Genomic DNA, 46,055 nt, shown 5'->3' with positions numbered 1-46,055 from the left:
CGATGTTGAAGTCGCGCAAGGCGTAGGTCTCGACGACTTCCGTGCGGTAGACCTTGGCGAGATGGGTCATCTTGAGCATGGTGTTTCCCTCTGTCAGCGGCTGATGGCGACGTGTTTCGCGTCACCGAAGGTGTCGGCACCGGAGATGACGATCTTGTCGCCCTCCTTCAGGCCATCCAGGATTTCGACCTTGTCGATGCTGCTCGCACCGACGCGGATGTCGCGGCGATCGGCCATGCCGTCGTTGACCACGTAGGCGTAGCGGCCGGCGCTCTCGTCCACGAAAGAGCCGCGTTGCACGGTGAGCACGTTGTCGCGCTTGTCCATCAGGATGCGCACGGACAGGCGCTGGCTCTGGCGCAGTTGCTGGGGCGTTTCGCCGTCGAAGCGCAGGCGGGCGGAAACCTCGCCGTTCACCACTTCGGGCGACACGGCGCTGACCTTGCCGTTCCAGGTCTTGCCGTTGCCGCTGATCTCGCCCGGCATGCCGATGGCGAGGTCGCGGGCGAAGCTTTCCGGCACCTTCATTTCCACTTCAAGGGCGGAAAGATCGATCACGCTGAGGAGCTGGGCGTCCTTGGCGACCGTGGCGCGTTCGGCGATGAACAACTGGCCCACCTGGCCGTCCACGGGCGACTTCACGTTCAGGTCTTCCACCTGGCGTTCGAGGTCCTTCACCAGGTACACCTGGCGGTCGTGGGCCAGCTTCTTCGACTGCACGTCGAACGTGAGGCTGTCGTTGTCCATGGAAAGGTCGGCCTTGGCGTGCTTGGCCGTGATCTGCGCCTTGTCGAGCGTGGACTTGGCCTTGTCGACGTCGGCCTGCGGCACCGCCCCCTTGCCGTAGGCGCTCTCGTAGCGCTTCAGGTCGCGCTCGGCGGCAGTCTGGTCGATCGTGGCGTTGTCGTAGGCCTTCTGCAGTTCCGAACGCTTTTTCTTCGCGTCGATCTGCGCGCGCAGGTAGTCCACCTGCATGGCGTCCGCGGCAGACTTTTCCTGCGACAGCTTGCTCGTGAGCTCGGGGCTGGTGATCACCGCGAGCACCTGCCCCTTCTTCACCACGTCGCCCGCATGCACCTTGAGCACCACGGCACCGGCCGAAGCCGCGTACATCGTGGGGCTGACCGCCGCAACGACCTTGCCTTCCGCCGCGATGTCGCGCACGAAGGGACCGCGGGTCACCGTGCCGAAGCTCAGCCGCGCAGCGCTCACCGAGGTGTCCGCCGAGAACATCGTGGCCACGTGGGGCGCGGCCAGCGCGATCAGGGCCACCGCGGCGACACCGCCCCCGATGAGGAGAAGCTTGCGGTTACGGCTGCGGCTCGGATGGACTTCGACGAGTCGGTCCTGGGCTGAGGTGTCGCGGATCATGATGGATTCCCTGGTCTACTTGCCGGGTTATCCAGCAAGCGCCGTGCCAAGCGAGGAAATGCCTTTAGATCAGTGGCTTACCTTCCGAGTGCCGCACAGGGGCTGTGTCCGCGGACAAAGTGTCCGGACACCGTGGAGTCCGGACACGTAGGAGCGCGCCCTGTGCGCGACAGCCTTTCGCTCCGGTCTACGAGCTGGCGCGCCCGATCGTAGTCACGGCCTCAAAGGCTGTCGCGCGCAGGGCGTGCTCCTACCCCAGCGTCGGGAGGGACTCGGAAACGGCAATATCGCGGGCCACCCCGTGCCCCAGCGAAGAAATCGGCGCGTCACGGACGCCGAGCACCGTGAAACCAGCCAGCCGGCGACGCGTGAAACACAGGACGCGAGCACGAGACGCCCTCAGCCACTCGCGATCCGGCATGCGGCAAGAAGGCGGAAACGCGGGCTGCGCACCCGCGAACAGTCCATCCCATGCAAGGTAATCGGTGTCCGGGAGGAGGTATACGCGGCCAACGGTATCGCCCTCCCCGTTCACGCAGTCGATCCATTCGCGCGGCCCTTCTGCCGTCACCGCACAGGTAACGCGGACGTGCAGCGTACCCAGCAACGGCGCCAGCTCGGTACATTCGACGAGACAGCCCGACAGGCCAGCGGCCTCATGCGACGCGGCGTGGCGGGGCGCGAGATACAGCACGCCACCCAGCTGACCCAGGCCTTCGAACAACGTGCGCGGCGAAAGCGCCAGCCAGCGCGTGGTGGCGGTAGAACGGGCGCGCGATGGCACGCCGAAGGATGCAAGCCAGCCGAACATGGCGCCTCCCGGTGACGTGGGCAGGACAGATGCCTGGCTGGGCGGCCTGGGGAGACCCGCGTGGCTTGGCGTCGGGGAAAGGTGACGATTACTTCGTGAGGATGAGTTTGTCGTTACGGGTCAGGCGAAGATGGTATTCGCTGCCCTGGTGCTCGATGACGAGTTCACGCGAACCGTCGAGCAGGTTCTTGCTTTCCACGCGGCGGGCGGCCACCGGGGCGGCGCGAAGCGGCACGACCTTGTCGCGGCCACCGTTGTCGGACAGGGGGAGCGTTCGAAGCAGCATGGTCTGGACTCCGCGGTTGGGGATGCGGAGTTGATGATAATGATTCTCAATTACGAGTCAAGCGGCCCGGCAACCCAGCGAGAGGTATGTTTAAGCAATAGGGGCGAGCATGTCTGCCAGCGTGCTTTCCAACTGTTCCAGATCCGGGATCACCGCCGTATCGTCGCGGACCAGGACGCGGGCGCGCACGCCGAATGGCAGCTCGTGGCCGTCATGGGTGGGCAGGAGGAGTTCCGCGTTGAGCGTGGTCAGGCGCGGGAAGCCGTGGGTGAGCACGGCGAGGTAAGGCATGGACGGATGCTGGCCCACCGCCTTCAGCACCGCGACGCGCGCGGCCTGCGGCGGCGCGTCTTCGGGAAGGCTCGCCACATGGTCGAAGCTCAGCAGCGGAATGCTCCAGCCGCGCCAGGCGATCTGGCCCAGCAGCCAGGACGGTGCGTCTGCCACCGGCTCCACGCCGGACAGCGTGATCACTTCGGCCACCGCGGCATTGGGAAGCAGGAGGCGGATGCCGCCGCTCGGGATCAGGACGCAGCGGATTTCGCGCGGTAACGGCTCGCTCATGGGAATTCCTCGATCAGTTTCTGTGCCAGCGCCCGCACGTCGCCGGCGTAGTCGGCCACGCGCTCCTCGCGAATGCCGGCCACCATGTGCCCTGCTTCCAGTTCGGGCGGCACGGTCTCGACCCATACGCGCCCGCCGGCGTCGTACACAGCCTGCGAGCCTGCGACGGCGTCATTGCCCTGGCCGGCGAAGACGATGGCGAGGACGTCGGCGCCGAAGCCGCCGGCAAGCGTACTGAGCACGCCGTCGATCGAGGGGCCTCTCGCGTTCGAGGCGCGCCCGTCATCAGTCACCGTGACACTGCCATCGCGGCGGATCTGCACCTGCGCGCCGCGCGGCACGACGACGCAGTCGCCATGCACGGCGTGGCTGCCATCGGTCGCGACGCGTGCGCGGCCAAGCCTGGCAGCGAACGCCTGCGCATCGTCGTGGTGAGCAACCACGAGCAGCACGCCCGGGACGCGCGCCGGCAAGGCGGCGAGGAATGCCGACAGCGAGGCTTCGCTCTCGTGCGTGCCGCCAAGGGCGATCACGCGGCGCACCGCGCGAGGCGCCGCCTCGAGGAACATCTCGTGGGCGAAGTCGCCGTCGGTACGCGGCGCGATGGCCTCCTCCATGGACACCAGTTCCAGGGTAAACCCGGGTTCGATGCCATGCGTACCGTCGTCCACGACGTCGTGCGCGAGGTATTCGGCCGCGCTCATGGTCTCGATGCCGAATTCCGAAGGCTCGGGCCGGGGAACAGGCTCGACCACCATCGTGTCGTGGTCGACCAGGTCCCATTCGGGCACCGGAGGTGGCACGTATTCCGTGGCGCGCGACTCGATCTCCACGGAAGGCATCGCCTCCGCTGCGGCGGGGGCCGCCGCGTCGTCGAGCGAGGCAAGGCTGAAGCGGCTGGCGTCGAAGCCTTCCTCGACCTTCGACGCAGGCGCGGCCGTTTCCTCGACTACCTCGAAACCGGAAAGATCGAGAGACGCCAGCTCGGTGAGTTCCACCGGCGCCGACGGCATCGATTCGAGGTCGTCTTCCGCCAACGGACCCGAGTTCGCCAGCAGCGCTTCGAGTTCGGCGGCGAGCGCCGAAGGGTCGGCGCTCTCGTCCGCCCCGGTGTCCTCGCTGGACAGCGGCGCGGAGAAGCTCAATTCGTCCTCGACGCCTTCAGCCAGGGACGGCGCGTCGTCGAACGCGACCCCATTGGCGGCAGGCATCGGGGTTTCCGGGTAGCCATGGCTGCCGGTGATCGCAAGGTCGTCCACCAGCGGCTCGTCGAAGCTTTCTTCGGCCGGTGCCGCGACGCCCGCGAGCGCGGCGACGCGCGGCTCGATCTCGCGCGCGTCCTCGGGACGCGGCGGATCGAGCGCCATCTCGCCGACCAGCTTCGCGGCGAGATGGCGCGCCCAGCGCGCGCGGTCCCAGCCTTCGAGCTTGCGGCTCGCATCGGCGTCGTTGAATACGAGGCGCGGATGCCCGCCTTCGACGGTGTCGTACAGACGGTCCAGGTCGTCGTCGCCCGGATTGTCGAGGTCGACCACGACCACGCTGGCCGAGGAACCGACGAGCTCCGCCGGTGCGAACGAGCGCAGGTCCGATTCGTAGACGATCCGCGCGCCCTGCGCGACGAGCGCCTCCCGCAGGTGGGCGGAAAGGCTGGCGTCGTCGAACAGCAGCGCGACCGTCGCCTCCCGATCAGCCATGGTGGACTCCGAGCACGTCGTTGATCTGCACGATGAGGTCGTTCTCCTGGTACGGCTTGCCGATGTAGCGGTCGACACCGATGTTGAACGCGCGCTGGCGATGCTTGTCGCCCGTACGCGAGGTGATCATGATGATCGGCACCCCGGCCAGGCGTTCGTCGGCCTTCATCTGCGTGGCGAGCTCGTAGCCGTCCATACGCGGCATCTCGATGTCGAGCAGCATCAGGTCGGGTACGCGCTCGTTGAGCTTCTCGAGGGCGTCGACGCCGTCCTTCGCGGTCATCACCTCGAACTCGTGGCGTTCCAGCACGCGGCCGGTGACCTTGCGCATGGTGATCGAATCGTCGACCACCATCACCAGCGGCTTGACGCGAACCTCGTCCTGCGCGCGCGGCGCGTGCGGCACGAGCGCCTCCGCCTCGAAGGCGCGACGGGCCACGCCGTGACGGACGAGCGGCGCGAGGTCGAGGATCATCAGCACCGAACCGTCGCCCATGATCGTGGCACCGAGGATGCCCGGCACCGAACTGACCTGCGGACCGACCGGCTTGACCACGATTTCGCGCGAGCCGAGGACGGCGTCGACACGGATCGCGGCGCGCAGGTCGCCGGAGCGGGCGAGCAGCAGCGGGATATCGCCTTCGTCCGGCGACGACACCACGTGCACGCCGAGCAACTGCGGCAGGTCGTGGATGCCGTATTCCTCGCCCAGGTAATCGAACCCTGGCTCGGCGTCAGCCATGCGATGGGCCAGTTCGTTCGGCGCCATGCGGGCCACGCCGTGCACCGAGGTCATCGGGATCGCGAAATTGGTTTCGCCGATGCGCACGATCAAGGCCTGGGTCACCGCGAGCGTGAACGGCAGGCGCATCACGAAGGTGGTGCCCTTGCCCTTCTGCGACTCGATGCCGAGCGTGCCGCCGAGCTGCTTGATCTCGTTGGCGACCACGTCCATGCCCACGCCGCGGCCGGCCACCTGGGTGACCTTCTCGGCGGTGGAGAAGCCGGGCACCTGGGTGAGCTGGTAGATCTGCTCGTCGGAAACGCGCGCATCGGGACGCAGCAGGCCGCGTTCGATGGCCTTGGCGCGGATGGCGTCGCGATCCATGCCGGCACCGTCGTCAGACAGGCGTACCACGATCTCGGTGGCTTCGCGGGCCACCTGGATACGCACCGTGCCTTCCGGATTCTTGCCCGCGGCCTCGCGCGCTTCCGGCGCCTCGATGCCGTGCGCGACGGCGTTGCGCAGCATGTGCTCGAACGGCGCCTTGATGCGGTCGAGCATGTTGCGGTCCATTTCGCCGTTGGCACCTTCCACCACCAGCTGCGCGCGCTTGCCCACGTCGGACGCGGCCTGGCGCAGCGTGCGGCGCAGGTTCGGCACCATCGCGTCGAACGGCAGCATGCGCGTCTGCATGAGGCCTTCCTGCAATTCGGCGTTGACCCGCTGCTGCTGGAGCAGGAGGTTCTCGGACTGCCGGGTCAGCTCGTCAAGGATCGTCTGCAAGGAGACCAGGTCGGACACCGACTCGGCCAGCGCTCGCGAGTACTGCTGCAGCTGCGAGAAGCGGTCGAGTTCCAGCGGATCGAAGCTCGACAGGCCGGTATCGCGGTGTTCCTGGTGGTAGCGCGCGATGATCTGCGCCTCGGTTTCGATCTCGAGCATGCGCAGCTGGCTGCGCAGGCGGCTGACCGTCTGCTCGTGCTCGGTGAGCGCCGAACGGAAGCTGGCCGTCTGCTGTTCCAGGCGCGAACGGTAGATCGACACCTCGCCGGCATGGTTCACCAGCGTGTCGAGCATGTCGGCGCGAACGCGGATCTGCTCCTGCGAAGCACGCTGCAGTTCCTCTTCCTCGAACTCCGGCAGGAGCTCGGGAAGGTCGCGTTCGACGACGGGCTCGGCCGGCGCTTCCGGCTCCGGCAGCGGATCGAATGCAGGGGCGTGCTCCATGATCGCGGCCTCGCGTTCTTCGCGGTAAGCCTCGGCGGTGAGCGTATCCGGCGCGATGGGCGAACCCGCCAGGCGCGAGAACGGTTCGATGTCGGCTGCCGTCAGCGTCACCGGCTTGTTCAGCGCGATGCTCTGCACCATGCCGTGCAGGCGATCGAAGCCGGCCTCGGTCGCCTCGATGGCAGGGCGGTCGCTTGCGCGCTGGCCGCCGGCCACCGCGTCGAGCAGCGCTTCCATCGCGTGCGACAGATCGCCGACCGCGGCGATGCCGGCCATGCGCGCACTGCCCTTCAGCGTATGCAGGTCGCGCTGCAGGGCGGCCACGTGCTCGGGTTGCTCGGGCTCGGCGCGCCAGGCGGCGAGCGCAGCGTCCGCGTGATCGAGGATCTCGCGGCCTTCCTCGACGAACACCTCGAGCAGGTCCGGATCGATGTCGGCGTAAGGCGACAATTCCGGGACCAATGCGGGCGAGGGCTCGGCGCTCAGTTCGACTTCGGGCTGCGCTTCCGGCTCGGATTCCAGCGGAGGTAGGGATTCCACCTCCGGCTCGGACTGCGATTCCGCTTCCGGTTCCAGTTGCAGGTCGGGCTGCGCTTCCGGTTCGGATGCTGGCTGCAGTTCAAACAGCGATTCCGGCTCCGATTCCGGCGTCAGTTCGGACCGCAATTCCGCTTCCGGTACCGGCTGCGCTTCGAACTGCGACTCCGGCTCCGTCCCTGGCTCCAGTTCCGCAGGCGCGAAGTCCAGGCGCGGTTCGAGCTCACCCAGCAGCGAACGCCATGCGGCGTCTTCCCCTGCGTCGTATTTGAGAATCGGCTTGACCTCGCCCTCGGGCTTTCCGAGGTCGGGCGCGTCGATCTCGAAGTTCTCGAGCGAGGCCAGGAGCTCGGCGGTAAACGCGTCGCTGGAAGCGATCGGCTCGACCGGCGCCTGCTCGATGGCCGGCAGTTCGGCCTCCTCGGCGAACTCGTCCGCGATCAGCTGCTCGTCCAGGGTAGGAATGCCCGGCTCTGCCGGTTCTTCGGGCAGATAAGCCTCCGCTTCCAGTTCGTCGTCGAGTGGCAGCGGATCGGGTTCGTAGAGGATATGCGCGACCGTGGCCTCGGGCTGCTCGTCGCGCAACGCGGCAATGTGCGTCGCCAGTGCGGCCACGTCCGGCACGCGCGGGTCTGGTGCGTCGAACTGGTCCATGACATGGTCGACCAGGTCGGCTGTGTCGGTGAGCGCACGCACGCCATCCTGCCGCAATGGCAGGCCGGTGGCGCGAACACGCTTGATCAGCCCTTCCAGAGGCGCCAGCACCTGGATAAGGACGGGGATGTCGACCATGCCGATGGCGCCGTGCAACGTATGCACCGCGCGCAGCAGGCCGTCGTCAACCGGCAGTTCGCCGTGCTCGGCCCTCACGAGGTTGGCGCGGATCACGGTGAGGTACTGGGCCACTTCCGCGCGCAGGATGTCGAGCAGCACCGCGTCGACCGGCGGCAACGGCGGTGCGGCGTAGACCGCTTCGGAGACTTCAGCGGCTTCGACGGGTTCGACCGATTCGGCTGTAGCCGCGACCTGCGGCGTTTCCGCCGGCGTCTCGACGGGCGGCTGGCCGTAGGCGGCGAAGCCGGCGGTCGGCACCGCTGCGATGGTGTCGCGAGGCACGCGGCGCTTGACCTTGCTGCGCACGCGATGGATGGAATTGCGCGCCACCTCTTCGACGAAGGCCATGTCGCCCATCGCCAGGCGGTCGGCGGTCTCCATGATCGCGGCGATCGGCGCGGCCGGCGTGGCGTCGCCTTCTAGCGCGGCCTTCAGCTGCGGCAGCGCATCGACGGCATGGCGCACCAGGGCCTGCACGCCCTCGTGCGACGCGATCGAGCCGTCCAGCACGCGGTTGAGCATGTTCTCCACTTTCCAGGAGAACTCGCCCAGCAGGCGCGCGCCTACCAGGCGGCCGGAGCCCTTGAGGGTGTGGAACGAGCGGCGAATGGGAACCAGCGCGTCGACTCGCTCCGGCTCAGCGAGCCAGTGACCCAGGGCGGCACGCAGGTTGCCGATCTCTTCCTCGGTTTCCTCGAGGAAGATCTCGCGGATCTCGTCGTCGATGCCGTCGACCGTGATCTGGAAGCCGGCGAACTCGGCCATGCCGGAGCCACCGACTTCTTGCTCGACCTCTTCCTCGATCTCCACCCAGTCTTCCTCACCGGCCGGCGAGGCGAGTGCCTCTTCGGAAACGGTGGAAACGGGAGAAGGAGGCGCGGCGGCGACTTCATCCTCCGCGGGCGGTTCGTCCACCAGGTCGAAGCTGTCGGCGAAGCTGGCGATGGTTTCGTCGACGTCCGCACTGGTCTCGGGTACCGCGATGTGTTCGATCGCCGCCGCCTCGATGTCCTCGAGCGCGGCATCGCCGAGGATTTCCTCGTCTTCTCCCTTCTCGCCCGGCACGGGCCAGTAACCGAGCTCGGCCAAGCTCTGCTGGGTCACGTCGAGGATGTGTTCCAGGCCGCCGCGGTGTTCGCGCGCCGCCTCGAGGTAATACTCCAGCGCGGCCAGCGCGTCGGCGAGGCGGTCCATCTGCATGCCGTTCGGCACGCGGCGATCGCCGAGCAGTTCGCGATGGATGAACAGGCCGATGCCGTCGGCGAGTTCCGCCGGACGGCTGGCACCGAGCATGCGCATCGCGCCGCCGATCTCCGCCATCAGCGCCGGAGCGCCTGCCAGTTGCTCGTGGTCCCACGAGGACTCCACGAAGCCCACGATGGCGTCCTTCACCTTGGCGGTGTTGGCGGTGGACTCGCGCATCAGGGTGGAAAGGATGTGGCGCGCTTCGCTGCGCGGCAGCGGCGACGGGCCGAGGTCGCTGGGTGCCGGCGCCTCGCCGTCGGCGCCCAGGCGCTCGATATGGTCGTCGAGCGAGGCTTCCACGTAGAGCAGCGCGCCGGCGACGTCGAGCAGGGATTCTTCGTCCGGCTCGCGCGTGCCGGCGGCGATCTCGCCGAGGATGCGGCGCTGTTCGCCGACGACGCGGCGCGGCACGCCGAGGGCGAGCATGCCCAGCGTATCGCCGACGCGGTCGAGCACCTCGGTCTGCTGGCCAAGCTGGGCCGGATCGCCATCGGGACGGCGCAGGAACAGGTCGAGCGATTCCTTCACCCGCAGCAGGTCGTCCTTGATGGCCGCCGAGACGGTATCGAGCAGTGCGCGGTTGTGACCGGACATCGAGCCGCGCGCGTGTTCGAGCTCCGACGCCTGCGGCAACAGGCCTTCGAGGCGATAAGTCAGTCGCAGCTCGTCGATGCGCTCGCTGCCCGGCTTGGCCTGGGCGGCGTAATAAAGCAGTTTGCGCGCGAGTTCGTCGGCGTCTCCGTTGAGCAGGGCTTCTTCGCCCCCGTCGACCAGTTCGCGGATCGACCGGTCCACGCGACCGATCAGCTGGCGCACGTCCTTCTCATGTGCGCGCAGCACGCCACGCTCCAGGCCTTCGAGCACGCCGGCCGCGATCCACCACAGGCGGCGGCCTGCGATCGTGTAGCAACGCGCGGCGATGCTGTCGAGCGTGGCGCGCATGCCGAGCAACTGGCGCTCGTTGCCCTGGCCACGGAACCACGAAAGCAGCTGCTGCTGGAAGCGCACGCGCAGTTCGGCGAGTTCGCCGCGCTGGGCTTCGGCCGCGGCCGGATCGTTCGCACCGGGAGCCGTCGCCGGCAGCATGGCGTCGAGGTTGGGCGTGAACAGCGCGGACTCGTGCAGCGACTGCTCGCCGCGGCTGGCGCGCAGGTCGTTCAGCAGCGGCAGGAGCACGATGGGCACGTCGCGATGGCCGCTCTGCAGGCGCTCGAGGTAATCGGGCATCTGCATCATGCCGCGCATGAGCGCGGCATAAGCATCGTCGCGCTGGGCAACACGGTCGTCGATCAGGGCCGCGACCAGCTGCTCCATCTCGCCGACGACCATCGCCGCGCCGTACAGCTCGACCATACGCAGCGTGCCGTGGACCTGGTGCAGGTCCGCGGCGCAGGTGTGCATGACATAGGCATCCCGCGAGTCCTCGACGTACGACTCGAGGGCCTGGCGTGCCTTCGCCAAGGCGTCGTCGAGCTCGGCCTTGACCCAGTGCAGCGTGGTGAAATCGGTATGGTCTTGAAGTCTCACTGCATTAGCCCGGCAGCTTGAAGTTCGCGACGGACAGGCGCAGGTCGTTCGCGAGCTGGGCCAGGTTGCCGATCGACTCGGCCGTCTGGCTGGCGCCCAGCGACGTCTGCGAGGTGATCTCCTGGATGACGTTCATGGTCGCCGAAGTGTCGGTGGCCGCGGCCGACTGCTGGCGCGCCGCGGCGGAGATGTTCTGAATCAGCGCAGAAAGGTCGTTCGAAACGCGTTCGATGTCGCCCAGGGCCGTACCGGCGTCCTCCGCCAGGCGGGCACCGGCCACCACTTCCGCGGTGGTCTGTTCCATCGAGCTGACCGCTTCGTTGGTATCCGACTGAATCGTCTGCACCAGGGTCTCGATTCGCTTCGTCGCGCTCGCCGAGCGTTCGGCGAGGCGCTGCACTTCGTCCGCCACCACCGCGAAGCCTCGGCCCGCCTCGCCGGCCGAGGCCGCCTGGATGGCCGCGTTCAACGCCAGGATGTTGGTCTGCTCGGCGATGTCGTTGATGAGTTCCACGATCGAGCCGATCTCCTGCGACGACTCGCCGAGGCGCTTGATGCGCTTGGAGGTTTCCTGGATCTGGTCGCGGATGGAGTCCATGCCCTGGATCGTCTCGCGCACCACTTCCGCGCCGCGCGAGGCGATCTGCACCGAGCGCTGCGCCACGTCCGCCGATTCCGCGGAATCCTTCGACACCGTGTCCATCGAGGTCGCGATCTGGTTGATCGCGGAGGTCGCCGAGGTGATCTGCTGCGCCTGCTGTTCCGCCGCGTCGGCAAGGTGCATGGCGGTGGCCTGGGTTTCCTGCGCCGCCGCGGAGACGCGCACTGCGGTCTCGTTGATCGTGGTCACGAGGTTGCGCATCTCGTCCACGGCGGAGTTCATGGCGTCCGCGATGGCGCCCGTGATGTCTTCGGTCACCGTGGCCTTGATGGTCAGGTCGCCTTCGGCAAGCGTGCCCATCTCGTCCAGCAGGCGCATGATCGCGGTCTGGTTACGCTGGTTCAGTTCGGAGGTGGTCTCGAAGCGGCGGCGCTGGTCGCGCACGAGGTTGTAGACCAGCAGCAGCGCGAACAGCACCGCGCCGATGGCGCCGAGCAGGCCCCACCAGACGTTCGGGAACAGGCGTGTCAGCGGCAGCTTGGCGATCTGGTCGGCGGACTCGTTCGCGCGGAGCAGCACGGTCTGCGAATCCAGCGAGGCCTGGTTGCCCGCCCGCTTCACGTCCTGCAGGTTCGGTGACGCGGTGACCAGTTGGTTCACCGGATCGACGAGGTCGGCCCAGGAGGTCTGCATGCCTTCGAGGATCTTGCGCGCGTTGCCGTCGCTGATGGCGCGGACGCCACCATCCGGGTTGCCGTCGATCAGGCCCTTCAGCACCGCGCCGTACAGCTGCGCGTCTCGGGACAGGCCGTCGGCCGCGGACTGCGCGCCGTCGCCGCCCTGCAGGATCTCCTGCACGCGGCGGATCATGCGGTCGGCCATGAGCATCCAGCGGGCCAGGGTGAAGGTCTGTTCCACCGAGGCGTTCTTCTGCTGGACGATGTTCAGCACCTCGTCGGTGCGGGCGTTCAGCAGGGGCATCTGCTTGGCGAAGAGGTCGGCGCGTTCGCCCGAGGACAGGACCAGGTCCTTATTCGAGAGGATCTTGCCGATATCCGCGTCCAGCTGGTGCCAGGCGTTGGCCAACGCACCGACCGAGCGGCCGGCGTTGGTCAGGTTGCCGTCCGCGTACGCCGGCATGCCGGTCTTCTCGTCGCCCTTGACCAGGCGCTGCACGGCCGAATCGATCGTGTTCCTCGTGGCGGCCAGTTCGCGGAAGGAGTCGCGGTTCCCGTCCGACGCCTCGAGCGCGTACTTCGCGGTCTGCTGCGAAAGCACCTGCACCTGGGTCGTGAGCGCGATGGCTTCGCGATCCTCGCCGTTCTTATCGTTCAGCCACCAGAAGTCGACCGACGCCAAACCGATCGCCAGGAGCAGGAACACGATGACGATCGTGTAACCGCGTTCCCGGCCTGCGCCGCCTGCTGTCGTGCTCATATCCCACCTCACCCAAACCTGGCAAAGCAATGACGAAGCGGTCCGGGGACCGCCCCTCCGTTCCCATCGCGGGGCCGGCCGTGCCGGCTCCGCTCATCCTGTCAGGGGCGGCCACCCGGCCGTCCCCTCCCCCATGGAGACGCTTAAAGCGCCGCCTGCCGGAAATCCGGCGCACGAACCAGGCGGCTCATGCTGAAAAGTCCGAACGCCTGCTCGCCGATCTGCACGTTTTCCGTGACGAAGCGCGCCAGCCGCGGATCGTGTTCTTCTTCCCCGCCGCCCCGCTCGGCATCGTCCATCGTACGCTGGCCGAACACCTCGTCGACCAGCAGTCCCACGGTGCCGCCGTGCTGGCGGACCAGCAGCAGGCGGGCACGCTCCGAGGCCGGCGTGCGCTCGTCGAAGAGAAAGCGGCCCAGGTCAATGGCGGGCACGAGATTGCCGCGCACGTTCGCCACGCCCAGCAGCCAGGGCTGGGTGCCGGGGACGTTCGTGAGCGACGGCACGGCCAGCAGTTCGTTGATTTCCTCGATGCCGCTGACGAAGGCGCGGCGACCCACGCGAAAGCCGATGCCGCGCCACAAGCCGAGCGATTCCACGCGCTCGGGAGCGTCGGCGGAATGCGCGAGGCACGCCCGCTCGTAGTGGGCGAGCAGTTCGAATGGCGTGAGTGCCGCGTTCTCGCTCATGGCGTCCTCAATGCGTCGTGTTCGGCAGGAGGCTGGCGATGGTCGAGAGCAGCTCCTTCTCGTTGACCGGCTTGGTGATGAAGGCCTTCGCACCCTGGCGCAGGCCCCAGACCCGGTCGGTCTCCATGGACTTGGTGGTGATCATCACCACCGGCACGTCGGCCGTGTTCGGATCGCGGCTAAGCGTGCGGGTGGCCTGGAAGCCGTTCATGCCCGGCATGATCACGTCCATGATCACTAGGTCCGGCTTGTTCGCCTTGATGCGGTCGAGCCCAGCCTCCGCATTGTCGACGCTGGAAACGGAAAAACCCGCCTTCTCCAGCAGCGTGGTGAACACGCGGACGTCGGTGGGCGAGTCGTCGATGATGAGAATGTTTGCCACACGTCCCCCTGGACGTTGTCTAGCGTGGGAATTCGGTCAGCTCGCCGTTGCGTACCGGTGGATCGCGCCGAGCAGTTCGTCGCGGGTGAAAGGCTTGGTCAGGTATTGCTCCGCGCCGACGATGCGGCCGCGCGCCTTGTCGAACAGGCCGTCCTTCGACGAGAGCATGATCACCGGAGTGCTGCGGAACTGGGCGTTGTTCTTGATCAGCGCGCAGGTCTGGTACCCGTCGAGGCGCGGCATCATGATGTCGACGAAAATGATGTTCGGCTTCTGGTCGGAAATCTTGGCGAGGGCCTCGAACCCGTCGACGGCGGTCAGTACGTCGCAGCCTTCCTTCTTCAGCAGGGTTTCCGCTGTACGTCGGATGGTTTTGGAATCGTCGATGACCATGACCCGCAAACCGGTCAGGTCGTTACCGCGTCCGTTTACGTTCACTGCGCCCCCGTCCCACGAAAAAAAACCGCAAATACCGTCGCAGGATAGCCGGTTTTCGGCCGACTGTTCCGTGCGCCAGGTCGTTGTCCGGAACCATGGCTCCGGCGGCCCGCTCTTCGGCGTTCCTCCCGACCGCTGTTTAATGGTTGGCCGGGGCGCCGTCAAGATGAATTGTTCTTAAAGAAAAAGCTTCCCCTGCCGAACCCGCCCCCATTCGGGGCCGCGTTCACTAGACTTGGCACCTTTCCTGCCTGCGGGATGCACCCATGCCACTCTCCGTCGCCGTCCTGATGGACCCGATCCGATCCATCAAGATCGCCAAGGACACCACCTTCGCCCTCCTCCTCGAGGCCTCCCGCCGCGGGCATGCCCTTCTGTACATGGAGCAGGGCGACCTGGCGCTGCGCGGCGGAGAGGCCTGGGCACGTCTTCGCCCCCTCACCGTGAAAGACGATCCGTCGGGATGGTTCACGCTCGGCGAGGCCGAGTGGCGCCCCCTGGCGGAGGTGGACATCGTGCTGGCCCGGAAGGACCCGCCGGTCGATGCCCAGTTCATCTACGACACCATGGTGCTGGAGCGCGCGCAGCGCGCGGGCTGCAAGGTGGTGAACGACCCTCGCTCGCTGCGCGACTGCAACGAGAAGCTGTTCGCCCTCGACTTCCCGCAGTGCATCGTTCCCACCCTGGTTTCGCGCGACCGGGGCGAGTTGAAGGCCTTCGTGGCCGAACACGGCGAGGCGGTGCTCAAGCCGCTGGACGGCATGGGCGGGCGCGGCATCTTCCGGGTGAAGGCCGGCGACAGCAACCTCAATTCGATGCTGGAAACGCTCCTCGACGGCGGCCGCCATTTCACCATCGCGCAGAAATACATCCCCGAGATCACCTCCGGCGACAAGCGCATCCTGCTCATCGACGGCGAGCCGGTGCCGTATGCCCTCGCGCGCATTCCGCAGGGCGACGAGTTCCGCGGCAACCTGGCCGCCGGCGGCCGTGGCGAAGGCATACCTTTGTCCGACCGCGACCGCTGGATCGCCGCCCAGATCGCCCCGGAGCTGGTGAGGCGCGGGCTGCGCTTCGTGGGCCTGGACGTCATCGGCGACTACCTGACCGAGATCAACGTCACATCTCCGACCGGCCTGCGCGAGCTGGACGCCCGCTTCGGGATTAACATCGCCGGGCTGCTGTTCAACGCTATCGAGGCCCGATGACGACCCGCGCCACCGGCGCCGACCTGTTCGGCGCGACCCTGCTGTTCTCGCTGCTGCTGCATGGTGTCGTCATCCTCGGCATCACCTTCGAGGCGGAAAAGCCGCGTCCGAGCGTGCCCACGCTCGACGTCACCCTCGTGGACGTCGCCAACCAGGAGCCGCCGGACAAGGCGGACTTCCTCGCCCAGGCAAACAACTCGGGCGGCGGCGACAAGGACAAGGCTGCGCGGCCCTCCGAGCCGGTCTCGGGGCTGCTGCCCACGCCGCAGCACAGCCTTGCCGCCGAACCCGAGGAGGCGCGGGCCCCCGCCCCGCGCGAAGCCACGCCCAGCCAGCTCCTGACCAGTACCGGCGAAACCGCCTTCGCCGTGGACACGACGAAGGAACAGACCGAGCAGAAAGAACGCCCCCTTCCGGCAGCGGACGAGGAGGTGCAGCGGCGGGCGGAAATGGCCCGGCTGGCCGCCGAGATCCGCGAACAATCGCAGGCGTATGCCAAGCGTCCGAAGAAGAAATTCATCTCCTCGAACACCCGCGAGTACGTCTACGCCGCCTACATGAAGGGCTGGGTGAACCGCGTGGAGCGCGTCGGCAATCTCAATTATCCCGACGAGGCGCGGCGCCAGGGGCTGCACGGCGAGCTCGTGCTCACCGTGGGCCTCAACCGCGACGGCTCGATCAAGAGCCTGGACGTGATCAAGAGTTCCGGCCAGAAGGTGCTGGACGACGCCGCCCAGCGCATCGTGCGGCTGGCCGCCCCCTTCCCGGCCCTTCCGGCCGACAAGACCCGGGTCGACGAGCTCTACATCACCCGCACCTGGCAGTTCCTGCCCGGAAACGTCTTGCGAAATTATTGATGTAGGAGCGCGCCGTGCGCGCGACATGTTTTGAGGCCGTGGCTTGGAGCTGGCGCGCTAGCTCGCGTACGGGGGCGAAAAACTCAGCGCGCGCAAGGCGCGCTCCTACATCGGCCCGGCGCCCTACGGCAGCAGCTGGTCCGCCTCGCTCACATACGCTTTTCCTGCCTTGCGGTCCCACACGCACAGTTCGCGCCCCGGCCGGTTCTTCATGTGTTTCTGCGGGTAACGCCCGGCCAGCACCAGCGCCGTGACCGGCACGCGGTCGTCGTAATGGATGGGCCCGCCCACGGGCTTCGCATCCTTCAGGCCGCTGGTGGCGACGCAGGCCTTCACCAGCCGTTGGTCGTAGTCCTTCCAGGCGGCCGGCGTGGAAGCCGGCGAAGTGGCCGCGAAGCCCAGTGAGGCGATCACGAAACCCTTTGCAAACATGAGCTTGGGCATTAGCTGCTTTCCTTGTGACGGAACCCGAACGGTAGCCGGAAAGCACTGAACGTTCGCACACGGCTCAGGGTCGTAACGGCTACAATGAGGCCATGACGATCGCCAACACCTTCGCGGGTCAATTCCTCATCGCGATGCCCTCGCTCGCAGAACCTCCGTTCGCGCGCGGCGTCGCCTTCCTGTGCCAGCACGGCGAGGACGGCGCAGTCGGCCTGCTGATCAACCAGATTTCCGAATATCGCCTCGGTGACGTGCTCGCACAGATGAAACTGTCGTGCGACGACCCCGAGATCGCGGACTACCCCGTGCTGATTGGCGGCCCCGTGCAGCAGGAGCGTGGCTTCGTGCTCCATCGCGAACCCGGCAACTGGGATTCCAGTTACCGGGTGAACGAAGACTGGTCGGTCACCACCTCGCGCGACATCCTCGTGGCGATGGCCGCGGGTGAAGGTCCGCGGCGCGCGGTGGTCACCCTCGGGTACGCGGGTTGGGACGCCGGACAGCTCGAGCAGGAAGTGATGGACAACGCCTGGCTCACCACCCGTGCGGACGAGCACATCGTGTTCGACACGCCCATCGACGAACGCTGGATTGCCGCCGCACGCAAGATCGGCGTGCACGATCCCTCCCAATTGACCGGCTACGCCGGCCACGCCTGAACCCGCACGCCACGATGAGCTGCCTGTTCGGCTTCGACGTCGGGACGAAGATCGTCGGCGTCGCCGTCGGCAACCGGCTCACCGGTACCGCGCGCGCGCTGGCCGCGGTACCCGTGCGCGACGGCGAACCCGACTGGAATGCCCTGGACACGCTGCGCCGCGAATGGCTGCCGGCGGAACTGGTGGTCGGCCTGCCGCTCGACAACGAGGGCAAGGAACAGCCGATGACGCGCACCGCCCGCCGCTTCGCCGAGCGCATCGGCGAACGCTATGCCCTGCCTGTCGCCTTTGCCGACGAGCGCATGAGCTCGCAGGAAGCGGCGCGCCGCTTCGCCGCAGGCCGCGCCGCGGGAACGCGAAAGCGATCCGACGCGAAAACGATCGACGCGGAGGCCGCGGCTGTCATCCTCGAGTCGTACCTCGTGCAGGCATGAGCGCCGAACGTTCCCTTCCGTTTTCTCCATCCGCCTTGAGGACGTCATGTCACACCGCCTGCGCCATCTGACCACCCTCGAGAACCTGCCGCGCGAGGCCATCGAGCGCCTCCTCGATCGCGCCAACAGCATGCGCGAAGCGACTGCGCACGGCACCCGCAAGCTCGACCTGCTGTCGGGGCGCACGGTGCTCAACCTGTTCTTCGAACCCTCCACGCGTACGCGCACCTCGTTCGAGCTGGCGGCACGCCGGCTGGGCGCGGACGTGATCAATTTCGATATCGGCTTTTCCTCCACCGCCAAGGGCGAGGAGTTGTTCGACACGCTGCACACGCTCGAGGCCATGCACCTGGACACGATCGTCGTCCGGCACAAGGAATCGGGCACGCCCGAGGCCCTCGTGCGCCACGCGATGAGCGGCGTCTCGGTGGTGAACGCCGGCGACGGCAACCGCGCCCACCCCACCCAGGGCCTGCTGGACGCGCTGACCATCCGCAACCACCATCCGGATTTTCGTAAGCTGCGCATCGTCATCTGCGGCGACGTGCGCCATTCGCGCGTGGCCCGTTCGGACGTGCACGCCTTCACCACGCTGGGCGCCAGGGATGTCCGCATCGTCGGCCCCGCTTCGCTCCTCCCGGCCGAGGGCGAGCTGGAAGGCGTGACCTACCACGACGATTTCGACGCGGCGATCGAAGGCGCCCACGCGGTCATCATGCTGCGCCTGCAGAAGGAGCGCATGGCTTCCACCGACCTGCCCGATGAGGCCGCCTACTTCGAACGCTACGGTCTCGACAGCCGGCGCCTCGCCCGCGCGGCCAAGGGCTGTCTGGTGATGCACCCAGGTCCGATCAACCGGGGCATCGAGATCGCCCCGGACGTGGCCGACGGCGCCCAGTCGCGCATCCTCGAACAGGTCGGCAACGGGGTTTTCGTTCGCATGGCGGTCCTGGCCGAGGTGATGGGTCGATAGCCCGCAGGAATTTACGCCAGAGCGCCGCGGAGCCGTCTTCCGGCCCCGCGGTTCCGGCATAATGACCGGACCAAGGGACCAACCGGATAATGGGATATACGATGCGACCGACGAAGCGACTCATCGCGCTCGGCGTCGCCAGCGTTTTGCTGGCGGCCTGTGGCCATAAGGACAAGGACGCCCCGCTGGCCTTCGTGCCGGCCGACACGCCCTACGTGCTGGCGAACCTCGACAAGCTCGACGACGACGCCTACGAGGCGCTGCTTTCCCAGGCCAATAACGACCTGCCTGGCGAAGTGGCCCAGATGAAGTCGCTTGCGCAGGACCTGGAAACGAAGGGCAATGCCGAAGGCGCCCGCCTGCTCAAGGCCTTCGCCGCCGAATTCGACGGCAAGACGGCCGAGGTCGCCCTGAAGAACATGGGGCTCGACATCAAGACGGGTTCGGCCATCTATGGTGTCGGCCTGAGCCCGGTCGCCCGCGTCGCACTCGCCGATCCGTCCTCCTGGGACGCCTTCGTCGGCCGCATCGAAACCGCCTACGGCAAGAAGCTGGACACGGCCGATGCCGGTGGCCAGGCCTACCGCCACGTCACCCTTTCCGACTCCGGCCTGCAGCTTGTCATCGCCACCGTCGGCAAGCAGGCCGTGGTGTCGCTGCTGCCTGCCGACGCCGCACAACCGGCCATCCGTCAGGCCCTCGGCGTCGACCGCCCCGCGAAGAACCTGCAGGACGACGGCCGCCTTGCCGACCTCGCCAAGGACAAGGGCTACAAAGATTACGCCGTCGGCCAGGTGGACCTCGTCCGCCTGCTGCCGCTCGTTGCGGCCGGCAAGGACCCGCTCTTCTCGGCCTTCCTCAAGCACCAGTCGGCCAAGACCGGCGAACCGGTGCCCGTGCCGCCGCCCAGCTGTGTCACCGAAGCCAACCGGATCGCCGCGCGCGTGCCGTCGCTCAGCTTCGGCTACACCCGCCTCGACCTGCACCACCAGGAGCAGCGCGTCGACGTGGCGCTTGCCGACGACATCGCCAAGGCTTTCTCGGGCCTCAAGGTGGAGCTGCCGGGCCTTGGCAAAGAAGCTTCCGGCCCGTTCGACGTCAGCCTCGCGCTGCCTGTCGAACAGATCCGCACGTTCTTCACCACCCAGTCCGACGCCGTGGCCGCCAAGCCGTTCGAGTGCCCTGCCTTCGCCGGCATGAACGACAGTTTCGCGAAGCTTGGTTCGACCATGCAGCAGGCCGCCATTCCGCCGTTCGGCGATATCCGCGGCGTGCGCATCGTGCTCGATTCGTTCAAGCCGCCCGTGGGCGGACAGCAGATGCCGACCTTCACCGGTCGCGTGCTGCTGGGCACGCGCAACCCGGCCGGCCTGCTCGCCATGGGCCAGGCGATGCTCGGCGGCGATTTCAAGCTGGCCGGCGACGGCAAGCCGGCACCGTTGCCGCAGAACATCACCGGAATGCTTGGCATGCCGGGTTGGGCGGCGATGAATGGCCAGGCCATCGTGATCGGTGTCGGCGAAGGCGAGGATGCCAAGCTCGACGAGATGTTGATGGGCGCAGTCGGCGATGCCGGCCGCCTAGGGCGGCTGCACCTCAATGGCGACATGTACCGCGTCTGGGTCGACGTGATGGCCGACAAGGCGCAGGCCTATGCAAACTCCATGGCCGAAGCCGCGGGTGCCGACGGGGCACCCGATGACCAGGCCGCGCAGGCTTCCGCCGCGGAGCGCTCCAAGATGCAGTTCGATGCGATGAAGGCACAGGCCGCGCGCATCGTGCAGGTCTCGGGCGAGACGCACGTCGAAGACAAGGGCCTCGTGATCTCCGGCGCGGTCGAATACAAATAAGTAAACAACGCGCGGATCAAAAAGGGCGCCCTTCCGGGCGCCTTTTTTGTTCCCACCGCTATTTGGCAACGAACGGCCCGAGACACCACGTCATGACCCCGTTTGTCTCGAGCTCCGCGTGACTCCGACGCAACCCTGACACAACCGCAGGCAGCCCGACGAGATGGCAGCGTGAGCATGACCGGGCGTACCGGACTATCGACGCCTAACGCGAGCCCGCCGGGCTTATTTCGGCATCGATGGTTCCGGATTGGGGAGCCAATACCACCTGATTGCGACCATTGGCCTTCGCTCGGTAGAGCGCCTCGTCCGCACGGGCGATGAACTCGGCCGCGCTTTCACCGGGCGCCCATTGCGCCACGCCAAAACTGCAAGTGACCGTGCCGACATCTTCGAAGATGACTTGGCCGACGGCGTCGCGCAGTTTCTCGGCCGCCTGGAATGCCATCGGGCCCCCGGATCCTGGGGCGAGAACGATGAATTCCTCGCCGCCCCAACGGGCGAGGAAGTCGGTTTTACGGATGAGGTTCGGCATGAACCGGGCCAGCTGGACGAGGACCTTGTCACCGGCCAGGTGGCCGTAGGTGTCGTTTACCCGTTTGAAGTGGTCGATGTCGTAGAGGATCACCGCCAGTGGCGTCCCATAGCGTTCGGATCGCATCATTTCACTGGCCAGCGTCTGATCGAAGTCCAGTCGATTGCGCAAGCCGGTGAGAGCATCCGTGGTCGCTTTGGCGCCCAGATCCCGGGTCAGCTCCTGCATTCGGATGCGATTGTCCGCCAGGACGTCATCATGTACCCAGCGTCCTTTACCGAGTAGATAAATCAACGTCATGACCGTCACCAAAAGGGTGATGACAATGCCCAGGAAACGAGTGGCGAAGATCTCGCGAGTCGGCTTCAGGATCACGAGAGACCACTGGCTGTGCTCGGCAAAACGACGGCGCACATAGTTGCGTTCGTTGTCGACCGTCGCCCATGTTCCGTCTACGACCTCGTGCTCGAGCATGGGGCGATCGTCCAACTTGCCGAGTTCGCGCGACACCGATGCCTTTGTCTCAGCCGGAAGTGACCAGAGCGTACGGTGCAGCGCATCGGGTCGATTCGTCATCACCACCACGCCTTGCGGATCGATGAAGAAGTAGGGGCGGTCGTACTGCCGCAGATCCGCTTCAAAGAGTTCCAGCGATTTCGTGAGGACCGCCGCCCCGACGACCTTGCCGCCCTCGTCGCGGATCGGCTGGCTCGCGTGATACTCGTGCAGCCCGGCCGCGGCGTCGAAAACGAATTGATAACCTCCCTCCCCGGCCATGGCTTGCCGAAAATACGGCGCGGACGCGTAACTCGGCGCTCCCTGCCGGAGGTCCCGTGGATTGGACGACGCCACCACGGCGCCCATCCCATCGACTATGTAACCTCGCTGGGCGCCCGCAGCCTCGACACCCAGGTCGAGGAACGTTTGGCCGGCGTCATGGTCCGGGCGGCTGGCGTCGGTCAGCCACGGCCGGATCGACGCGGATCCGGCAAGCGCCTTCACCATGGCATCGACCGTGGCCGTCTCCCCGGTAAGCCGGCTCGCCAGCAGATCGATATCGCGGCGCGACTCTTCCTGCACGTTTTGCCGATAGATTCCGCCGAGGAATTCCGTAAGCGTCCAACCCGAGACGAGAATGGTCCCCATGGCGACCAGGGTCCAGGCGAACTGCTGGCGTACGAACGCGGTATATCTGGCCGAGGCGAGTTGCCGGGCCAACTGCTGCACCCAGATCGCCCAGACAGAAAACGCAATCCAGCATGCCAGCAATCCGCGGATGAGTTGAATGGGTGTTCCCGTCAGGCCGACGAACCAGGCGTGGTTCACGGTGTTCGCCGGCCAGAAGGCCGCGGTCGGAACGATCGCGCCCGCGGCAACGGCATACAGCACAAGCCCAAGCGCCGCAGAGACGCCGGCGAGCCGAGCCCCGCCCGATAGCGTCCTCGCCCCCCAAGCCAATGCGAGACCCGCCCCCAGCGCGCCGGGGAGTGCGATGGCATAGCGTGCGGCAACGTTCGCGGCGGTGACGCCGGTGGCGAGGCCGACCAATGCCACGAACATCATCAGCGGCACGTACATCCATCGCCCGGGAAGGTTCAAGCCGAGGCGAATCGCTTCCAGCCGGGCGAAGTCCAGCAACAACACGAACGAGACCGTCATGAGCATCGTGCGCACGACCGAGAAGGCCAAGCCATCGCCCACGATCAACGCGGTCAGGTCAAGCCATTCACCCACGCCATGGATAAAGGCAAATCCGCCCAGTATCGCCCAGGCCTCTCCATTGCCTTTGCTTCTCGCAATCGCCAGACAGGTCGTGCCGAGCAGGATAAAGGCCAGGCCATAGAAGAAGAAAATGAAGTCGAGCTGGTTAACGAAGAAGGTCGACATCGTGGGCCCCAGTAGTTTGGCATGCTCCCCTCACGAGCGCGTCAGTCATTGTCCGGGCCGAAAACCGGAGCTGATGCAGAGCGAGGGTAGTTCGTGGGCAAGGCGAAGTGCCGCGTCAGTGATGACGAGGCGTCACCATACGATGGGGCGATGTCACATCCGACGCCTAAGAGGCCGCCGGTGCGTTCGGAGCTCAACGCACTAGAAAGCCATATCGCGGGCGGACAGGTGAAACTGACGTGAGCAGGCGTTCACGCCCGCCCACCCCGTTATGAACATACTGAGTTTGAGGTAAGCCTTCCGCCTGGCGCGGCTAGTGCCCATTCGCATATTCGTTCAAATGGGAGTCGAGTCATGAAGAAATGGTTCGACGCATGGAAGGGGCTGTACGGGCGCATCGTGCGGGTGGCATGGCTGCGACGTGATGTTCGCGATGGGGTTTTCCTCTTCGCCCTTGCCGGAATTGCATATGCCCTCGCGCACATCTTCGGTCTGCCCCGGCGGATTTTCGCGTTGGCGCTGTCTTACCAACACCTTGAGTTGGACGACATCCTGTTTGTGGGTTTCGTTCTCAGTGTCGCCGGGCCTGTCTATGGCATTCGCCGTTATAGAGACTTTAGCCGCGAAATGACGCGTCGACTCCGCGCCGAGCGGGAAGCGCTCATGCTTTCCGGACATGACCACCTCACAGGGCTACCTAACGGACGCTTCTTCGCCCAGCAACTGGACGAGCACCTTAGCGCCATGGCTCATGCAGACGCGGCGGCTACTCTTGTGGTCGTCCTCGAGGGATATCAACGCGTCTTCGACCTGCACGGACACGGGGCGGGGGACAAGATGATCATCGATGTTGCCGGCCGTATCGCGGCACTGCTTCGGGAGGGCGCTGTCTTGGCCAGGACGGGGGGCGACGCTTTTGCGATCGCCATGCCGAGGATTGTTTCACTGGATGAGCCGGCCGGGCTGGCCCGTCGCATCGTGTTGGCGATGTCAGAGGAATTTTCGATCGACGACACTGCCGTCACCTTAGGTGTGAGCATCGGCATCGCCGTGGCGCCGAGCGATGGCATGACGTCGGCCGCCTTGATTCAGCACGCCGAACGGGCGATCTCTCGGGGTAAGACGGACGACCAGTCATCAATCCGCTTTTTCGAGATGGGAATGGACGCCCACGTCGATCAACGCATACTGATGGAGAAAAGGCTGCGCAGGGCCGTGAACTGCCATGCCATCGTTCCGCATTACCAGCCACTTGTATCGCTAAACGACAATCGGATCGTCGGATTCGAAGCGCTGGCAAGATGGAACGACGAAGTGCTAGGTGAGGTTTCTCCTGAGGACTTTATTCCGCTGGCCGAAGAGATCGGCCTGATCGGCGTTCTCGGCGATCAGCTGTTTCGTCGCGCTTGTGCTGATGCCCGTCACTGGCCGGGTGATTTATTCATGGCGTTCAATGTGTCGGCGATCCAACTCAAAGATCCCGGCCTTGTGCCTCGAATCCTGGCCGTGCTGGCCGAGCATGGGCTTAGTCCTCCGCGACTGGAGATCGAGATCACGGAAAGCGTTATGGTGGAGCGTGTCGATGAGGCACGATCGGCCATGGAGCAACTGCGCGAGCACGGAGTACACATTGTTCTCGACGATTTCGGTACCGGGTACGCCACGCTGGCCCAACTGCTGTCATTCCCCCTCGATAAGATCAAGATTGACCGGCGCTTTGTCATGCATGTGGTCACCGATCACTACAGCCTCGTGGTCATTCGCGCGATCGTGGGCCTTGCCGAAGGTTTTGGCCTGACCTCAGTCGCCGAGGGCATCGAGGATCCCGAGCAGCTCAGCTGTTTGAAGCGAAACGGATGTACACAAGGGCAGGGCTACTGGCTTGGTCAAGCGACTCCCGCTGCGGGCATCAAAGCCGTTCTCGCGAAAAATGTACCCATTCCAAGCTCCCGCTACCGCCCTGTAGCGAAGGGCGGGGCCGGAACGGTGATCGATGTCCGCTGATCCAAAGGACTACCGGAATGCGAGCGGCGCATGAAAACGCCCGCTTCCGCGGGCGTTTTATCTTATGGGGCGACACCCGGATAGATCACCCGCGGCCCAGCGGGTTTTTTGCCCGGCGGCACATACGCCGGCGCAGGCGCACCGCCCGGCCCGAGCGACCGGATGAACCGGTAAATGTCGCGCAGGTCCTGTTCCTTCATGATGTTGAGAGTGAAAGACGGCATGGGCGGCCGCGCATGGAGGCTATGCGCATAGGTGACCCAGACGTCTTCGCTCATCTGACTAAGCGTCAGGCGCAGGTTCACCGGGTACGTCGTACCCCATGGGCCAGTGAAGCCGACCGCATCACCCTCGAGCCATTCGCTGTCGGGAACCTTCCCTTCGCGCTGCGCATAACCGGATGTGTGACAGTCGTTGCACCCGCCGAACTGCACGAGGTAGCGGCCACGTTGCACGGCGGCGCTGGCGGCGCTGGCGGTGGCCATGCTGCATACCGGTACGATCGAAAGGGCGACGAGAGCGGCGATTAGCACACGAGTGTATTTCGACGACATATATGTCCGTTTCGGAGAGCGAGGGCGATCCAGGGGAAGACCGGGGGCAGGAGCGAGCGGCATAAGAACACGCCCGCATGGTTCCGGCCTCCCCACAAAGTGGGATGCCACCATCCTGAACGAACAGGATTTTTCGGCACGAATCGTTCACGGATGCGCTGCTTCCATAGGCCCCGCGACCGGCAGCCACAGCGCGTGGCGCCATCGCCAGACCCATTAGCGCGAGATATGAAGGAGTTCACCCATGAACCACGCCAACCTCCGTAAAGCCCTGTTCGCCGCCGCTCTTGTCGCCGGTATCGGCGCGGCTCCCTTCGCGCAGGTCTATGCGCAGGACTCCGCGGCGGCCTCCTCGAAGGGCGATAACCAGACCGTCGCCGGCAAGGTCGATGACAGCTGGATCACCACGAAGGTGAAGTCGGAATTCGCTACCGCGAAGAACGTCAAGGCCACCGACATCTCGGTGGAGACCAAGGATGGCACGGTCACTCTGACCGGCACGGTCGCCACGGCCGGCGAAAAGAACAAGGCTGAGCACCTGGCCAAGAGCGTCAAGGGCGTGAAGAGCGTCGACGCCAGCGGCCTGACCGTTTCCGGCGCGGCCAAGTAAGCCCCTGCGTAGCGTGAAAATGTAGGAGCGTGCTTTGCGCGCGACAGCTCTTCGCGAAAGACTCAGCGCGCGCAAGGCGCGCTCCTACAATCGTGTCGGCCCCATGGTTTAGCGGTGCAGTTCGGACCCGCGGTTAGCGGTGAAGCATGCCGCCGAACGTATTGCGATCGTTGCTCTTGTCGATCTCCACGCCTTCCAGCCCCTGCGACAGCGTATGCGCGTCGCCACCCTGGGCCAGCTTGATGCGCAGGCGGACTTCGTTGGAGCTGTCGGCGTGGCGGAGGGCGTCCTCGTAGGAGATCTCGCCCGCGTGGTACAGCTCCACCAGGCTCTGGTCGAAGGTGCGCATGCCGAGCTGGTTCGAATCGCGCATCAGCTCCTTGAGCTTATGGATCTCGCCCTGGCGGATGTAATCCTGGGCAAGCGGCGTGCCGAGCAGCACTTCCACCGCCACCCGGCGCGCCTTGCCGTCCGGCGTGGGAATCAGCTGCTGCGCCACGATGCCCTTGAGGTTCAGGGAAAGGTCCATGAACAGCTGCTGGCGGCGGTCTTCCGGGAAGAAATGCAGGATGCGGTCCAGTGCCTGGTTGGCGTTGTTCGCGTGCAGGGTGCACAGGCAGAGGTGGCCGGTTTCCGAGAAGTTGATCGCGTGCTCCATCGTCTCGCGCGTGCGCACTTCGCCGATCATGATCACGTCCGGGGCCTGGCGCAGGGTGTTCTTCAGCGCGTTCTCCCAGCTGTCGGTATCGATGCCGAGCTCACGCTGGGTGATGATGCAGCCCTCGTGCTTGTGCACGTATTCGATCGGGTCTTCGATGGTGATGATGTGGCCCGTGGAATTCTGGTTGCGGTAGCCGATCATCGAGGCCAGCGAGGTCGATTTACCGGTACCGGTACCGCCGACGAAGATGATGATGCCGCGCTTGGTCATCGCCAGCTGCTTGATGATCGGCGGCAGGTTGAGTTCTTCCGGCGTGGGAATCTTCGACTCGATCCTGCGCAGCACCATGCCGACGCAGTTGCGCTGGTAGAAGCACGACACGCGGAAGCGGCCGATGCCCGAGGCGCTGATCGCGAACTGGCACTCGTGGGTCTTCTCGAACTCCTCGCGCTGGGCGGGCGTCATCACGTTCAGGACCATGTCGCGCGACTGCTGCGCGGACAGCGGGCTCTGCGTGATGGGCACGATACGGCCCTGCACCTTCATGGAAGGCGCGACGCCGGCGGTGATGAACAGGTCGGAGGCCTGCTTGTGCACCATCAGCTTGAGGAAAGAAGTGAAATCGAAGTCGCTCATGGCCTGTATCCCATTGCCGGACCGGGCCGGCGTCCCCTGTGGAGGCGATCATATACCTGTGGCAGGGGAGCGCGCAGGGACGCGATTCACGCTCCCGGGCGCCCGGCACGCCTCCCTCGCCCAAGGCGCACATGGTACTCACAGGCATGGCGCGCTTCCCTATCTGTGTAGGAGCGCGCCTGCGCGCGACAGCTTCTGGGGCCAGGAGCAACAGGGCCGGTGGCTTATTCGCGAAAAGCTGTCGCGCGCAAGGCGCGCTCCTACCCCCCGGGCGTGAGAAGCCCGGCGTCGCCAACCTACCGGAAGCCTTCCTTGTTCTTCGCATAAGTCGAGGCTTCCTGGCGGGTCACGAGGCCGCGCTTCACCAGGTCGGCGAGGTTCTGGTCCAGGGTCTGCATGCCGTACTGCTGGCCGGTCTGGATGGCCGAGTACATCTGCGCCACCTTGTCCTCGCGGATGAGGTTGCGGATGGCGGGGATGCCCACCATGATCTCATGCGCCGCGGTACGGCCGCCGCCCACCTTCTTGAGCAGCGACTGCGAGATCACCGCGCGCAGCGACTCCGAGAGCATCGAGCGGACCATTGGCTTTTCCCCGGCCGGGAACACGTCGATGATGCGGTCGATGGTCTTGGCCGCCGACGAGGTATGCAGCGTGCCGAACACCAAGTGTCCCGTTTCCGCGGCGGTAAGCGCCAGGCGGATGGTTTCCAGGTCGCGAAGCTCGCCCACCAGGATGTAGTCCGGGTCTTCACGAAGGGCGGAACGCAGCGCCTCGTTGAAGCCATGGGTGTCGCGGTGGACTTCGCGCTGGTTCACCAGGCACTTCTGCGAGGTGTGCACGAATTCGATCGGGTCCTCCACCGTGAGGATGTGGCCATACTCGTTCTTGTTCACGTGGTCGACCATGGCCGCCAGCGTCGTGGACTTGCCCGAACCCGTCGGGCCGGTGACCAGGATCAGGCCCTGCGGCTGCTCGATCAGCTCGCGGAAGATCTTCGGCGCGCCCAGGTCTTCCAGAGTGAGCACTTCCGAGGGAATGGTACGGAACACCCCGCCGGCGCCGCGGTTGTGGTTGAACGCGTTGACGCGGAAACGGGCCAGGCCGGGGATCTCGAACGAGAAGTCGACTTCGAGGAATTCCTCATAATCGCGCCGCTGCTTGTCCGACATGATGTCGTAGATCAGCGAATGGACCTGCTTGTGCTCCAGGGCCGGGATATTGATGCGCCGGACGTCGCCGTCTACGCGGATCATCGGCGGCAGACCCGCGGAAAGGTGCAGGTCGGAGGCCTTGTTCTTCACGGAGAAGGCAAGGAGTTCGGCGATATCCATTGGGGTCCCCTTTCTTGGTGGGGCATAGGTAAGCATGCCCGGGGGTCGGCGGCAAGGCGCATGTCCGTATATGCTTCCGCGTTGTGAACGAGGTCGCCTACGGAGTTACCCCATGAACCGGATCGCCTTCATCGGTGGAGGCAACATGGCCACCGCGCTGATCGCCGGGATGATCCGCCACGGCGCCCAGCCCGGCGGCATCGCCGTGGCCGAGCCGCGCGCCGAAGCCCTGCAGGAACTCTCCCGCGAATACGGGGTGGCCACCTACACCGAGAACCTCGACGCTGCCGAGGGCGCTTCCATCCTCGTCCTGGCGGTGAAGCCGCAGATGCTGGCCGAGGTCTGCCGCGGCCTGCGCCCGGTGGTCCAGAAGTACCGGCCCCTGGTCATCTCCATCGCCGCGGGCATCCGCATCCAGCAGCTCGAGCGCTGGCTGGACGCGGCCCTCCCGGTCGTGCGCTGCATGCCCAACACGCCGGCCATGTTCGGCGTGGGCGCCACGGCGCTGTATGCCAACGCCAGGGTCAGCGCGCCGCAACGGGCCGAGGCCCAGCACGTGCTGGATGCCGCGGGGCTCACCGTGTGGGTGCCGGAAGAGGACCAGCTGGATATCGTGACGGCCTTGTCCGGCTCGGGTCCGGCTTATTTCTTCCTGTTGGTGGAAGCACTGGAGAACGCGGCGTTCTCCCAGGGCCTGAGCCGCGAGACGGCCCGCGCCCTCGCCGCACAGACCGCCTACGGCGCCGGCCGCATGCTGGTCGAAAGCGGCGAGACGGCGGCGACGCTGCGCCGGAAGGTCACTTCGCCCAACGGCACCACCCAGGCAGCGCTGGACAGCTTCCGTACCGATCATTTCCCCGAAGTCGTGGCCCGCGCGGTAGACGCGGCACGCCGGCGTGGCATCGAACTTTCCGAAGACATGGAATCGAAGACGTGAATTACCTGACCAATGCCGGGGCGATGCTGCTCCAGTTCGCTTTCGGCGCCATCGTCACCCTTTTCGTGCTGCGCCTGCTGGCCGAGGCCCATCGCGCGGACTTCCACAACCCGATCTGCCAGTTCCTCTATCGCTACACCAATCCTGTCCTGCGGCCGCTGCGCAAGGTGCTGCCGAACGTGCGCCGGGTGAACACGGCCGCGCTGCTGATCATCCTGGTTCTGGAATGCGTGAAGGTGACGCTGATGGTGGCCATCGCCGGGGTCGCGCCGGCACCGCTGGGGATCCTGGTGGCGGGCATCGCCGAGACGCTGGATTTCTTCCTGCTGACCTGGATCGTGCTGGTCTTCGTGTGGTCGCTGATGAGCATGCTGTCCACCGACCGCTACCACCCGGTCGCCCGGCTGGTGTCGAGCCTGGCCGAGCCGCTGGTGCGCCCTTTCCGCGGGCGCCTGACGATCGGCGGGCTGGATTTCTCGCCCACCGCGGTGCTGCTGGGGCTGTTCCTGGCGCGCATGCTGATCGCGCAACCCCTGGCGGATTGGGGCATGCGGTTGCTGCTGGGCGCGTAGGAGCGCGCCCAGCGCGCGACATCCCTTCGCGGAGAGCAACAGGGCCTGTGGCTCAAGGCCTCAAAACATGTCGCGCGCAGCGCGCGCTCCTACCTGCCGCCTAGCCTGCGGGCGTCCGTCACGTTCGGCAGCGCGCCCAGCCGGCCCAGCAGCGTCGACAGCTGTTCGTAATCCTTCACCCGTAGCGTGAAGCGCATCTCCACCTCGCCTGTGCGCACGTGCACTCGGCTGGAGGAGGCGACGATGTGCGGTCCCACGTTGTTGATCGTGTTGGCCACGTCCTTCTGCAGGCCTTTGCGGTCGTAACCCCGCAGTTCCACGTCCACTTCGTAGTTCTGCACGTCCACCCTGCCCCAGCCCACCTCGATCACGCGGTCCGGATCGCGCCGGGCGAGGCGGGCCAGCGAGCCGCAGTCCGAGCGATGCACCGATACGCCGCGGCCGCGGGTGATGAAGCCGCGGACCGGATCGCCCGGCAGAGGTTGGCAGCAGCGCGCCAGCGTGGTGAGCAGGTTGCCCACGCCTTCGATCGAGAGTGCGCCGCGATCATGCTGGGCGGCGCGCGACGCGACGGGATTGCCCGATTGCGTGATCTCCGGCTCCGCCGGTTCCTGCAGGGAACGCGCGATCTGGCCGAGCGACACTTCGCCCAGCGCCACGGTGACGTACAGATCGTCGACGTTCTTCAGGCGGAAGTGCGTCGCCAGCCTGCCCAGGTCCACGTCGTCCAGCGCGAGCCGGCGCAGTTCCTTTTCCAGCGTCGCCTTGCCCGCGAGGATATTCGCCTCGTGCGCTTCGCGGCGGAACCACGCGCGCACCTTCTCCCTCGCCCGCGAGGTATGCAGGTAACCGTGGTGCGCGGACAGCCAGTCGCGGCTGGGTTCCGACACCTTGGTGGTGAGGATTTCCACGCGGTCGCCGCTGCGCGGTTGCGTGGTCAGCGGCACGATGCGCCCGTTGACCTTGGCCCCACGGCAGCGGTGTCCCACCTCGGTGTGGATGTGGTACGCGAAGTCCAGCACGGTAGCGCCGCGCGGCATGTCGATGACCTCGCCCTTGGGGGAGAGCACGTACACGCGGTCTTCCATCAGCTCCGTTTCGAAGCCGGCGGCCAGTTCGGCCTCGTCCTCGCCGCGCGGTTCGAGCAGCTTGCGCATCCAGGCGATCTTCGCCTCGAACTCGGCATCCGCGCCGCCGCCTTCCTTGTAGCGCCAGTGCGCGGCCACACCGAGTTCGTTGGCGCGATGCATTTCATGGGTGCGGATCTGCACCTCGAGGGTCTTTCCTTCCGGACCCAGCACGGCGGTATGCAGGGAGCGGTAGCCGTTGCCCTTGGGCCGCGCGACATAGTCGTCGAATTCGCCCGGCAGGTGCGGCCACAGGCTGTGCACGATGCCCAGCGCGGCATAGCAGTCGCCCACGCTGTCGACCAGGATGCGCACCGCGCGGATGTCGTAAAGATCGGAGAACTCCAGCCCCTTCTTCTTCATCTTCTTCCAGATGGAGAAGATATGCTTCGGACGTCCGGCAAGGTCGGCACGGATACCCGCTTCCCCCAGTACCGTGCGCAATTCCGCCAGACTGGCGGCGATGAAGCTCTCGCGGTCTGCCCGGCGCTCGTCGAGCAGGCGCGCGATACGGCGGTAGATGTCGGGCTCCAGGTAGCGGAACGCGAGGTCTTCCAGCTCCCACTTCAGCTGCCAGATACCGAGGCGGTTTGCGAGCGGCGCGTGGATATCGGAGGTGAGCTGCGCCAGTTCGCGGCGCTCGTGATCGGGCAGCGTCATCGCCGTGCGCATGGCCGCGAGCTGGCGAGCCAGCAGCACGAAGACCACGCGCAGGTCGCGAATGATCGCGAGCAGCAGGCGGCGCAGGCCTTCGGCTCCGCTTGCCGAACCGCGCTGCGCATGCAGGGCCCATACCTTCTCGGCCTCGACCTGGCCGTCGACCAGCCGGCGCAACGAGGGCGCCCAGCCCTTCGCCGCCTCGTCGGCTGCACCCGGCAAGCCGCGCTGCAGCGAGAACCAGAGCGCCGATGCGCAGGTTTCGTCGTCACAGCCGAGCAGGCGGAGCAACTCGATGATCGTCTCGCCTTCCGCACGCGCGGCGACGGGCAATGCGGCGCAGGCTTCGCGCGCACGCTCCGTCTGCGGCATCGCCGCATCCTGCCGCCGCCCCTTCGCAGGCAGGGGCCCAGCGACTTCGTCCCGCGGCTCGCTCATCGCCTGTCCTCCGCCTGCGCCGTTTCCAGCGCGCGAGCCAGCCGCTTCGCCGACACCGGCTCGGCCGTTTTCAGTTCCTGTGCGAACAGCGACACGCGCCACTCCTCCAGGAGCCAGCGCAGCTCCTGCCAGATGGGGTCGTCGAGCGCGGTGCCGCCCGCATTGAGCAGCGCGCGCCAGTACGGCAACACCTGCAGCATACGCTGCTGATCGCGTGCCGGATCCTGGCGCAGGCGCTCGGCACGCAGCCGCATCGCCTTCAGGTAGCGCGGATAGTGCGCGAGCCGGTCGCGCGGGAGTTCGCGCAGGAAGCCCGGCTGCAGCAGCGCGGCCAGTTGTTCGCGCAGGTCGTCGTAGCTGGCCTTGGCGAAGCCGATGAGCGGTGGCTCCATCCACGGTTTCAGCTCGGCCTGGGCCTCGATGATCGGTTCGGCGAGTTTCTGCCGCGCCATCGCCGCGCCGAACAACTCGCGCGCGACGTCGGTGCGCACGGCTTCGAATTCCTTCTGCGTTCGCGCATCGAGCCGGCGCTCGCCGATGAGATCGGCGAAACCGGCTTCGACGAGGTCGTCGCGCAGGCCATCCACGCTGCCCAGCGGCGCGTACTTCAGCGAAAGCGGATTGCCGATCGGCAGCTGCCGGCGTGCTCGCTTGAATTCAGGAGCGAGCGCCTGCCGCAGCAGGCGCTCGACCCCACCGACATGAGCCTCGGCGGCCTCGTCGGCGCGCTCGAAGACGCGCAGGGCCACGGCTTCGCCGAGATCCACCAGCGCCGGATAGGCCTTGAGCCCGCCCTCCGAGCGCACTTCCTTCGGGATGGATTCGAAGTCCCAGGCAACGATGCCTTCGCGCGTGAGCTCGACGTCCGTCTTGCGCGAGAAAGCCTCGCGCGCCTTGCCTTCCCATCGTGCGCGGATGGCCGCGAGGTCGCGTCCCTCGGCAACGGTGCGGCCTTCCTCGTCGTGCACGCGGTAACGCATGAGCAAGTGCGCGGGCAGCTCGGCGTCGGCGAAGGCCGATGCGTCGACGTCGACGCCCGTCGTGCGCTTCAGGAACGCCGCGAGCGCCGATACCAGGGGTTCGTCGCGCGGTGTTTCCGCTTCGACGAAGGCACGGGCGAAGTCCGGCGCGGGCACGAAGTTGCGGCGCAACGCCTTCGGCAGCGCGCGGATCAGTTCGGCCACCTTGTCGGCGAGCAGGCCGCCGACCAGCCAGTCGCCGCGCGCGGCCGGCAACGCGTTGAGGAAGGCCAGGGGCACGTGGATCGTGACGCCATCGGCCGGATCGCCGGGCACGAAGCGGTATTCGAGGCGGTAACGGTGCTGGCCGATGTCCAGCGACGCGGGGAACGCCTTGGGGTCGAGGCCGGCGCCGGTATCCATCACGTCGGCGAGGGTCCAGCGCAGTGCCGCCTGTTCCGCCGGAGCGGCCTTGCGGTACCACGCATCCAGCGCACGCGTGTCGGAGATGCTCTCGGGCAACTTTCCCTCGAAGAACGCGGCAAGCGCCTCGTCGGAACGCAACAGGCCGGCGCGGCGCTGCTTGGCCTCGATATCGTGCGCCTGTTCCAGCACACGCGCGTTCGCACGCACGAAGTCGGCACGGCTGTCGAGGTCGGCACGGACCAGCGCCTCGCGGACGAAGATCTCGTGGGCGAGCCGGGGATCCTGGCGCTGGAAGGTCACCGGGCGCCGCTCGACCAGCACCAGCCCGAACAGGGTCACCTGCTCGTATGCGACGACGGTGCCGCGCTTGCGCGACCAGTGCGCGTCGCGCGCCGTGGCGCGGACGAGATGACTGGCCTGGGTCTCGATCCACGCCGGGTCGACGCGCGCGCACATCATCGCCCAGACGCGGCCGCCTATATCGAGGATCTGGGCGGCGAACAGCCATGCAGGCGGCGCCTTGGCGAGTGCCGAGCCCGGGAACACCTGGAAGCGCCGCTCGCGTGTACCGCGGTAGACGGCCTTCTCGTCCTTGTGCCCGACCTGGGTCGGCAAGCCCGCGAGCAGGCTGCGATGGATCGCCTCGAAGAGCGCATCGCCTTCGGGACGAGCGGAGGGGACAGACGCAGAGCCCCTGTAGGAGCGCGCCTCGCGCGCGACAGCTTTTCGCGAGGACGCCGGGGTACTGATGCCTTCTCGCGAAAGGCTGTCGCGCGCGGGGCGCGCTCCTACAGGGGCGCTTTCGTTGCTGCGAGGGCTTTCCCACCCAATGTCGCGCGCGACGAGCACTAGCTGCCGGTGCAGCTCACGCCATTCGCGCATGCGCATGAAGCTCAGGAAGTGCCGCGAGCACCAGTCGCGCAGCTTCGACGAGGTGAGTTCCTCCGCCGCCGACAGGTATTCGCGCCACAGGTTCAGCACGCCGACGAAGTCGGACTTCGGATCGGCGAAGCGGGCATGCGCCGCATCGGCCTGGCCGCGCGCGTCCGGCGGCCGCTCGCGCGGGTCCTGGGTGCTGAGGAAAGCCACGATGGTGATGAGCTCCGCGAGGCTGCCGAGGCGGCGTGCCTCGACCAGCATGCGCGCGAGCTGCACGTCGATGGGCAGGCGCGCCACCGTGCGCCCCACTTCGGTAAGCCGCCGCTCGTCGTCGATCGCGCCGATTTCGGCGAGGCGGCGGTAACCATCGGCGACCATGCGCGGATCGGGCGCCTCCAGGAACGGGAAATCCTCCACCTCGCCCAGGTCCAGCGCGAGCATGCGCAGGATGACGTTCGCCAGCGATGAGCGCAGCAGTTCCGGATCGGTGTATTCCGGGCGCAGCGCGAAGTCCGCCTCTTCGTAGAGGCGATAGCAGGTACCGGGTCCCACGCGTCCGCAGCGGCCCTTGCGCTGGTTGGCGGCGGCCTGGGAAATGGGCTCGATGTGCAGGCGCTCGAGCTGGCCGCGCTGGCTGTAACGCTTCACCCGCGCCGTGCCGGAATCGACGACATAGCGGATGCGCGGCACGGTCAGCGAGGTTTCCGCCACGTTGGTCGCCAGCACGATGCGCCGCTTCGGCCCGGGACGGAACACGCGGTCCTGCTCCGCCGCCGACAACCGCGCATACAGCGCCAGCACCTCGGTTTCGCGGTATTGCCGGCGCGAGAGCAAGAGGTGGGCGTCGCGGATCTCGCGTTCGCCGGGCAGGAACACCAGCACGTCGCCGCGCGGGTCCTCCCGCGTGATCTCGTCCATGGCATCGGCCACCTGCTGGGCGACGTTGCCTTCCACGCGCTCGCCCGGCGGGCGGTAGCGGACCTCCACGGGATACGTACGGCCCTCGACCTCGACCACCGGCGCCCCGCCGAAGTGCGCGGCGAAACGTTCGGTGTCGATGGTCGCGGAGGTGACGACGATCTTCAGTTCCGGTCGCCGCGCGGCGAGGCGCTTGAGGTAGCCCAGGAGGAAATCGATGTTGAGGCTGCGCTCGTGGGCCTCGTCGATGATGATCGTGTCGTAGGCCGACAGCCAGGGATCGGACTGCGTCTCGGCCAGCAGGATGCCGTCGGTCATGAACTTGACCAGCGCCTGGTCGGACACCTTCTCGGTGAAGCGGACCTGGAAGCCGACCTTGTCGCCGATCGGCGTACCCAGTTCCTCGGCGACGCGGGTAGCTACGGACCGCGCGGCCAGGCGGCGCGGCTGGGTGCAGCCGATCATGCCCGCCTCGCCGCGGCCGGCGGCCAGGCATAGCTTGGGCAGCTGGGTGGTCTTACCGGAACCGGTTTCGCCGGCGATCACCACGACCTGGTGCTCGCGGATGAGCTTCACGATGTCCTCGGCCCGCGCCGCGATAGGCAGCGAGGCATCCACCGAGATCGCGGGCTTGGCGGCCACACGCGCGGCGCGGCGCGCGGCCGAGGCGGCGATGTCGGCGGCCAGGGCCTGCAGCTTCCCTGCATCGGGCTTGCGCGACAGCGCGCGCCAGCGGCCCAGCAGGCGGCCGAAGTCGCGGCTGGAGACCTGCGCCAGCGCGTCGCGCAGTTCACGCAGGCGCGGGTCGGGGGCTGGATGTCGCGTGGGGCTTGTGGAGATGCTCATGGGGAAGCCAATAATAGCGTGTGCCTATCGGGGACATCGGAACCTTTCATTTCACGTAGACCTTGCGGATCGTTAGGATTCCATTCTGAGATCCGAAAAAACCTAAGGAGAGTCGCACCATGGCCATCGATATCGGTATCGCCAAGAAGGACCGGGAAGCTGTCGCGAAGCAGCTCTCGCGGCTCCTCGCGGACACCTATTCCCTGTACCTGAAGACGCACAACTTCCACTGGAACGTCACCGGCCCGCAGTTCAACAGCCTGCATGCCATGTTCGAGACCCAGTACAACGCCCTCTGGCTGGCCGCCGACGAGGTCGCCGAGCGCATCCGCATCCTCGACGTGTTCGCCCCGGGCTCGTACACCCAGTTCGCCAAGCTCACCTCGATCAAGGAAGAGCCGGGCGTGCCGGAGTGGAAGGAGATGGTCGCCCAGCTCGTGGAAGGCCACGAAATCGCCGCCGCCACCTCCCGCGACACCATCAAGGCCGCCGAGGGCGTGGGCGACGAGGGCACGGCTGACATGGTCACCGGTCGCCTGAAGGATCACGAGAAGACGGCCTGGATGCTGCGTTCCCTGTTGAAATAAGCCCTCCCGCAGGAGCGCGCAACGCGCGCGACAGCCTTTCGCGAGGAGCCACAGGCCCTGCTGCTCCCCCGCGAAAAGCCGTCGCGCGCAAGCACGCTCCTACAACCCCTGCTGACCGGGTGGGCCGCCGTCCGTTGAGCAGTTCCGCCCCGTTCGTTAAGCTCCCCCGGTTACCTCACTGATGCCACTCGGGGGCCGACCGGTCCGGGGATTGTTTTGAGCGCTGCCGCCACGACCGAACGAAGCCATCCGATACTCGCCGCGCTGATCCTCGCGATCGTGGTCGCGGCCCTGAATTTCGGGCTCTGGCTCGTCGCCAACCTGCCCAATGGCCCGGACGACTGGCACGGTCCCGTGCCGGGCTTCGCGTTCACCGCCTACCAGCGCTACCAGAATCCGATCAAGGGCGACGTCTCCACCGACGCCGAAATCGACAGCGACCTGCGCCTGATCAAGCGCTATTCCCCGCGCATCCGTACCTATTCGATGCTGGAGAACCCCCAGGTCATCCGCCTGGCCGAGAAGGAAGGCCTCGACGTGATGGCCGGCGCCCTGATCGACGCCCGCCTGGAGACGAACGAGCGCGAGATCGAGGCCCTGATCGCCCAGGCGCGGCGCTATCCGAAGACCATCAGCCGGGTGATCGTGGGCAACGAAGTGCTGTTCCGCGGCGATCTGAAGCCCGAGCAGATGATGAGCTACCTCGACCGGGTCCGCGCGGCCGTGCATCAGCCGGTATCGATCGCCGAGCCGTTCCACATCTGGATGCAGAACCCGGAGCTGGTCAACCACGTCGACTTCATCACGGTCCACCTGTTCCCCTACTGGAACGGCATCGAGGCCCGTGCCGGCGTCACTGATTCCATCGAGAGCTACAAGGCCCTGCGCGCGCAGTTCCCGGGCATGCACGTGGCGATAGGCGAGATCGGCTGGCCGTCGAACGGCGACCGCTTCAAGTACGCCTACCCCAGCGTGTCGAACGAGGCGATCTTCCTGCGCACGTTCTTCAACCAGGCCAAGGCCAACGGCATCGACGACTATTACGTCCTCGAGGCCATCGACCAGCCGTGGAAGGAAAACCTGGGCGAAGGCCGCACCGGCGCGTACTGGGGCATGTTCAACGCCGACCGCCAGCTGAAGTTCCCCTTCACCGGCCCGGTGACGGAAGACGTGGGCTGGCCCTGGAAGGCCTTCGCCGCCTCCCTGCTCGCCTTCTTCCCGATGCTCTGGTTCGGCATCCGCTTCAGCCGCTTCAAGCTGACCGGCCGGCTGTTCTTCATGGCGCTGATCCAGCTGGCCTGCGGCCTGATCGTCTGGTCGGCGACCCTGCCCTTCAATTTCTACCTCAGCCCGTTCGACTGGGCGATGCTGATCCTGCTGTTCCCGGCGCAGATCGCCATCCTCGGCATCCTGCTGATCAACGGCTTCGAGTTCACCGAAGTGCTGTGGCGGCGCAGCTGGGTGCGCTACGCGGGCATGCTGCCGGCCGACCCGGTGGAGAAGCAGCCCTTCGTGTCCATCCACCTGGCCTGCCATAACGAGCCGCCGGAGATGGTGCAGATCACCCTCGACTCGCTGGCCGCGCTGGACTACGAGAACTTCGAGGTCCTGGTGCTGGACAACAACACCAAGGATCCCGCGGTGTGGAAGCCGGTGGAGGAGTACTGCAAGCAGCTGGGCCCTAAGTTCCGCTTCTTCCACCTGGAACCGTGGCCGGGCTACAAGGCGGGCGCGCTCAACTTCGGCCTGACGGCGACGGACGAGCGCGCCGAGGTCGTGGCCGTGATCGACGCCGACTACGTCGTGCGCGAGGACTGGCTGTCGTCGCTCACCGGCTACTTCCACGACGCGAAGGTGGCCGTGGTGCAGTGCCCGCAGGCCCACCGCGACTTCGAGAAGAACCGCTTCCGCCGCATGACGGCGTGGGAATACGACGGTTTCTTCCGCATCGGCATGCACCACCGCAACGAGCGCAACGCCATCATCCAGCACGGCACCATGACGATGGTCCGCCGCTCCGCCCTCGAGGGCACGGGCGGCTGGTCGGAGTGGACGATCTGCGAGGATGCCGAGCTGGGCCTGCGCCTGATGCACGCCGGCTACGAGCTCGTCTACGTCGACGAGCTGATGGGCAAGGGCCTCACGCCCGCCGACTTCAAGGCATACAAGAGCCAGCGCTACCGCTGGGCGTTCGGCGCCATGCAGATCCTCAAGGGCCGCTGGAGCTGGATGACGCGCAAGGGACCGCTCTCGGCCGGCCAGCGCTTCCACTTCCTCACCGGCTGGTTCAGCTGGTTCGCCGATGCGCTGCACTTCGTCTTCACGATGATGGGCCTGCTGTGGACCGCCGGCATGATCTACGCGCCGGAATACTTCAACCTGCCGATGCAGCTGTTCCTCATCCCGGTGATCGGCTTCTTCTTCGCCAAGGCGATCTTCGGCGTGGTGCTGTACCGCGCGCGCGTCCCCTGCGGCTGGTACGACACGATCATGGCCTCGGTGGCCAGCATGGGCCTTTCCCACGCGATCGCCCGCGGCATCCTGCACGGACTTACCCGGGAGAAGACGGCCTTCGTGGTCACCGCGAAGAGCCGGCGCATGGGCGGCAGCAGCTTCGCGGCCTTCGCACCCGTGCGTGAGGAAGGTCTCATGGCCATCGCCCTGCTTTGCGCTGTCGTCGGCATGGCGCTGCATTACGGTACGAACTACATCGAGAGCGAACTCTGGATGTTCATCCTTGGCGCGCAATCGATCCCGTACGTGTCCGCGCTGGTCGGTGCCTGGATCGCGCACCGTGCCGGCGACGAGGCGGGTTGACCGAAAAAACATAACAAACACGGCTATCCGTTCACATTCGTGTATCGACCTCGCGTGCCCAGCGCGGTAAGTTAGGCCAAGACCTGACGTCAGAGGCAGTGGATCGCCTCCCGCTGTGGCCGCACCCCCGGCCTTGGATCACGTACGGAACGGGACGCTGATGCGCCGAACCAGACGCCATGGACTGCTGCTTCTGCCGTGGTTCCTGCTTCCCATGATCGCCCATGCAGGCGTCGTGCTCCGCGTCGACGGCGTGGACGAGAACCTGCGCAACGCGGTGGCGGCCGGCGTGGAACTGAGCCAGTACGCGCATCGCGACGTCACCGCTGCCCAGGTCCGTCGCCTCTACGAGAAAGCGCCCGATGAGGTCCAGTCGGCGCTGCGGCCCTACGGCTACTACGAGGCGACTGCCACCGGCGACCTGAAGCAGGTCGGTGCGGACTGGCAGGTGACGCTGCACGTCGTGCCGGGACTTCCCGTGAAGGTCACTTCCGTGAACGTCGGGATGAGCGGCGATGCCGGCAAGGTACCGGCGATCCGGCGCGCCTTGCGCGGCGTCGAAAACCTCAAGGACAAGCCGCTCAACGACGGTACCTATGACGGCGCGCGCGATGCCGTGGGCGGTGCGCTCACCGCCACGGGCTTCCTCGACGCCAGGCTGGTCACCCATACCGTGGAAGTGAATCGCGCCGAACGCAGCGCGACGGTGAACCTCAAATGGGAAGCGGGGCAACGCTACCGCTACGGCCGCATCCACTTCAAGAACTCCCAGTTCCGCGACGGCTTCCTGGATCGCTACGTGCCGTTCAAGAGCGGCGACTACTTCTCGCAGAGCCAGCTGCTCGAGCTTCAGCAGGCGCTCAATGGCGCCGACTACTTCGCCGTGGTCAACGTCATCCCGGATACGGACAAGGCGAAGGACGGCACCATCGACATCGACGTCGAACTGGCGCCGGCGAAGCGCACGATCTACACAGGGGGCCCCTTCTTCGGCACCGATACCGGCGCCGGCCTGCGCGGCGGCATCGAGAAGCGCTGGATCAACGACCGCGGGCACAAGTGGAAGAACGAGCTGGTGCTGGCACAGCGCCTGAAGACGCTGTCCACGCTCTACCAGATCCCCATGCCGGGTCCCAACCAGCGCAGCTTCAACTTCGGCGCCAACTTCCGCGACGCGGACACCGTCACCTCGCAGTCGCGCACCCTCCAGCTGGTCGCGAACGAGACGCGGCTCTGGCACGGCTGGCAGCGCACGATCGGCATCAATGCCCTGTCCGGCACGTTCACCGTCGGCAAGCGGGGCGGCGAAGGCGACAACGCGGAAGGTCTGGAGCGAGGCCGCAGCACGCTGCTGTATCCGGAGGTCACGCTGAGCCGGAAGAGCGGTGACAATCCCACCTTCGTCAGGCGTGGCTGGTCCCTGACGCTCACCGCCCGCAGCACCGCCGGGCCCCTGCTCTCGGACGCCAGCTTCTCCCAGGTCATCGGCGACGCGAAGTGGATCCGCCAGTTCTGGGGCAACAACCGTCTGATCCTGCGCGGCAGCGCGGGCAAGATCTGGACCAGCAACTTCAGCGACCTTCCCCCGCAGCTGCGCTTCTTCGCCGGCGGCGACCGTTCCGTGCGCGGCTACGATTTCGAAAGCATCGGCCCGCGCAACGCGTTCAACCGCGTGATCGGCGGCGAGGGCCTGCTCGTGGGCAGCACCGAAGTCGAGCATTACTTCACGCGCAACTGGGGCATGGCGGCCTTCGTCGATGCCGGCAATGCGTTCACCGGCACCGATTACAGCCCTCGCGTGGGCGCGGGCCTGGGCGTACGCTGGCTGTCGCCGGTTGGCATGATCCGTTTCGACGTGGCGGTGCCGGTCGGCAGCAAGGACGAACACGGCATCCACCTGCATGTCGTCATCGGGCCCGACCTATGAGCAGTACCGGCATGAAATGGACGATCCGCATCGGCATGGCCATCGGCGTGCTGCTCCTGGTCGTCGTGCTTTTCTCGTGGTGGCTCGTCGGAACGTCGTCGGGCCTGCGCTTCGCATTGGCACGCGCGCAAGGATTCACGGATAACGCGCTCACCGTTGAAAGGGCGGAGGGCCGGTTGGCGGGGCCGCTCGACCTGGGCGGTGTCCGCTACCGCGATGGCAAGGGCCTGGATGTGCGCCTCGCCACCGCGCACCTGGATTTTTCCTTCGGCTCGCTGCTGCGCAAGCGGGCGCATGTGTACGAACTCACGGCCGACGGCATCGACGTCGCGCTGGGTCCGCCCGAGCCGGAGCCGGAGACGCCTTCCGAGCCGTTCTCGCTGAAGCCGCCGCTCGACATCGTCCTCGACAAGGCGAAGATCGGACACGTGCGCGTCACCCAGGAAGGCAGGGCCGTGTTCGAGTCCAACTCGCTCGACCTCGCCGCCTCGTGGACGGGCGATGGCATCGCGGTAAAGTCGTTGGCGCTGCGCGCGCCCGACGGACAGGCCGACCTCGGCGGCACGCTCGCCGTAGGCAAGGGTTACCAGGGCGACGGCAAGGCCAGCTTCCGCTGGAAGGCCGGCGATATCGACTACGCGGGCGACATCGAAGCACATAGCGACGGCGCGAAGGCGCATGCCATCGTGAAGCTCACCCTGCCCTTGCTCGCGCAGGTGGACGCGAATCTCGTGCAGAACGGCGATTACGCGTGGAGCGCCACCATCGATGCGCCTCGGTTCGATCCGAAGCCGTTGCTCGGCGACAGTTCGCTCGAATCGCTGGGGCTGGCCCTCAAGGGCACCGGCGACCGTTACAGCGCCCACCTCACCGGCGACGTCGACATCAACGATTACCGCGTGCGCCTGTCGCCGATCAAGGCGAGGTTCGACCACGAGTACAAGCGCCTCACGCTCGACGAACTGACCGTCGGCTCGCCGCAGGTGAAGGGCTCGCTGACCGCGAAGGGCACGGTGGAGATCGCCGCCCAGCCGATCTCGGCCGATCTCGCCCTCCGCTGGAAAGATGTTCTCGTCCCCGCCAGCGTGGCGGGCCAGGACCTCGCCAGCACGGGCCAGCTTACCTTCAAGGGCAGCGCTGAGGCGTACCACGCGGAAGGCGACGTCGATATCGGCCCGCCCGGCCAGATCGGCAAGTTCGCGCTCGACATCGACGGCAAGCCCGACCTCGTCACCCTGCACAACGTGCAGCTGAAGCAGCCCCGGGGCAACCTCGCCGCCAGCGGCACGCTCACGCTGCACCCCGCCCTCGCGTGGAAGCTCGACGTGAAGGGCGAGCGCTTCGACCCGGGCCAGCTGCTGGCCGAATGGCCCGGTGCGCTCGACCTCGACCTCACCACCGAAGGCCAGATGGCGCATGACGAGCCGCTCGGCACGCTCGACCTGCGCAAGCTCGACGGCACGCTGCGCAAGCGCGCGCTGCGAGGCAGCGGCAAGCTCACGCTGAAACCGCGCGAGGTGGTCAACGGCCAGCTCGACCTGGCGTCCGGCGACAGCAGCATCCGCCTCGATGCGCGAGGCGACACCTCGAACGACGCCACGCTCAAGCTCGCCATCGCCTCGCTGGGCGACTGGCTGCCGGGTGCGGGCGGCCGCGTCAGCGGTGACATCTCGGCGAAAGGCAACCTGCCGAAGCTGGCGGTGAAGGCCAACCTGCGCGGCAGCGCCATCGTCTATGCCGACCAGAAGATCGACGCGCTCACGCTGGAGGCCGACATTCCCGACGTCAGCGCACCCGGCGGCAAGCTCAATCTCGCCGGCACCGGCGTGACCAGCGGCGAACTGGTCTTCGATCGCGTGACTGTCGCCGCGGACGGCAACCAGGAACGCCACCAGTTGAGCATCGATGCCAAGGGGCATCCGCTCGCGGCGGACCTGCGCCTTTCCGGCTCCATGAAGAACGGTGCATGGAACGGCACATTGTCTGCGCTCGACATCGACTACCAGGGCATCCCGCCCTGGCGCCTGCAGAACCCCAGCCAGCTCGCCTGGAAGGATGGCACGGCGAGCATGAGCGAGCTCTGCCTCACGGCGGGCGACCCCATGCTGTGCGTGGCAGCAAAACAGGACAAGGCCGGCAACCTCGACGCGAGCTACCGTCTGCGCCGCGTGCCGCTGGCCCTGCTCATGACGGTGGCCGAGGCGTCGAACAGTCCCATGCGTGCCGAAGGCATCCTCGAAGGTGAAGGCAGCGTGCGGCGCACGGCGGCTGGTGCCCTTTCCGGGCAGGCCAACATCAGTTCGGCGCACGGTTCCGTCGCCTATACGGATCGCAGCGACCGGCCGCTGCTCGTTTACGACAATCTCTCGGCCAATGCCCAGCTCGCGCCCGGCAACCAGCGCGTGACGCTGCGCGCGTCGCTCAACGACGGCGGCACGCTGAATGGCGACGTGTCCGTCAGCGGTGCGCAGCAGGCGCTCGGCGGCACCGTGTCGCTGCACCTGAAGAATCTTTCCGTCATCGAACTGTTCACGGCGGAGCTGGCCGAAGTGAAGGGGGCGCTCGACGCCAACTTCAACCTGGGCGGCACCGTCGCCTCGCCCGCCATCACGGGTCAGGCCATCGTCGGTGGCTTCGCGGCGGAAGTGCCCAGCGCAGGCCTGAAGCTTAAGGACGGCCGGATCAGCATCGATACGAAGGACGCGAAGAACTATCTCGTCGACGGCACGATCCGTTCGGGCGAGGGCACGCTGTCGATCAAGGGGAATGCGGCGCTCGGCGCCGGGGCGGCGATGCGCCTTGGCATCGTGGGCTCGAAGTTCACGGCGGTGGATATTCCCGCCGCGAAGGCCGTGATCTCGCCGAACCTCACGATCGTGCAGGATGCCAAGGGCATGAACGTCAACGGCAAGGTGGACGTCGACATGGCCGACGTCGACGTCGAACGTCTTCCGGGCGCGGGCGCGACGAAGGCTTCGCCGGACGTGGTCGTGATCGACGACAAGCAGCGCGAGGCGGCGGAGGAGTCCGCTCCCATCACCGCCGACATCCGCGTCGACCTCGGCCACAAGGTGCACCTCGTCGGCTTCGGCATCGACGGCCGCATCACCGGCCAGCTCGACGTGCGCGAGCGCCCGGGCCGGGCCACCACCGGCCAGGGACAGATCGGTGTCGACGGTACGTACAAGGCCTACGGGCAGGACCTGCGCATCGAGCAGGGCCAGCTGCTGTTCGCGAGCACGCCGATCGACAACCCCGGCCTCAACATCCGTGCGGCGCGCACGCTCAATCCGAATGCCACCGTCGACGAAGGCCAGAAAGTCGGCCTCTATGTTTCCGGCACCGCGCGCCGTCCGATCCTCACGGTGTTCTCGAACCCGGTGATGGAGCAGTCGGACGCCCTCTCCTACCTCGTCACCGGCAAGCCGCTGTCGCAGGTGAAGGGTGGCGAAGGCAACATGGTCGGCGCCGCGGCGCAGGCCCTCGGCTCCGCGGCCGGCGACCTGCTCGCCAAGAGCGTGGGCTCGAAGATGGGCGTGGACGATATCGGCGTGAGCAATAGCGACGCCCTGGGCGGCACGTCGGCGTTCACCGTGGGCAAGTACCTGTCTCCCCGCCTGTACCTCAGCTACGGCGTCGGCCTGTTCGACCCTGGCCAGGTCATCACCCTGCGCTACCTCTTCAGCCGTAAGTGGAACTTCGAGGCACAGAACGCGACCGATTTCAGCCGGGCGAGCCTGAATTACCGCCTAGAGCGCTAACCCCTTGTAGGAGCGCGCATCGCGCGCGACCTCTTTTCGCGTCGGTTGGCCCCCAGCGGCTTCGCCGCACCTTGCCGGCTCGGCATTCGCCATCGCATTTTGCTTGGGCGCGGCGGCGGGTCGCCGGCGCCTGCCATTTTTGTCGCTAAGTCCTCGTCCGGCCTACGCCTCCCTGCGGAATCGCTCCA

At 66.6% G+C, this 46,055-nt stretch carries 31 protein-coding genes and 1 pseudogene; 14 read left to right on the top strand and 18 right to left on the bottom strand.

Going from position 1 to position 46,055, the window contains the following annotated elements; translation table 11 throughout:
* The 11 genes and pseudogenes from ACR9ZH_RS14075 to pilG all read right to left on the bottom strand — a co-directional run.
* Window positions 1-79: pseudogene (locus ACR9ZH_RS14075) on the bottom strand (ABC transporter ATP-binding protein); the annotation flags it as partial.
* A gap of 14 nt (window positions 80-93) precedes the next feature.
* Window positions 94-1,371, bottom strand: coding sequence for an efflux RND transporter periplasmic adaptor subunit (locus ACR9ZH_RS14070; protein WP_481291380.1), 1,278 nt, complete (start codon window positions 1,369-1,371; stop codon window positions 94-96).
* A gap of 250 nt (window positions 1,372-1,621) precedes the next feature.
* Complete coding sequence (locus ACR9ZH_RS14065; protein WP_481291379.1) at window positions 1,622-2,182, bottom strand: hypothetical protein; 561 nt, start codon at window positions 2,180-2,182, stop codon at window positions 1,622-1,624.
* An 88-nt stretch (window positions 2,183-2,270) separates the two neighbouring features.
* Window positions 2,271-2,468, bottom strand: a complete 198-nt coding sequence (gene hemP, locus ACR9ZH_RS14060) for a hemin uptake protein HemP (protein WP_481291378.1) — start codon at window positions 2,466-2,468, stop codon at window positions 2,271-2,273.
* A 90-nt stretch (window positions 2,469-2,558) separates the two neighbouring features.
* A complete protein-coding gene (locus tag ACR9ZH_RS14055) occupies window positions 2,559-3,032 on the bottom strand; it encodes a chemotaxis protein CheW (RefSeq protein ID WP_481291377.1) in 474 nt (157 codons plus the stop codon).
* Complete coding sequence (locus ACR9ZH_RS14050) at window positions 3,029-4,729, bottom strand: chemotaxis protein CheB (protein ID WP_481291376.1); 1,701 nt, start codon at window positions 4,727-4,729, stop codon at window positions 3,029-3,031. The genes ACR9ZH_RS14055 and ACR9ZH_RS14050 overlap by 4 nt, the downstream gene beginning before the upstream one ends.
* A complete protein-coding gene (locus ACR9ZH_RS14045; RefSeq protein ID WP_481291375.1) occupies window positions 4,722-10,823 on the bottom strand; it encodes an Hpt domain-containing protein in 6,102 nt (2,033 codons plus the stop codon). The genes ACR9ZH_RS14050 and ACR9ZH_RS14045 overlap by 8 nt, the downstream gene beginning before the upstream one ends.
* 4 nt (window positions 10,824-10,827) lie before the next feature.
* A complete protein-coding gene (locus tag ACR9ZH_RS14040; RefSeq protein ID WP_481291374.1) occupies window positions 10,828-12,861 on the bottom strand; it encodes a methyl-accepting chemotaxis protein in 2,034 nt (677 codons plus the stop codon).
* A gap of 143 nt (window positions 12,862-13,004) precedes the next feature.
* Window positions 13,005-13,550: a chemotaxis protein CheW gene (locus tag ACR9ZH_RS14035; protein WP_481291373.1), complete on the bottom strand. Its 546-nt coding sequence runs from the start codon at window positions 13,548-13,550 to the stop codon at window positions 13,005-13,007.
* Window positions 13,551-13,557: 7 nt separating this feature from the next.
* Window positions 13,558-13,932 carry a response regulator gene (locus tag ACR9ZH_RS14030; RefSeq protein WP_166699273.1) on the bottom strand — a complete coding sequence of 125 codons (375 nt, stop codon included), beginning with the start codon at window positions 13,930-13,932 and terminating at the stop codon, window positions 13,558-13,560.
* A 36-nt stretch (window positions 13,933-13,968) separates the two neighbouring features.
* Window positions 13,969-14,325: a twitching motility response regulator PilG gene (gene pilG / locus ACR9ZH_RS14025; protein ID WP_481291382.1), complete on the bottom strand. Its 357-nt coding sequence runs from the start codon at window positions 14,323-14,325 to the stop codon at window positions 13,969-13,971.
* Window positions 14,326-14,636: 311 nt separating this feature from the next.
* On the opposite strand from pilG, the gene gshB reads away from it, so the two are divergent.
* Both gshB and ACR9ZH_RS14015 read left to right on the top strand, forming a co-directional pair.
* Window positions 14,637-15,578, top strand: coding sequence for a glutathione synthase (gene gshB / locus ACR9ZH_RS14020; protein ID WP_481291372.1), 942 nt, complete (start codon window positions 14,637-14,639; stop codon window positions 15,576-15,578).
* A complete protein-coding gene (locus ACR9ZH_RS14015) occupies window positions 15,575-16,435 on the top strand; it encodes a TonB family protein (protein WP_481291371.1) in 861 nt (286 codons plus the stop codon). The genes gshB and ACR9ZH_RS14015 overlap by 4 nt, the downstream gene beginning before the upstream one ends.
* A gap of 123 nt (window positions 16,436-16,558) precedes the next feature.
* On the opposite strand, the gene ACR9ZH_RS14010 is transcribed toward ACR9ZH_RS14015, so the two are convergent.
* Window positions 16,559-16,879, bottom strand: a complete 321-nt coding sequence (locus tag ACR9ZH_RS14010) for a hypothetical protein (RefSeq protein ID WP_481291370.1) — start codon at window positions 16,877-16,879, stop codon at window positions 16,559-16,561.
* A gap of 92 nt (window positions 16,880-16,971) precedes the next feature.
* Here ACR9ZH_RS14010 and ACR9ZH_RS14005 point away from each other — a divergent pair, with 92 nt between their 5' ends.
* The 4 genes from ACR9ZH_RS14005 (at window position 16,972) to ACR9ZH_RS13990 (ending at window position 20,795) form a co-directional block, all read left to right on the top strand.
* Window positions 16,972-17,538, top strand: a complete 567-nt coding sequence (locus ACR9ZH_RS14005; protein ID WP_481291369.1) for a YqgE/AlgH family protein — start codon at window positions 16,972-16,974, stop codon at window positions 17,536-17,538.
* A 14-nt stretch (window positions 17,539-17,552) separates the two neighbouring features.
* Window positions 17,553-17,972 (top strand): Holliday junction resolvase RuvX, encoded by a 420-nt coding sequence (gene ruvX, locus ACR9ZH_RS14000; RefSeq protein WP_481291368.1) that lies wholly within the window; start codon window positions 17,553-17,555, stop codon window positions 17,970-17,972.
* 46 nt (window positions 17,973-18,018) lie between these two features.
* The gene (locus ACR9ZH_RS13995) at window positions 18,019-18,945 is read left to right on the top strand and encodes an aspartate carbamoyltransferase catalytic subunit (protein WP_481291367.1); all 927 of its coding nucleotides are present in this window, start codon (window positions 18,019-18,021) and stop codon (window positions 18,943-18,945) included.
* A gap of 101 nt (window positions 18,946-19,046) precedes the next feature.
* Window positions 19,047-20,795, top strand: a complete 1,749-nt coding sequence (locus ACR9ZH_RS13990) for a hypothetical protein (protein WP_481291366.1) — start codon at window positions 19,047-19,049, stop codon at window positions 20,793-20,795.
* Window positions 20,796-21,000: 205 nt separating this feature from the next.
* Here ACR9ZH_RS13990 and ACR9ZH_RS13985 read toward each other — a convergent pair whose 3' ends face one another.
* On the bottom strand, window positions 21,001-23,217 hold the full coding sequence (locus ACR9ZH_RS13985; RefSeq protein WP_481291365.1) for a GGDEF domain-containing protein: 2,217 nt from the start codon (window positions 23,215-23,217) through the stop codon (window positions 21,001-21,003).
* A 354-nt stretch (window positions 23,218-23,571) separates the two neighbouring features.
* On the opposite strand from ACR9ZH_RS13985, the gene ACR9ZH_RS13980 reads away from it, so the two are divergent.
* On the top strand, window positions 23,572-25,221 hold the full coding sequence (locus ACR9ZH_RS13980) for a putative bifunctional diguanylate cyclase/phosphodiesterase (RefSeq protein ID WP_481291364.1): 1,650 nt from the start codon (window positions 23,572-23,574) through the stop codon (window positions 25,219-25,221).
* Between the two features lie 62 nt (window positions 25,222-25,283).
* On the opposite strand, the gene ACR9ZH_RS13975 is transcribed toward ACR9ZH_RS13980, so the two are convergent.
* Entirely contained in the window at window positions 25,284-25,706 is a 423-nt protein-coding gene (locus tag ACR9ZH_RS13975; RefSeq protein ID WP_481291363.1) for a cytochrome C, read from the bottom strand.
* Window positions 25,707-26,019: 313 nt separating this feature from the next.
* On the opposite strand from ACR9ZH_RS13975, the gene ACR9ZH_RS13970 reads away from it, so the two are divergent.
* Entirely contained in the window at window positions 26,020-26,385 is a 366-nt protein-coding gene (locus ACR9ZH_RS13970; RefSeq protein ID WP_481291362.1) for a BON domain-containing protein, read from the top strand.
* 133 nt (window positions 26,386-26,518) lie between these two features.
* On the opposite strand, the gene ACR9ZH_RS13965 is transcribed toward ACR9ZH_RS13970, so the two are convergent.
* Together ACR9ZH_RS13965 and ACR9ZH_RS13960 are read right to left on the bottom strand one after the other, a co-directional pair.
* Window positions 26,519-27,682, bottom strand: a complete 1,164-nt coding sequence (locus ACR9ZH_RS13965; RefSeq protein WP_481291361.1) for a PilT/PilU family type 4a pilus ATPase — start codon at window positions 27,680-27,682, stop codon at window positions 26,519-26,521.
* A 296-nt stretch (window positions 27,683-27,978) separates the two neighbouring features.
* Window positions 27,979-29,016, bottom strand: coding sequence for a type IV pilus twitching motility protein PilT (locus ACR9ZH_RS13960; RefSeq protein WP_481291360.1), 1,038 nt, complete (start codon window positions 29,014-29,016; stop codon window positions 27,979-27,981).
* A 112-nt stretch (window positions 29,017-29,128) separates the two neighbouring features.
* Here ACR9ZH_RS13960 and proC point away from each other — a divergent pair, with 112 nt between their 5' ends.
* Both proC and ACR9ZH_RS13950 read left to right on the top strand, forming a co-directional pair.
* The gene (gene proC, locus ACR9ZH_RS13955; protein ID WP_481291359.1) at window positions 29,129-29,953 is read left to right on the top strand and encodes a pyrroline-5-carboxylate reductase; all 825 of its coding nucleotides are present in this window, start codon (window positions 29,129-29,131) and stop codon (window positions 29,951-29,953) included.
* A complete protein-coding gene (locus ACR9ZH_RS13950) occupies window positions 29,950-30,525 on the top strand; it encodes a YggT family protein (RefSeq protein WP_481291358.1) in 576 nt (191 codons plus the stop codon). Before proC ends, ACR9ZH_RS13950 begins: the two co-directional genes overlap by 4 nt.
* 89 nt (window positions 30,526-30,614) lie before the next feature.
* Here the strand turns inward: ACR9ZH_RS13950 and ACR9ZH_RS13945 are convergent, their stop codons facing one another.
* Window positions 30,615-32,681, bottom strand: coding sequence for a RelA/SpoT family protein (locus tag ACR9ZH_RS13945; protein ID WP_481291381.1), 2,067 nt, complete (start codon window positions 32,679-32,681; stop codon window positions 30,615-30,617).
* Window positions 32,682-32,743: 62 nt separating this feature from the next.
* Window positions 32,744-36,775, bottom strand: a complete 4,032-nt coding sequence (gene hrpA / locus ACR9ZH_RS13940) for an ATP-dependent RNA helicase HrpA (RefSeq protein WP_481291357.1) — start codon at window positions 36,773-36,775, stop codon at window positions 32,744-32,746.
* Window positions 36,776-36,894: 119 nt separating this feature from the next.
* Between hrpA and ACR9ZH_RS13935 the strand changes: the two genes are divergently transcribed.
* The 4 genes from ACR9ZH_RS13935 (at window position 36,895) to ACR9ZH_RS13920 (ending at window position 45,867) form a co-directional block, all read left to right on the top strand.
* Window positions 36,895-37,362, top strand: coding sequence for a Dps family protein (locus ACR9ZH_RS13935; protein ID WP_481291356.1), 468 nt, complete (start codon window positions 36,895-36,897; stop codon window positions 37,360-37,362).
* A 216-nt stretch (window positions 37,363-37,578) separates the two neighbouring features.
* Window positions 37,579-40,179: a glycosyltransferase gene (locus ACR9ZH_RS13930; protein ID WP_481291355.1), complete on the top strand. Its 2,601-nt coding sequence runs from the start codon at window positions 37,579-37,581 to the stop codon at window positions 40,177-40,179.
* A gap of 160 nt (window positions 40,180-40,339) precedes the next feature.
* The gene (locus ACR9ZH_RS13925; RefSeq protein WP_481291354.1) at window positions 40,340-42,106 is read left to right on the top strand and encodes an autotransporter assembly complex protein TamA; all 1,767 of its coding nucleotides are present in this window, start codon (window positions 40,340-40,342) and stop codon (window positions 42,104-42,106) included.
* 11 nt (window positions 42,107-42,117) lie between these two features.
* A complete protein-coding gene (locus ACR9ZH_RS13920) occupies window positions 42,118-45,867 on the top strand; it encodes a translocation/assembly module TamB domain-containing protein (protein WP_481291353.1) in 3,750 nt (1,249 codons plus the stop codon).
* Window positions 45,868-46,055 lie beyond the last annotated feature (188 nt).

It is taken from the genome of Luteibacter sp. SVR4-7G, from assembly GCF_056755555.1.
The sequence above is the reverse complement of the archived record's forward strand: the minus strand, read 5'-3'. Positions and strand labels throughout refer to the sequence as shown.

Coding starts and splice junctions, on each gene's coding strand:
- ACR9ZH_RS13990 (WP_481291366.1), top strand. CDS start 19,047: ATGCGACCGACGAAGCGACTCATCGCGCTCGGCGTCGCCAGCGTTTTG.
- ACR9ZH_RS14040 (WP_481291374.1), bottom strand. CDS start 12,861: ATGAGCACGACAGCAGGCGGCGCAGGCCGGGAACGCGGTTACACGATC.
- ACR9ZH_RS14065 (WP_481291379.1), bottom strand. CDS start 2,182: ATGTTCGGCTGGCTTGCATCCTTCGGCGTGCCATCGCGCGCCCGTTCT.
- ACR9ZH_RS13925 (WP_481291354.1), top strand. CDS start 40,340: ATGCGCCGAACCAGACGCCATGGACTGCTGCTTCTGCCGTGGTTCCTG.
- hrpA (WP_481291357.1), bottom strand. CDS start 36,775: ATGAGCATCTCCACAAGCCCCACGCGACATCCAGCCCCCGACCCGCGC.
- ruvX (WP_481291368.1), top strand. CDS start 17,553: ATGAGCTGCCTGTTCGGCTTCGACGTCGGGACGAAGATCGTCGGCGTC.
- ACR9ZH_RS13985 (WP_481291365.1), bottom strand. CDS start 23,217: ATGTCGACCTTCTTCGTTAACCAGCTCGACTTCATTTTCTTCTTCTAT.
- proC (WP_481291359.1), top strand. CDS start 29,129: ATGAACCGGATCGCCTTCATCGGTGGAGGCAACATGGCCACCGCGCTG.
- ACR9ZH_RS13995 (WP_481291367.1), top strand. CDS start 18,019: ATGTCACACCGCCTGCGCCATCTGACCACCCTCGAGAACCTGCCGCGC.
- ACR9ZH_RS13965 (WP_481291361.1), bottom strand. CDS start 27,682: ATGAGCGACTTCGATTTCACTTCTTTCCTCAAGCTGATGGTGCACAAG.
- pilG (WP_481291382.1), bottom strand. CDS start 14,325: ATGGTCATCGACGATTCCAAAACCATCCGACGTACAGCGGAAACCCTG.
- gshB (WP_481291372.1), top strand. CDS start 14,637: ATGCCACTCTCCGTCGCCGTCCTGATGGACCCGATCCGATCCATCAAG.
- ACR9ZH_RS13945 (WP_481291381.1), bottom strand. CDS start 32,681: ATGCCGCAGACGGAGCGTGCGCGCGAAGCCTGCGCCGCATTGCCCGTC.
- ACR9ZH_RS13975 (WP_481291363.1), bottom strand. CDS start 25,706: ATGGCCACCGCCAGCGCCGCCAGCGCCGCCGTGCAACGTGGCCGCTAC.
- ACR9ZH_RS14035 (WP_481291373.1), bottom strand. CDS start 13,550: ATGAGCGAGAACGCGGCACTCACGCCATTCGAACTGCTCGCCCACTAC.
- hemP (WP_481291378.1), bottom strand. CDS start 2,468: ATGCTGCTTCGAACGCTCCCCCTGTCCGACAACGGTGGCCGCGACAAG.
- ACR9ZH_RS13935 (WP_481291356.1), top strand. CDS start 36,895: ATGGCCATCGATATCGGTATCGCCAAGAAGGACCGGGAAGCTGTCGCG.
- ACR9ZH_RS13980 (WP_481291364.1), top strand. CDS start 23,572: ATGAAGAAATGGTTCGACGCATGGAAGGGGCTGTACGGGCGCATCGTG.
- ACR9ZH_RS13920 (WP_481291353.1), top strand. CDS start 42,118: ATGAAATGGACGATCCGCATCGGCATGGCCATCGGCGTGCTGCTCCTG.
- ACR9ZH_RS13970 (WP_481291362.1), top strand. CDS start 26,020: ATGAACCACGCCAACCTCCGTAAAGCCCTGTTCGCCGCCGCTCTTGTC.
- ACR9ZH_RS14050 (WP_481291376.1), bottom strand. CDS start 4,729: ATGGCTGATCGGGAGGCGACGGTCGCGCTGCTGTTCGACGACGCCAGC.
- ACR9ZH_RS14015 (WP_481291371.1), top strand. CDS start 15,575: ATGACGACCCGCGCCACCGGCGCCGACCTGTTCGGCGCGACCCTGCTG.
- ACR9ZH_RS14070 (WP_481291380.1), bottom strand. CDS start 1,371: ATGATCCGCGACACCTCAGCCCAGGACCGACTCGTCGAAGTCCATCCG.
- ACR9ZH_RS14055 (WP_481291377.1), bottom strand. CDS start 3,032: ATGAGCGAGCCGTTACCGCGCGAAATCCGCTGCGTCCTGATCCCGAGC.
- ACR9ZH_RS14005 (WP_481291369.1), top strand. CDS start 16,972: ATGACGATCGCCAACACCTTCGCGGGTCAATTCCTCATCGCGATGCCC.
- ACR9ZH_RS13960 (WP_481291360.1), bottom strand. CDS start 29,016: ATGGATATCGCCGAACTCCTTGCCTTCTCCGTGAAGAACAAGGCCTCC.
- ACR9ZH_RS14010 (WP_481291370.1), bottom strand. CDS start 16,879: ATGCCCAAGCTCATGTTTGCAAAGGGTTTCGTGATCGCCTCACTGGGC.